The sequence below is a fragment of the Microvirga mediterraneensis genome, from assembly GCF_013520865.1.
Classification (GTDB): Bacteria; Pseudomonadota; Alphaproteobacteria; order Rhizobiales; family Beijerinckiaceae; genus Microvirga; species Microvirga mediterraneensis.
Map to the genome: position 1 here is coordinate 1776188 of NZ_JACDXJ010000001.1, position 54942 is coordinate 1831129.

59 protein-coding genes and 1 pseudogene (2 of these 60 only partly in view) are annotated in these 54942 nt (G+C 65.8%); 22 read left to right on the forward strand and 38 right to left on the reverse strand.

Annotated features, from left to right (window positions below; genetic code table 11):
* Nucleotides 1-407 carry the final stretch of a glycerate kinase type-2 family protein gene (locus tag H0S73_RS08335; RefSeq protein ID WP_181051715.1) on the forward strand. It extends 847 nt beyond the left edge of the window, so the window shows 407 of its 1254 coding nt (coding positions 848-1254); its start codon lies beyond the left edge, outside the window; the stop codon is at nt 405-407.
* Nucleotides 408-425: 18 nt separating this feature from the next.
* Here H0S73_RS08335 and H0S73_RS08340 read toward each other — a convergent pair whose 3' ends face one another.
* Entirely contained in the window at nt 426-1208 is a 783-nt protein-coding gene (locus H0S73_RS08340) for an ATP-binding protein (protein WP_181051716.1), read from the reverse strand.
* 354 nt (nt 1209-1562) lie between these two features.
* On the opposite strand from H0S73_RS08340, the gene H0S73_RS08345 reads away from it, so the two are divergent.
* Nucleotides 1563-1739, forward strand: coding sequence for a CsbD family protein (locus H0S73_RS08345; protein WP_009763666.1), 177 nt, complete (start codon nt 1563-1565; stop codon nt 1737-1739).
* A gap of 40 nt (nt 1740-1779) precedes the next feature.
* Here the strand turns inward: H0S73_RS08345 and H0S73_RS08350 are convergent, their stop codons facing one another.
* From H0S73_RS08350 to H0S73_RS08360, 3 genes are read right to left on the reverse strand one after another with little or no spacing between them, the layout of a single operon-like run.
* Entirely contained in the window at nt 1780-2010 is a 231-nt protein-coding gene (locus H0S73_RS08350; protein ID WP_181051717.1) for a sulfurtransferase TusA family protein, read from the reverse strand.
* Entirely contained in the window at nt 2007-2633 is a 627-nt protein-coding gene (gene mobA, locus H0S73_RS08355) for a molybdenum cofactor guanylyltransferase MobA (RefSeq protein WP_181051718.1), read from the reverse strand. The genes H0S73_RS08350 and mobA overlap by 4 nt, the downstream gene beginning before the upstream one ends.
* Before the next feature lie 11 nt (nt 2634-2644).
* Nucleotides 2645-3772 (reverse strand): P-loop NTPase, encoded by a 1128-nt coding sequence (locus tag H0S73_RS08360; protein WP_181051719.1) that lies wholly within the window; start codon nt 3770-3772, stop codon nt 2645-2647.
* Between the two features lie 217 nt (nt 3773-3989).
* Here H0S73_RS08360 and H0S73_RS08365 point away from each other — a divergent pair, with 217 nt between their 5' ends.
* The 5 genes from H0S73_RS08365 (at nt 3990) to H0S73_RS08385 (ending at nt 8484) form a co-directional block, all read left to right on the forward strand.
* A complete protein-coding gene (locus H0S73_RS08365) occupies nt 3990-4493 on the forward strand; it encodes a pyridoxamine 5'-phosphate oxidase family protein (protein ID WP_181051720.1) in 504 nt (167 codons plus the stop codon).
* A gap of 177 nt (nt 4494-4670) precedes the next feature.
* Nucleotides 4671-5936, forward strand: a complete 1266-nt coding sequence (locus H0S73_RS08370) for a PQQ-dependent sugar dehydrogenase (protein WP_181051721.1) — start codon at nt 4671-4673, stop codon at nt 5934-5936.
* Between the two features lie 56 nt (nt 5937-5992).
* Nucleotides 5993-6322 (forward strand): c-type cytochrome, encoded by a 330-nt coding sequence (locus tag H0S73_RS08375; protein WP_181054280.1) that lies wholly within the window; start codon nt 5993-5995, stop codon nt 6320-6322.
* A 93-nt stretch (nt 6323-6415) separates the two neighbouring features.
* On the forward strand, nt 6416-7708 hold the full coding sequence (pncB, locus tag H0S73_RS08380; RefSeq protein WP_181051722.1) for a nicotinate phosphoribosyltransferase: 1293 nt from the start codon (nt 6416-6418) through the stop codon (nt 7706-7708).
* 5 nt (nt 7709-7713) lie between these two features.
* Nucleotides 7714-8484, forward strand: coding sequence for a LamB/YcsF family protein (locus H0S73_RS08385; protein WP_181051723.1), 771 nt, complete (start codon nt 7714-7716; stop codon nt 8482-8484).
* A 301-nt stretch (nt 8485-8785) separates the two neighbouring features.
* Here the strand turns inward: H0S73_RS08385 and H0S73_RS08390 are convergent, their stop codons facing one another.
* Nucleotides 8786-9658 (reverse strand): alpha/beta fold hydrolase, encoded by an 873-nt coding sequence (locus H0S73_RS08390; protein ID WP_181051724.1) that lies wholly within the window; start codon nt 9656-9658, stop codon nt 8786-8788.
* Between the two features lie 31 nt (nt 9659-9689).
* Nucleotides 9690-10232 carry a D-Ala-D-Ala carboxypeptidase family metallohydrolase gene (locus H0S73_RS08395; RefSeq protein ID WP_181051725.1) on the reverse strand — a complete coding sequence of 181 codons (543 nt, stop codon included), beginning with the start codon at nt 10230-10232 and terminating at the stop codon, nt 9690-9692.
* 334 nt (nt 10233-10566) lie between these two features.
* On the opposite strand from H0S73_RS08395, the gene H0S73_RS08400 reads away from it, so the two are divergent.
* A complete protein-coding gene (locus tag H0S73_RS08400; protein WP_181051726.1) occupies nt 10567-11004 on the forward strand; it encodes a DUF4112 domain-containing protein in 438 nt (145 codons plus the stop codon).
* Between the two features lie 163 nt (nt 11005-11167).
* Here H0S73_RS08400 and H0S73_RS08405 read toward each other — a convergent pair whose 3' ends face one another.
* From H0S73_RS08405 to mbfA, 9 genes are all read right to left on the reverse strand, one after another.
* A complete protein-coding gene (locus tag H0S73_RS08405; RefSeq protein ID WP_246388768.1) occupies nt 11168-11977 on the reverse strand; it encodes an ABC transporter ATP-binding protein in 810 nt (269 codons plus the stop codon).
* Complete coding sequence (locus tag H0S73_RS08410) at nt 11970-12695, reverse strand: ABC transporter permease (protein WP_181051727.1); 726 nt, start codon at nt 12693-12695, stop codon at nt 11970-11972. Before H0S73_RS08410 ends, H0S73_RS08405 begins: the two co-directional genes overlap by 8 nt.
* The gene (locus H0S73_RS08415) at nt 12695-13417 is read right to left on the reverse strand and encodes an ABC transporter permease subunit (protein WP_181051728.1); all 723 of its coding nucleotides are present in this window, start codon (nt 13415-13417) and stop codon (nt 12695-12697) included. The genes H0S73_RS08410 and H0S73_RS08415 overlap by 1 nt, the downstream gene beginning before the upstream one ends.
* Before the next feature lie 186 nt (nt 13418-13603).
* On the reverse strand, nt 13604-14449 hold the full coding sequence (locus H0S73_RS08420) for a lysine/arginine/ornithine ABC transporter substrate-binding protein (protein WP_181051729.1): 846 nt from the start codon (nt 14447-14449) through the stop codon (nt 13604-13606).
* A 216-nt stretch (nt 14450-14665) separates the two neighbouring features.
* Entirely contained in the window at nt 14666-15511 is an 846-nt protein-coding gene (locus H0S73_RS08425; protein WP_181051730.1) for a lysine/arginine/ornithine ABC transporter substrate-binding protein, read from the reverse strand.
* A 119-nt stretch (nt 15512-15630) separates the two neighbouring features.
* The gene (locus tag H0S73_RS08430; RefSeq protein WP_181051731.1) at nt 15631-16329 is read right to left on the reverse strand and encodes a fumarylacetoacetate hydrolase family protein; all 699 of its coding nucleotides are present in this window, start codon (nt 16327-16329) and stop codon (nt 15631-15633) included.
* A gap of 388 nt (nt 16330-16717) precedes the next feature.
* A complete protein-coding gene (locus H0S73_RS08435; protein ID WP_181051732.1) occupies nt 16718-17539 on the reverse strand; it encodes a DUF4142 domain-containing protein in 822 nt (273 codons plus the stop codon).
* A 270-nt stretch (nt 17540-17809) separates the two neighbouring features.
* On the reverse strand, nt 17810-18724 hold the full coding sequence (locus H0S73_RS08440; RefSeq protein WP_181051733.1) for a metallophosphoesterase family protein: 915 nt from the start codon (nt 18722-18724) through the stop codon (nt 17810-17812).
* A gap of 54 nt (nt 18725-18778) precedes the next feature.
* The gene (gene mbfA, locus H0S73_RS08445) at nt 18779-19750 is read right to left on the reverse strand and encodes an iron exporter MbfA (protein WP_181051734.1); all 972 of its coding nucleotides are present in this window, start codon (nt 19748-19750) and stop codon (nt 18779-18781) included.
* A 339-nt stretch (nt 19751-20089) separates the two neighbouring features.
* Between mbfA and H0S73_RS08450 the strand changes: the two genes are divergently transcribed.
* Complete coding sequence (locus tag H0S73_RS08450; RefSeq protein ID WP_181051735.1) at nt 20090-20572, forward strand: NUDIX domain-containing protein; 483 nt, start codon at nt 20090-20092, stop codon at nt 20570-20572.
* 147 nt (nt 20573-20719) lie between these two features.
* Nucleotides 20720-21229 carry a GNAT family N-acetyltransferase gene (locus H0S73_RS08455; protein WP_181051736.1) on the forward strand — a complete coding sequence of 170 codons (510 nt, stop codon included), beginning with the start codon at nt 20720-20722 and terminating at the stop codon, nt 21227-21229.
* Here the strand turns inward: H0S73_RS08455 and H0S73_RS08460 are convergent, their stop codons facing one another.
* From H0S73_RS08460 to H0S73_RS08475, 4 genes and pseudogenes are all read right to left on the reverse strand, one after another.
* Entirely contained in the window at nt 21230-23302 is a 2073-nt protein-coding gene (locus H0S73_RS08460; RefSeq protein ID WP_181051737.1) for a hypothetical protein, read from the reverse strand. It abuts the gene before it with no gap.
* Between the two features lie 11 nt (nt 23303-23313).
* Nucleotides 23314-26113, reverse strand: a pseudogene (locus H0S73_RS08465) (DUF4159 domain-containing protein).
* A 3-nt stretch (nt 26114-26116) separates the two neighbouring features.
* Nucleotides 26117-27043 carry a DUF58 domain-containing protein gene (locus H0S73_RS08470; protein ID WP_181051738.1) on the reverse strand — a complete coding sequence of 309 codons (927 nt, stop codon included), beginning with the start codon at nt 27041-27043 and terminating at the stop codon, nt 26117-26119.
* A gap of 9 nt (nt 27044-27052) precedes the next feature.
* A complete protein-coding gene (locus tag H0S73_RS08475; protein ID WP_181051739.1) occupies nt 27053-28069 on the reverse strand; it encodes an AAA family ATPase in 1017 nt (338 codons plus the stop codon).
* Nucleotides 28070-28266: 197 nt separating this feature from the next.
* On the opposite strand from H0S73_RS08475, the gene H0S73_RS08480 reads away from it, so the two are divergent.
* From H0S73_RS08480 to H0S73_RS08495, 4 genes are read left to right on the forward strand one after another with little or no spacing between them, the layout of a single operon-like run.
* Nucleotides 28267-28866 (forward strand): DUF1285 domain-containing protein, encoded by a 600-nt coding sequence (locus H0S73_RS08480; protein WP_181051740.1) that lies wholly within the window; start codon nt 28267-28269, stop codon nt 28864-28866.
* A complete protein-coding gene (locus tag H0S73_RS08485) occupies nt 28866-29504 on the forward strand; it encodes a CoA pyrophosphatase (RefSeq protein ID WP_181051741.1) in 639 nt (212 codons plus the stop codon). Before H0S73_RS08480 ends, H0S73_RS08485 begins: the two co-directional genes overlap by 1 nt.
* The gene (locus tag H0S73_RS08490; protein WP_181051742.1) at nt 29501-29758 is read left to right on the forward strand and encodes a DUF6111 family protein; all 258 of its coding nucleotides are present in this window, start codon (nt 29501-29503) and stop codon (nt 29756-29758) included. Before H0S73_RS08485 ends, H0S73_RS08490 begins: the two co-directional genes overlap by 4 nt.
* Nucleotides 29758-31002 (forward strand): CCA tRNA nucleotidyltransferase, encoded by a 1245-nt coding sequence (locus H0S73_RS08495; protein ID WP_181054282.1) that lies wholly within the window; start codon nt 29758-29760, stop codon nt 31000-31002. The genes H0S73_RS08490 and H0S73_RS08495 overlap by 1 nt, the downstream gene beginning before the upstream one ends.
* Here H0S73_RS08495 and hemF read toward each other — a convergent pair.
* A complete protein-coding gene (gene hemF / locus H0S73_RS08500) occupies nt 30999-31895 on the reverse strand; it encodes an oxygen-dependent coproporphyrinogen oxidase (protein ID WP_181051743.1) in 897 nt (298 codons plus the stop codon). The genes H0S73_RS08495 and hemF overlap by 4 nt on opposite strands.
* A complete protein-coding gene (locus tag H0S73_RS08505; RefSeq protein ID WP_181051744.1) occupies nt 31892-32386 on the reverse strand; it encodes a tRNA (cytidine(34)-2'-O)-methyltransferase in 495 nt (164 codons plus the stop codon). The genes hemF and H0S73_RS08505 overlap by 4 nt, the downstream gene beginning before the upstream one ends.
* A gap of 262 nt (nt 32387-32648) precedes the next feature.
* On the opposite strand from H0S73_RS08505, the gene petA reads away from it, so the two are divergent.
* The 5 genes from petA (at nt 32649) to H0S73_RS08530 (ending at nt 37089) form a co-directional block, all read left to right on the forward strand.
* Nucleotides 32649-33212 carry a ubiquinol-cytochrome c reductase iron-sulfur subunit gene (gene petA / locus H0S73_RS08510; protein WP_181051745.1) on the forward strand — a complete coding sequence of 188 codons (564 nt, stop codon included), beginning with the start codon at nt 32649-32651 and terminating at the stop codon, nt 33210-33212.
* Nucleotides 33213-33238: 26 nt separating this feature from the next.
* Entirely contained in the window at nt 33239-34519 is a 1281-nt protein-coding gene (locus H0S73_RS08515) for a cytochrome b (RefSeq protein ID WP_181051746.1), read from the forward strand.
* Between the two features lie 25 nt (nt 34520-34544).
* A complete protein-coding gene (locus H0S73_RS08520) occupies nt 34545-35429 on the forward strand; it encodes a cytochrome c1 (RefSeq protein WP_181051747.1) in 885 nt (294 codons plus the stop codon).
* An 81-nt stretch (nt 35430-35510) separates the two neighbouring features.
* Nucleotides 35511-36125 (forward strand): 2'-5' RNA ligase family protein, encoded by a 615-nt coding sequence (locus tag H0S73_RS08525; RefSeq protein WP_181051748.1) that lies wholly within the window; start codon nt 35511-35513, stop codon nt 36123-36125.
* 79 nt (nt 36126-36204) lie between these two features.
* Nucleotides 36205-37089, forward strand: a complete 885-nt coding sequence (locus H0S73_RS08530) for an S-methyl-5'-thioadenosine phosphorylase (protein ID WP_181051749.1) — start codon at nt 36205-36207, stop codon at nt 37087-37089.
* Here the strand turns inward: H0S73_RS08530 and H0S73_RS08535 are convergent.
* On the reverse strand, nt 37086-37277 hold the full coding sequence (locus H0S73_RS08535; protein WP_181051750.1) for a hypothetical protein: 192 nt from the start codon (nt 37275-37277) through the stop codon (nt 37086-37088). The genes H0S73_RS08530 and H0S73_RS08535 overlap by 4 nt on opposite strands.
* Before the next feature lie 51 nt (nt 37278-37328).
* Here H0S73_RS08535 and H0S73_RS08540 point away from each other — a divergent pair, with 51 nt between their 5' ends.
* Both H0S73_RS08540 and H0S73_RS08545 read left to right on the forward strand, forming a co-directional pair.
* Complete coding sequence (locus H0S73_RS08540) at nt 37329-37874, forward strand: adenine phosphoribosyltransferase (RefSeq protein WP_181051751.1); 546 nt, start codon at nt 37329-37331, stop codon at nt 37872-37874.
* Between the two features lie 10 nt (nt 37875-37884).
* Nucleotides 37885-38463 (forward strand): HD domain-containing protein, encoded by a 579-nt coding sequence (locus H0S73_RS08545; RefSeq protein WP_181051752.1) that lies wholly within the window; start codon nt 37885-37887, stop codon nt 38461-38463.
* Here H0S73_RS08545 and H0S73_RS08550 read toward each other — a convergent pair.
* Both H0S73_RS08550 and nfi read right to left on the reverse strand, forming a co-directional pair.
* Nucleotides 38460-39476 (reverse strand): MaoC family dehydratase, encoded by a 1017-nt coding sequence (locus tag H0S73_RS08550; protein ID WP_181051753.1) that lies wholly within the window; start codon nt 39474-39476, stop codon nt 38460-38462. The genes H0S73_RS08545 and H0S73_RS08550 overlap by 4 nt on opposite strands.
* A 37-nt stretch (nt 39477-39513) precedes the next feature.
* Nucleotides 39514-40191, reverse strand: a complete 678-nt coding sequence (nfi, locus tag H0S73_RS08555; RefSeq protein ID WP_181051754.1) for a deoxyribonuclease V — start codon at nt 40189-40191, stop codon at nt 39514-39516.
* 23 nt (nt 40192-40214) lie between these two features.
* Here nfi and H0S73_RS08560 point away from each other — a divergent pair, with 23 nt between their 5' ends.
* A complete protein-coding gene (locus H0S73_RS08560; protein ID WP_343058281.1) occupies nt 40215-40778 on the forward strand; it encodes a group III truncated hemoglobin in 564 nt (187 codons plus the stop codon).
* A gap of 6 nt (nt 40779-40784) precedes the next feature.
* Here H0S73_RS08560 and H0S73_RS08565 read toward each other — a convergent pair whose 3' ends face one another.
* From H0S73_RS08565 to H0S73_RS08630, 14 genes are all read right to left on the reverse strand, one after another.
* Nucleotides 40785-40937 carry a hypothetical protein gene (locus tag H0S73_RS08565; protein WP_162820425.1) on the reverse strand — a complete coding sequence of 51 codons (153 nt, stop codon included), beginning with the start codon at nt 40935-40937 and terminating at the stop codon, nt 40785-40787.
* 214 nt (nt 40938-41151) lie between these two features.
* Complete coding sequence (gene ychF, locus H0S73_RS08570; protein WP_181051755.1) at nt 41152-42249, reverse strand: redox-regulated ATPase YchF; 1098 nt, start codon at nt 42247-42249, stop codon at nt 41152-41154.
* A gap of 45 nt (nt 42250-42294) precedes the next feature.
* Nucleotides 42295-42912 (reverse strand): aminoacyl-tRNA hydrolase, encoded by a 618-nt coding sequence (pth, locus tag H0S73_RS08575; RefSeq protein WP_181051756.1) that lies wholly within the window; start codon nt 42910-42912, stop codon nt 42295-42297.
* 87 nt (nt 42913-42999) lie between these two features.
* Nucleotides 43000-43617 (reverse strand): 50S ribosomal protein L25/general stress protein Ctc, encoded by a 618-nt coding sequence (locus H0S73_RS08580; RefSeq protein WP_181051757.1) that lies wholly within the window; start codon nt 43615-43617, stop codon nt 43000-43002.
* 163 nt (nt 43618-43780) lie between these two features.
* Nucleotides 43781-44764: a ribose-phosphate pyrophosphokinase gene (locus H0S73_RS08585; RefSeq protein WP_425488182.1), complete on the reverse strand. Its 984-nt coding sequence runs from the start codon at nt 44762-44764 to the stop codon at nt 43781-43783.
* Between the two features lie 103 nt (nt 44765-44867).
* The gene (locus H0S73_RS08590) at nt 44868-45398 is read right to left on the reverse strand and encodes a hypothetical protein (RefSeq protein ID WP_181051759.1); all 531 of its coding nucleotides are present in this window, start codon (nt 45396-45398) and stop codon (nt 44868-44870) included.
* Nucleotides 45399-45581: 183 nt separating this feature from the next.
* Complete coding sequence (locus H0S73_RS08595) at nt 45582-46736, reverse strand: benzoate/H(+) symporter BenE family transporter (protein ID WP_181051760.1); 1155 nt, start codon at nt 46734-46736, stop codon at nt 45582-45584.
* Nucleotides 46737-46881: 145 nt separating this feature from the next.
* Nucleotides 46882-47361, reverse strand: coding sequence for an META domain-containing protein (locus H0S73_RS08600; protein WP_181051761.1), 480 nt, complete (start codon nt 47359-47361; stop codon nt 46882-46884).
* A gap of 120 nt (nt 47362-47481) precedes the next feature.
* Entirely contained in the window at nt 47482-48456 is a 975-nt protein-coding gene (gene hisG / locus H0S73_RS08605; protein WP_181051762.1) for an ATP phosphoribosyltransferase, read from the reverse strand.
* Entirely contained in the window at nt 48456-49550 is a 1095-nt protein-coding gene (locus H0S73_RS08610) for an ATP phosphoribosyltransferase regulatory subunit (protein ID WP_181051763.1), read from the reverse strand. The genes hisG and H0S73_RS08610 overlap by 1 nt, the downstream gene beginning before the upstream one ends.
* Before the next feature lie 103 nt (nt 49551-49653).
* Nucleotides 49654-50694, reverse strand: a complete 1041-nt coding sequence (locus tag H0S73_RS08615) for a zinc-dependent alcohol dehydrogenase family protein (protein WP_181051764.1) — start codon at nt 50692-50694, stop codon at nt 49654-49656.
* A 90-nt stretch (nt 50695-50784) separates the two neighbouring features.
* Nucleotides 50785-53061, reverse strand: a complete 2277-nt coding sequence (locus H0S73_RS26075) for a calcium-binding protein (protein ID WP_181051765.1) — start codon at nt 53059-53061, stop codon at nt 50785-50787.
* Between the two features lie 116 nt (nt 53062-53177).
* The gene (rsmD, locus tag H0S73_RS08625) at nt 53178-53807 is read right to left on the reverse strand and encodes a 16S rRNA (guanine(966)-N(2))-methyltransferase RsmD (RefSeq protein ID WP_343058449.1); all 630 of its coding nucleotides are present in this window, start codon (nt 53805-53807) and stop codon (nt 53178-53180) included.
* Nucleotides 53808-53984: 177 nt separating this feature from the next.
* Nucleotides 53985-54942, reverse strand: partial view of a pseudouridine synthase gene (locus H0S73_RS08630; protein WP_246388781.1) — the end only. It continues 1106 nt past the right edge of the window; the window shows 958 of its 2064 coding nt (coding positions 1107-2064); its start codon lies beyond the right edge, outside the window; it ends in the stop codon at nt 53985-53987.

The window sequence follows — 54942 nt, forward strand, 5'->3', positions numbered from 1 at the left end:
GGCGCGTCATGGCCGGCATCGCACGGTCCGCCCTGCTGCACGGGCAGCCGGCGAAAGCGCCGTGCGTCCTGCTCTCCGGCGGCGAGACGACGGTGACGGTACGCGGGCAGGGGCGGGGCGGACGCAATGCCGAGTTCCTGTTGTCCCTGGCTCTGTCCTTGAAGGATGAGCGCAGGATTGCGGCCATCGCCTGCGATACGGACGGCATCGACGGCTCGGAGGACAATGCGGGCGCCTGGTTCGACGGAGGCCTGTTCGAGAGCGCTCGCGCGAAAGGGATCGACCTTGCGTCGCATCTGGACAGGAACGATGCCTACACGGCCTTCGCGCAGCTCGACAGGCTCATCGTGACCGGCCCGACCCTGACCAACGTGAACGACTTCCGGTGCATCCTCATTCGCCCATAAGGGGCGTGTGATGGCGGTTCATATGGAATAGCTGAGCCCGACCGTATTCGTTTCCGGCACGATCATCGTGATCTTGGTCCCATGCCCTTCCTGGCTTTCGATCTCCAGGTCCCCGCCGTGAAGCTTGAGGATGTACCAGGCGAGGCTCAGGCCGAGGCCTGTGCCGGGGAGCTTCCTCACGTTCTGAGCACGAAAGAAGGGCTGCTTGATGAAGGGAAGGTCCCGCTCGGGAATGCCGAGCCCGCGATCCTTGACGACGATGCGGATCATGCTGCCTCTCCTGCGGGTCGAGACCTCGATCGGCTGATCGGGCCACGAATATTTCATGGCATTCGAAACAACGATGACGAGGGCCTGCTCCAGCAGGATCGGATCGCCGATGACGATTTCCGGCAATCCGCGAATCTGGAGCCGGAACGGGCGGTCGGGCTCCAGTCCGCCCTGTTCCCGGCACGCCCGGCGGATGAGTTCCTCGAGATTGAATTCGCTTGGATTGAGCACGATCCCGCCGGCAGTAGCCCGTGTGTAGGACAGGATCGTCTCGATCAGCTCGTCGAGGCGCAGGCTCGCGCGCCAGATTTTCTCGGCTTTTGCCCGGATATCTTTGGGGTTCAGACGGTCGGCTCGCCGGATCAGGCCTTGCGCCAGGGCATTGATGGCCGAAAGAGGCGTTCGCAGTTGGTGAGCCAGCAGAGCGACCCGATCGATCGAATGAGCCGAGGTTCTCGCTGCGGTGCGGTTATTCCCGTTTCGGGAGGTCCTGGGCGTGGACCGCTGGGGACGTCGGGGGGCTGCGGACACGGATCGATCCTATATTACTTTATAACGTTTTGCTCCGGGTCCGAATTAGTGCCTTTAGATTGATTGTCCACCCCACCTGCGGCGAGAAAGAACAGGATCGTGAAGTGAAGCCGAATGAGGCTTTTGGATCTAGAGGCGGAAGTGTTTCTCGGAAAACAGCAAGTCAATGCAGCCGGAATCGACTCGAAATTCCGAATTTATGTCTTGCTCGGACGGAGAAGGTAAGGCGTTTTTCTTTCGGGAAAGAGCCACTTGATCCGATCAGGATCGGCATTGTCGCAGGGCGCCTTTCGTTGAAACCAACCCTTCAGGCCTGCGTTGCCCCAACTGAAGTCCAGTTTCAGGAGAAGCATCATGGATAACGATCGCGCCGAAGGCAGCATGAAGAACGTGAAGGGCCGCATCAAGGAAGGCCTGGGCAAAGCCCTGGGTGATTCCAAGATGGAAGCCGAAGGCAAGATGGATAAAGCCGAAGGCAAGATCCAGAACACCGTCGGCGGCATCAAGGACTCGCTGCGCAAGAATCCCTGATCGCACAGTATCGAACGGGCCCGGCGCATGCCGGGCCTTTTCATATGGAGTGTTCGGCCTTTCGAATCAGGAAGCTGATCCGGGAGGCTTCCTGCTTCTGCTCTTCCAGAATATCGCCGGTTTCCCGGATCAGGTTGGGCACGTCGATCCCCGCGAGCGGATCCGTGCAGATGACGTGCAACCGCTCGCCTGGCGCCATGGAGCGCAGGGCTTTCCGCGTGCGCAGAACGGGCAGCGGGCACTTCAGTCCGGATAGATCGAGCTCGGTCATCGTATGCCCCCTTGCTGTGCCAATAAGTCCGCCTCCGCCAGATCCTCGGGCGTGTTGATGTTGAAGAACGGATCCGTTGGTTCGATGGGCCATGAGGCTTTCGCATATCCATGGAGCTGCGCCCAGTCCCTGATGCTGCGGATGTCTTTCTCCAAGAGAGCTTCACGCAGATCGTGCCGCAGCGAAACGGGCCAGAGGCCGACGGCGAAATGAATCTGCGAGCCTGACGATGCGCAGGCGAGGGGCCGTTCCGCCTCGACACGCGCGTCATGCAGCCGCCGGACCAGGTCGTCCGGGATGAACGGCGTATCGCCCGGGACGCTCGCGACCCATTCGAGTTCGGGACGATGGATGGCGCTCCATTCGAGAGCCGTCAGGATGCCCGCCAGCGGACCCAGGTGACCATCGATCGAATCCGGCACGACGGGATGGGCCAATGTGCGGAAACGGGCGATGTCGCCGTTCGCATTGACGAGCGTGCCATCGCATTGCGGCGCAAGACGCTGCACCGCATGGTCCAGAAGCGTGAGCCCGTCGACCGTGAGAAGGACCTTGTCGCTGCCGCCCATGCGCCGCGACAGGCCTCCCGCCAGCACGACACCGAGCGTGGGAGGCGCCGTCATGCCGGACCCGTTCACTCGATCACGATGCGCGGTGCGGGCCGTGCGGCTGCGCCGCCCGCGAGGGACGTCCAGACCTGCTGCGCCATGTCCTTGTAGATCTTCGCATGCGGTCCGTCGGGATCGGAGACCACGACGGGGCGGCCTGCATCCGACAGCTCACGGATCGTCATGTTGAGCGGCACCTCGCCCAGGAAGGGTACGCCCAGGCGCTTGGCCTCGTCGCGCGCTCCGCCATGCCCGAAGATGTGGGAGCTCTGGCCGCAATGGGGGCAGACGAAGGTCGCCATGTTCTCGACGATGCCGAGAATCGGGATCTCCACCCGCTTGAACATGGAGACGCCGCGCCGCGCATCGATCAGCGCGAGATCCTGCGGCGTGGAGACGATCACCGCGCCGGCCAGGGGCGTCGCCTGCGCCATGGTGAGCTGCGCATCGCCCGTGCCGGGCGGCATGTCGACGACGAGCACGTCGAGATCGCCCCAGGCCACTTCCCGCAGCATCTGGGTGATGGCCGACATGACCATCGGTCCGCGCCAGATCATGGCGGCCTCTTCCTCGACGAGAAAGCCGATGGACATGACCTTGAGGCCAAAAGCCTCCATGGGCTCGAGAACGCGGTTCTCGAGCAGGCGCGGCTTGCCGTGGATGCCGAGAAGCTTCGGCATGGAGGGGCCGTAGATGTCCGCGTCGAGCAGTCCCACCTTCAGGCCGAGTGCCTTCAGCCCGAGCGCCAGGTTGCAGGCGGTGGTGGACTTGCCGACGCCGCCCTTGCCCGAAGCGACGGCGATCACATGCTGCACGCCCGGAATGCGCTGGTTCCGGGGCTGGGCCGCCGCGTGCGGGCGCTGCGGCGCTGCCGGGGAGGGGGCGGAGGCGCCCGAGCCGGCGGGGTTATCGGCCGTGAGGCTGGCGAAGACGCCCTTCACGGCCGGCAGGCCCTGGACGGCCGCGACGGCGGCCTGGCGCACCTGTTCCATGGCGGCGGCCTCGCTGGGCTCAATGGTGATCGAGAACATCACCCGGCCCGCGTCGTCCACCACCACATCGGACAGGCGGCCCGACGCGACGAGGTTGGTTCCGCCCGCATCGACCGGAACGGTCGACAGAGCCTGCAGCACGTGCTCACGGGTAATTGCCACGATGAAGTCTCCTGAATGGCTCCGAGGTTCTGACCTTCATGTATAGGCCGGGAGCGCATCCGTTAAGACGCCCGCCGGGGGCCTTGTGCGATATCCCGAACCAAACTGCACCTTGTCCGTTGTTCACCGGACCCCTCGGGAGCCGGTTCGACCGGTCGCAGGGCGCCATCGATGATCGTTCCCGAGAACCTTTGACACAAGATCTGAGGAGACGAGGATGCACCAGCACGGCCATAACGATCCGAATGCCGGAAAGCTCTACGAGCTGATCAAGGACGTGAAGATCGCCATGATGACCACCGTCGATACGGACGGGACGCTCCACAGCCGGCCCATGCACAACCAGGACGCGGACGAGCATGGCGACCTCTGGTTCTTCACCCAGATCCAGTCCCCCAAAACGACGGAACTCTCCCGCGACAATGAGGTCAACCTCGCCTATTCCGATCCGGGCAGCCAGACCTATGTGTCGGTGACCGGCAAGGCCGAGATCGTGCGCGACAAGGCGACCATCGAGAAGAAATGGTCGGAGCCCCTGCGCGCCTGGTTCCCGAAAGGCGTGGACGATCCGCAGATCGCCCTGATCCGCGTTCATCCCGCCAAGGGCGAATACTGGGACAGCCCGTCCTCGACCCTGGTGCATCTCTACGGCTATGCGAAGGCCGTCATCACCGGCGAGCAGCCCAAGCCCGGCGATCAGGCGAAGGTCAACCTGAGCTGATTTCTATTGCAGCGCGAAACATTCAGGGGCCGCACGCGGCCCCTTTTCTTTAGGTCGATCGAGCCTACTTCTTCGTAACAAGCTTAGGTACAATGCGCGAAACAACAATCGGGCCGGATCGCACAAGTCCGGTGCCCGTCAGAACAAATCATCGGGGGCAGCCTTAGGGAGGAGACAATGAAGTTCGTCCTGCTTGCCGCAGTTTCGATTGTTGCTTTCGCGTCCTCGAGTTTCGCCCAGCCCTCCACTCAAGCGCCGACCGGCAATCTGGAAAAGCTCTCGTCGTTCCAGAGCACGGGAACCGCCGAGCCGAAGCCCGTCCCGCAGGAGGGGCGCCGCGCCGACGCCATCCGGAAGAACCTGGAGAAGATCCAGCTCCCGGCCGGGTTCAAGATCGATCTTTACGCCATCGTGCCCGATGCACGCCATATGGCCGTAGGCTCCAATGCGGGTGTGGTCTTCGTCGGCACGCGCAAGAGCAATGTCTACGTGGTCACGGACCGCGACAAGGATCGCGTGGCCGACGAGGTCAAGCAATTCGCCCCTTCGGTGTCGTTCAAGATCCCGAACGGCGTCTGCTTCTCGCGCGACGGGGTTCTCTACGTGGTGGAGCAGAACCGGGTGCTGCAATTCCCGGCCGCCGAGTTCTTCTATGAGGGTCCGGACGTGGCGGCCTTCGTAGTCGCCAAGCAGGGTGACCTCATTCCGCCGGCGGAAGAGAGCTTCAATCACACGGCCCGCGTCTGCCGGATCGGACCCGACAACAAGCTCTACATCGCGCTCGGACAGCCGTTCAACGTGCCGCCGAAGGACAAGATGGATCTTTATAAGCGGGTCGGCATCGGCGGCATCATCCGCATGGATCAGGACGGCAAGAACCGCGAGGTCTATGCGACGGGAATTCGCAATTCGGTCGGCATGGACTTCAATCCGGCCGACAAGTCTCTCTGGTTCACCGATAATCAGGTCGACGGCATGGGCGACGACCAGCCTCCCGGAGAGCTGAACCGCGTCGCCAATATGGGACAGACTTTCGGGTTCCCCTATTACGGCGGCGGCACCGTCCGCACGGTCGAGTACAAGGACGATCCGGTTCCAGCCGGCGTGGTCGGCCCGCAGGCCGAGATGGATCCGCACGCGGCCGATCTCGGCATGATGTTCTACACGGGCAAGATGTTCCCGCAGACCTATCAGGGCGGCATCTTCTCCGCCCAGCATGGTTCCTGGAACCGCACCAAGCCCATCGGCGCGCGGATCATGTTCACGCCGGTCAAACAGGACGGAACGGCGGACAAGCCGCAGGTCTTCGCGGAAGGGTGGCTGACGGAGAACGGCGAGTATCTCGGGCGACCGGTCGACGTCGCCATGCTGCCGGACGGGTCACTCCTGGTGTCGGACGATACGGCGGGAGCGATCTATCGCATTTCCTACGAAGGACGCTGAGCACTTCTCCACGGGCGCCTCGCGCGGGGCGCCCGCTTCTCCCGGGACCATCCATGATGAAATCCATCCATGTCCTCGCCCTGGCGGGCCTCCTCCTGGGCGTCGTTGCCGTCGATCCGGCCTCTGCCGGAGACGCCAGGGCAGGGCGCCAGAAGCTCACCACCTGCCAGGGTTGCCATGGTCTCGACGGTCTCTCGAAGAACCCGGAAGCGCCGAATCTGGCCGGGCAGGTCGAAAGCTATCTGGCCAGGAGCCTCGAGGCCTATCGCTCGGGCGACCGCAAGAATGAATCCATGAACATCGTAGCAAAAGAGCTGTCGGACGAAGATATCGCCGATGTGGCGGCCTATTACGCCTCGATCCAGGTCGATGTCCTGCCGCCCTGACGGGGCTGCATGGAAGTCCTGTAACGGGCGCCCTTTCATCCCGGACCTCCCTTCGCTATTGTCTCGCCTCCTTTGAGTGGCAAGGAGCAGGCGATGGTGGACATCGCGACCCGGGTCTACAACCATACCTGGAAGATCGACCCGATCGTCCGGTCCGTCCTGGATACGGATTTCTACAAGCTTCTGATGGCGCAGACGATCTTTCGCCGCCACCGGGACGTGCAGGTCACGTTCGGCATCCATAACCGCACCACCCGCATCCGTTTGGGCGACATCATCGACATTGGGGAATTGCGCGAACAGCTCGACCATGTGCGCAGCCTCTCGCTGACGCGAGGCGAATCCACATGGCTGCGCGGCAATACCTTCTACGGCAAGCGGCAGATGTTCTCGCCGGAATTCATGGACTGGCTCGAGACCTTCCGCTTTCCGGAATACCTGCTCGAAAAGGAGGACGGCCAGTATGTGCTGACCTTCCACGGCCGCTGGATCGAGACCACCATGTGGGAGATTCCGGCTCTCGCCATCCTCAACGAATTGCGCTCGCGCGGCGTGCTCAAGGGCATGGGCAAGTTCGAGCTTCAGGTTCTCTACGCCCGCGCCATGACGCGGGTCTGGGAGAAGATCCAGCGGCTCAAGCAGCTTCCGGACCTGTCCATTTCTGATTTCGGCACGCGCCGCCGCCACGGCTTTCTCTGGCAGGACTGGTGCGTGCAGGCAATGATCGAGGGGCTTGGCTCATCCTTCCTCGGCACGTCCAACTGCCTCATCGCCATGCGCCGCGAGGTGGAGGCCGTGGGCACGAACGCCCATGAGCTGCCGATGGTTTATGCGGCCCTGACCGACAGCGACGAGGAACTCGCCGAATCGCCATACCGCGTGCTGGCGGATTGGCAGCAGGATTACGAGGGCAATCTGCGCATCATTCTGCCCGATACCTACGGAACCACGAACTTCCTGCAGAACGCGCCCGAATGGGTGGCGTCATGGACGGGCATCCGGGTGGATTCGAAGGACCCGATCGAGGGCGGCGAGGAGGCCATCGCGTGGTGGCGCCAGCGCGGACAGAATCCGAAGGAGAAACTCGCGATTTTCTCCGACGGGCTCGATGTGGATTTGATCGAGCGGATCCACCGGCATTTCCGTGGGCGCATGCGCATGGGCTATGGCTGGGGCACGCTCCTCACCAACGATTTCCGCGGCCTCGCGCCCGACGGTGCGCTCGACCCGATCTCCATCGTTTGCAAAGTCATCTCGGCCGATGACCGGCCGACGGTGAAACTTTCCGACAATCCGACGAAGGCCATGGGGCCGAAGGCGGAAATCGAGCGCTACAAGCGCATCTTCCATGTGGGCCAGCAGACGGCCCAACCTGTTCTGGTGTGACGGACATGATCATCGATCTCAATTGCGACATGGGTGAGGGCTTCGGCCCCTGGCCGATGGGGGACGACGGAGCGATGCTCGACATCGTCTCCTCGGCCAACATCGCCTGCGGCTATCACGCGGGCGATCCGTCCATCATGTTCCGCACGGCCGAGATGGCGAAGCAGAAGGGCGTCGCCATCGGGGCGCATCCGGGCTTCAACGATCTGCACGGCTTCGGCCGCCGCGCCATCCGCGGCGACAGCCCGGCCGAGATCGAGCGCATGGTGGCCTATCAGATCGGCGCCATGCAGGCCCTCGCGGCGCTCGCCGGGCACAAGGTCACCTACGTGAAGGCGCATGGCTCGCTCAACAACATGGCGAACGAGGACATGGATCTCGCGCTCGCCATCGCCCGCGCCGTCAAGGGTGTCGATGCCGGCCTCGTCAATGTGTGCATGCCCGGATTGCTGATGGAAAAGGCGTCCGAGCAGATCGGCGTGAAGGTCGCCCGCGAGATTTTTGCCGACCGCACCTACGAGGACGACGGCACGCTCACCAGCCGGAAGAAGCCCGGCGCGGTGCTGCACGACGCGGAATTCGCCGCCGAGCGCATTCTTCGCGCTGTCCAGGACAGGGCGATCACGACGGTGTCCGGAAAGCGGATCCCGGTCGAGATCGACACGATCTGCGTGCACGGCGACGAGCCGAGCGCCGTCGCCATGGCACGCACGGTCCGGGCGAAGCTGGAGGCGAACGGCATCACCGTCGCGCCGTTCGCGAAGGCTGGCTCGTAGAGGTCTTTTCTCTCTCTCGAACAGGAGAGGGCTGCTTGACCTGGTGAGCCCTCCATCGTCATCACCGGCCTTGTGCCGGTGATCCCGATTGTTTGAAGCGTCATCGGTGTCATTCCCGGCCGAAGCGCAGCGGAGGGGAAGGGAATCCATAGCGCGACATATGAAAGTGGATCCCCTTCCCGGCCTTTCGGCCGCCGGGATGACAGCGGAGAGTCTTTCCGTATCGGGATGGCCGGCACAAGGCCGGCCATGACATTGGTGATGACGTGGCGGATAGGCGTTGACAGCAGACGCTTGAGCTTCAACCCCTGAATGCTCTCGCCAAAAACGGTTCCAGCGCCGCCAGCGTTTCCTCCGGCGCTTCCTCGGCGAGGTAATGGCCGCAATCGATGCCGTGGCCTTCCACGCTATCGGCCCAGTCGCGCCACACGGCGAGCACGTCGTACCAACGCTCCAACCCGTTCTTCAGACCCCATAGAGCCTGCACCGGGCAGGCGATGCGGTTCCCGGCCTTCTGGTCCTCTTCGTCGAGGCGCATGTCGATGGTCGCGCCGGCGCGGTAATCCTCGCACATGGCGTGGATCGTCTCAGGCATGGTGTAGCAGCGGCGGTATTCGGCGAGCGCCGCCTCGTCGAAGAGCGAGCGTCCCCGGCGCAGATAGAACACGTCCGGGTCCGATGCGATCAGGCGCTCGGGGATGGGATGGGGTTGAGCCAGGAAGAACCAGTGCCAGTAGCCCATGGCGAAGGCCATGTCCGTGCGCTGGAAATGCTCGGCGGTCGGAATGATGTCGAGGACCGACAGCGCGACGATCCGGTCCGGGTGATCGAGCGCCATGCGATAGGCACAGCGTCCGCCGCGGTCGTGGCCGACGACGGCGAACCGCTCGAAGCCGAGCGCTTGCATGACCTCGACCTGATCCCGTGCCATGGCGCGCTTGGAATAGGGCTCATGGTCCGGCGTGGTCGGAGGCCTCGCGCTGTCGCCGTAGCCGCGCAGATCGGCGCAGACGATCGTATAGTTCTCGGCGAGCTTCGGCGCCACCTTGTGCCACATGACATGCGTCTGCGGATGTCCGTGCAGCAGAAGGACCGGCGGTCCGCTTCCGCCGTGGCGGAGGGTGATGACGGCCCCGGGGGGTTCGATCTGGCGATGGGGGAAATTCTCGAACATGCTGCTGTTGTAACGAAGACGATCCGGGGCGTCACCAGGAGCGTCGTTCGCCGTTGTCGATATGGATGATGCCGTTTCGATAGACCTTGAGGCCGCCGACCTGGGGAAGGCCTCGCAGATAGGCCATGACGCCTCGCGCGCGGGCGCGCACCCGAAAGTCGACCGCCCGGCAGGCGAGATGCAGAGAATGGCGCGCGCCTCCGGCGCGCCGGTTGCGGCCGCTGCTGCGATGGGTCGACTCGACGCTCACGGGGCCGAACCTGTCGGCCACGGACGCCACCACGTCGCGCAGGTAGCCGGGAATGCAATCCGTCGGAGCGCTGTCGCGCAGGGTGATCGTGCCATGGGCCACCAGCGAGGCGAAGCCGGAGAGCTCCTTGGCGTCCGGCAGGCTCCCGGTGACGTCGGGATGGTCGAGGCGGTCGGGGGACGGCAGGCTGGCATATTGGGCGGGGGGGATGATCCCGCCGTCTCCCTCGTCGGCCCTGAGCGCGGCCGGGGGCAATCCTGCCAGGAACGTGCCCGTGATGATCGCAACCCTGAACAGGTGACGAACGCGGGAATCGGTGCTCATCGGGTTATCCCTTTCCGAGCCCCTACAAAGTTGCTTCCGCCGGAACCACGGCCCGGCCATCGTCGCCGCTTTTTGGTCTATTCCTGACGGTAGACATCGCAGCGTTAGGCACGGCTACCTAAAGTGAGCGTGGCTCTAGGCAAGAACACCTATTCGGGTTTGACCGTAGGCGAGCCGCCATTGGCCGGCAAAGCTTTACCCTGCAAGGAATCCTATCAGAGGAAATTTTGGGTGAGTTACGGGATAACGAAACCTGAATCTTGCGAAAGAAGGCCGGAATGCACACATCAATGCCCGTTGTGCCGGTCATGTGACCGGCCGCTCGGAGATGGGAATGAACACTGCTCGCAGCGCTGTTTTCGACGCACTCAAGACGGCCGGCCCGACGCAGGCCGATGCGATCGCGCGCGTCACGCTCGTGGCAAAACTGCTGGACAATGCCGTGCTGATCCCCGGCCTGAACCGGCGCGTCGGCTTCGATGCCCTGATCGGCCTCGTGCCGGGCATCGGCGATGCGGTCTCGGCGGTGCTCGCCAGCTATATCATCTGGGAGGCCCGTCAGCTCGGCCTGCCGCGCTGGAAGATCGCGCGTATGATCGGCAACGTCGCGTTCGACACGGCCATCGGGGCGATCCCGATCGCAGGCGACGTGTTCGACGTGTTCTTCAAGGCCAATCAGCGCAACCTGCGCATCATCCACGAGCACCTGGGCACGCCCAAGCGCGGCCCGGTCGAGATCGACGGCACGGCCGTTCGGGTGGACGGGCGGTGACGGGGCAGTTCCGGCGGGTTCTCTCGTCTTTATAGAGCAACCTTCACGTCATGGCCGGGCTTGTGCCGGCCATCCCGATTGCGTGACGCGCCGCACCTTTCCGATCGAGATCACCGGCACGAGGCCGGTGATGACGTGCGAGGCAGTCTTGAGCGTTGGTGGGTCACCGATGGCTCGAGATGAACTGCTTGAAGCGTTCCGACTTCGGGGCGCCGAACACTTCGGTCGGCGCGCCTTCTTCTTCCACCACGCCCTTGTGCAGGAACACGACGCGGTTCGACACATCGCGGGCGAAGCCCATCTCGTGCGTCACCACCAGCATGGTGCGGCCTTCCTCGGCGAGCGAGCGCATGACGCGCAGGACCTCGCCGACGAGTTCCGGGTCGAGCGCGGAAGTCGGCTCGTCGAACAGCATCACCTTCGGGTGCATAGCGAGTGCCCGGGCGATGGCCGCGCGCTGCTGCTGGCCGCCGGAGAGATGCGAGGGGTACTGATTGCGCTTGTCGACGATGCCGACCTTCTTCAGCAGTTCCTCGGCCTCGGCGATGCACTCCGCCTTCGGACGCTTCTGGACGTGCACGGGCGCTTCGATCACGTTCTCCAGGATGGTCATGTGGGACCAGAGGTTGAAGCTCTGGAACACCATGGCGACGCGCGAGCGGATGCGGTCCACCTGGCTCTGGTCGGCGGGCTCCATGCCCTTGCGGCCTTTTCTAAGCCCAATGGTCTCGCCGCCGATGCGGATCTCGCCGGAATCGGGGACCTCCAGCATGTTGATGCAGCGGAGCATCGTGGATTTGCCGGAGCCGGAGGCGCCGAGGATCGAGATGACGTCGCCTTCCCGCGCGCTCAGCGACACGCCCTTGAGCACCTCGAGATTGCCGAAGCTCTTGCGGAGATTGTTGACGGAGACGGCAGGAGCGGCCTCGGAGACTGCGGGTTGGGTCGACAAGGATGCAACTCCGTTAGACATGGGCGGCCTCCAGGCGCGGCTCGATGGCCGGAGGGCGGCGCAGATGCGGCGAGAGCCACCATTCGATGGCCATGATGATGCGCGTGATGATGAAGTTGAGGATGAGGTAGATCAGGCCCGCCACGATGAAGACCTCGACCGCGCGGAATGTCTGCGAGATGAGTTTCGCGGCAAGTCCCGTCACTTCCATCATGGTGATGATGGACGCCAGCGACGTGGCCTTCACCATGAGGATGATCTCGCTGCCGTAGGCGGGAAGCGCCTGGCGGACCGCGATCGGGAATACGATGCGCCGGAAGAGCAGGAAGCCCGACATGCCGCAGGCCCTGGCCGCCTCGACCTGGTTGTGCGGCACCGATTGCAGGCCGCCGCGGATGATCTCGCTGGCATAGGCGGCGGTGTTGAGGGTGAGCGCCAGCACGGCGCACCAATAGGGCTCGCGGAAGAACGTCCACAATCCCCATTGCTGCAGGGTCGGGCGGAACTGCCCGAGACCGTAATAGATCAGGAAGATCTGCACGAGCAGGGGCGTTCCCCGGAACACGAAGACATAGGCTTGGGCGGGCCAGTCGAGCACCTTGACCCGCGACATGCGCATGAGCGCGAGCAGCATCGCCAGCACGGCCCCGAGGGCGACCGACATGAAGGCGAGGTTGAGCGTCAGCGGCACCCCGCCCATCAGGGTCAGGAAGGTGTCCCGCATGAAGGCGAAATCCATCAGGAAGCCCTCCGCATGCCACGCATCGAATGAGCCTCCGCGCGCTGGAACAGGTAGGTCGAAACCCAGGTGATGACGAGGTAGAGGATCGCCGCCGTGACGTAGAAGTCGAAGGGGCGGCGGGTGGAGCCGGCCGCGATATGCGACTGGCGCAGCAGCTCGACGAGGCCCGTCACGGAGATCAGGGCCGATTCCTTGAGCACCAGCTGCCAGGTGTTGCCGAGGCCGGGAATCGCGTAGCGCAGGACCTGCGGGGCGATGATGCGGCGGAACATCAGCCATCGATGCATGCCGACAGAACGGGCGGCCTCGATCTCGCCGCGGCTCACCACCTGATAGGCGCCGCGGAAGACCTCGGCCTGATAGGCGCCCGACACGATGCCGATGGCGAGCGCGCCGGTGACGAAGGCCGGCACGCCGATGAAGCCCTCGGCTCCGAACAGGCTGCCGATGGCGCCGAGCGCGGCGCTGCCGCCGAAATAGAAGAGGTAGATCACGAGAAGATCGGGAATGCCGCGCAGGACGGTGGTGTAGCCGTCCGCCAGGCTGCGGATCACGAGATTGCCGCCGATCTTCCCCCAGGCCACCAGGGTCCCGACGACGGAGCCCGCAAGGAAGCCGCATATGGCGACGGCAATGGTCATCCCCGCCGCGGTGAGAAGGGCCCATCCCCATCCGTTGGGGCCGAACCCGACGAGCTCGAAATAGCTCAACTGCTGCACGCTTCAACTTTCCTGAATATGTCTCCCCTCACTGAGAGGATGAGGGGAGACAGGATCCGTCAAATCCGACCCTCTGCCGGATCGTGTCCCGGGTCCGTGTAGCAGGATCCGGGGCTTTTTTGCCAGTGAACTAAGGGATCGAATGGATCCCAAAGCGCCAGTCACCTTCGAGGCCAAAGCCTGATGTCAGGCCTGCGGGGTCGCGTCGATCTTGAACCACTTCTCGGACAGCTTCTTGATCGTGCCATCCTTGATCGCTGCTTGGATCGCCTCGTCGAAGGACTTCTTCAGTTCCGTGTCGTCCTTGCGCATGCCGACGGCGACGCCGCGGCCGAGCAGGCCCCCGCGCATGCCGGTGCCGGCGATCACCATGTCCTTGAACTCGGGCTTCTCCTGCGTGGCCTTCAGGGCTGCCTGGCCGGCGAAGATCGCGTCGAGGCGACCGGCGGACAGGTCGAGGTCGTGCTGCTCCGTGGTCTTGTACTCGCGGATCGTGACCGTGTCCTTCAGGTAGGTCTCCACGAATTGTGCGTTCACGGTTGCAGTCTGGACGCCGACGGTCTTGCCCTTCAGCAGCGGCTTCCAGGCCTCGATGGCCTTCTTCGCGCCTTCCGGATCCTTGTCGAGGCTCACCGTCGTGCCGGTCCCAGCAAGCTTGGCGAGGGGAGAATCCTTCATTACCCCGAAGCCATGAGGAGTGGCCGCGTAGGCAATCGAGAAGTTGATCGTCTCCAGGCGTTTGTCCGTGATGTTCATGCCGGCCATGATGGCGTCGTACTTCTTGGCCTGGAGCGCCGGGATGATGCCGTCCCAGTCCTGGGCGACGATCTCGCACTTCACCTTCATGCGGGCGCAGAGGTCGTTGGCGAGATCGATCTCGAAGCCCTCGAGCTTGCCGCCCGCGCCCGTGAAGTTCCACGGAGCGTAAGCGCCTTCCGTGGCGATCCTGACGGTCTTTTCCTGGGCGGCGACCCCGCCGACGGCGAGGGCGGAGGCCAGCAGGCCGAGCCCCAATGTCTTGAAGAATGTCATCGTCTTCCCTCTGGTCAGCTTCAACTGATCCTATTGTCGGACGAGGGTCATAGCCCTCATCGCGCGTTTAGAAGCTAACATTCAAAAGCCAAGCCCACGCAAGTGCTAAACATGCTGAATAAAGCGCCCAAGCTGGTGAATTCGGTCGCAGTCGAGGTGGACTGATACAAAAAAAGGCGCGGCCGAAGCCGCGCCTCTCATGGATGGATGCGAAGATCAGCCCTTGGGGGAGATGTCCACCTTGAACCACTTCATGGACAGGGTCTTGACCGTGCCGTCCTGGATCGCTGCCTTGATCGCCTCGTTGAAGTTCTTCTTCAGCTCTTCGTCCCCCTTGCGCAGGCCGACGCCGACGCCAGCGCCGAGCAGGCCGCCGGTGATGGACGGGCCGACCAGGGCGTAATCCTTGAACTCCGGCTTTTCGAGCGTACCCATGATGGCCGTGGAATCCGCCAGGACGGCGTCGATGCGGCCGGCCGCGAGATCGAGGTCGTGCTGTTCCGTGGTCTTGTACTCACGGATCTCGGCCGTGCCCTTCAGATACTTGTCGGCGAAGTTGGCGTGGATCGTCGAACCCTGGACGCCGATGGTCTTGCCCTTCAGCATCGGCTTGTAAGCCTCGATGGCCTTCTCGGCGGCGGCCTGCTGGCTCGTGAGGTTGAAGGCCTCTCCGGTGCCCGGCATCTTGGCGAGCGGCGAGTCCTTGGCGACGAGGAAGCCGTTCGGGCCGTTCACGTAAGGACCGGCGAAGTCGATGGTCTTCTTGCGCTCGTCGGTGATGCTCATGCCGGCCATGATGGCGTCGTACTTCTTGGCCGTGAGGGCGGGGATGATGCCGTCCCAGTCCTGGGCGACGATCTCGCACTTCACCTTCATGCGGGCGCAGAGGTCGTTGGCGAGATCGATCTCGAAGCCTTCCAGCTTGCCGCCCGCGCCCGTGAAGTTCCACGGAGCGTAAGCGCCTTCCGTGGCGATCTTGACGGTCTTTTCCTGGGCGGAAGCCGCGCCGATCGCGAGAGCGGAGCCGAGAAGAGCCAAGCCGACGGTCTTAACGAATTTCATAGTCGTTCCCTTGTTCATGGACCCCGGCTGGCCGCCGGGGCCTGATGCAACGGCGGCCGTTTCCGGCCGCGCCGTGACGCAGTAACAGCCAAACTCGCCAAAAAGGCAAGAGGACGCCCTTATACGACCTTCAGGGTGATTTCGCCGAGGCCCTCGATGGCGCCGACCATGGTCTGGCCCTTCGTCACCGCGCCCACGCCGTCGGGCGTTCCGGAGAAGATCACATCGCCGGGCGCGAGTTCGAAATAGGAGGAGAGATAGGCGATCTGCTCGGCCACGGACCAGATCATGTCGGACAGGTCGGCGGTCTGCTTCGTCGTCCCGTCGACCGACAGGGAGATGGCGCCGCCGGCCGGGTGTCCAACCTGTGAGACCGGGTGGATCGGCCCGACCGGGCCGGAATGATCGGCCGCCTTGCCGAGTTCCCAGGGGCGGCGGAGCTGCTTGGCCTCGTCCTGGAGGTCGCGGCGGGTCATGTCGACGCCGATCGCATAGCCGAACACATGGTCGAGGGCCTGCTCGACGGGAATGTCGCGTCCGCCCTTGGCCAGGGCCACCACCATCTCGATCTCGAAATGGTAGTTCCCGGTCTTCGGCGGATAGGCATGGTCCGCCGTCTCGCCTTCCCGAACAGGCTGGAGCGCATCGGCCGGTTTCATGAAGAAGAACGGTGGTTCGCGGGTCGGGTCGCCGCCCATCTCCCGTGCATGGGCCGCATAGTTTCTGCCGACGCAATAGACGCGTCGGACCGGGAACAGGTCGGCACTGCCGGCAACGGGAAGGGCGGGAATCGAGGGCGCGGGAATGACGTAGGCCATGGAAGCTCGCGATAGGTCGGAGGGTGGCGGGACAAGGCCCGAAAAGCAGGGACCTGCTGCCTCCTTCCTACACCTTCGAAGGGGCATCGCAACCCGCCGCGACCGGGTTGCGGATAGCCCTTTCGGCGAACACGGAAACGGCGGGCAGCCCTCTCATGTCATCACCGACACAAGGCCGGTGATGACATCGCGTGTGTCATTCCCGGCCGGAGCGCAGCGGAGGGGAAGGGAAGCCACGATCAAGCGCAACGCCCTGGACCCCCTTCCCGCACTGCGTGCGCTGGGGATGACAGCGATGCGCTTCAAACAAACGAAATGGCCGGCACAGGGCCGGCCATGACGTGGAAGGGACTTGTCGGCGGACCGTTGCGGGCCCGCGCCAATCGCCTTAGCGGCGACGGGCCATGCCGCCCGGGAGGCGCTGGGCGTCTGCCGCGTGGTGCTCGAGGTGCGGAACCACCGAGGCCGCGAACTGGCGCAGACCCGGATCGTTGCCGGCCTGGGCGTAGCCCGCATGGAGCGCCAGGGCCTCCTGGTGAGCCATGCGCTGGGCCTGGCCGTAGAGGCGGTCGAATTGCGGGCCCGAGGTCGAGGCGAGCTGGTTCAACATGGCCATCTTGTCCGGCGGAAGCGGGACGCCGAGGCGCACCGGGCTCACGGAGCCGGTCGCCTGCACGTCGGCGGAGCGGCCTGCAGCGGCGCCCGTGGTCGCCCCGACACCGGCTCCGACGGCCGCGCCGACCGGACCGCCCACCAGGGCTCCGACGCCCGCACCCGCCAGGGCGCCGGTCGCCGTGCCGCCGGCCGTTCCCGGAGCGCCGGTGGCCGCCGCACCGGCCGTGGCGCCCGCCGTCGCGCCGACGCCGGCTCCGACCGCAGCGCCCACCGGCCCGCCGACGAGGGCGCCGATGCCCGCGCCCGCGAGCGTGCCGCCCACGGTGCCGCCGAGGAATTCACCGGACGCGGAATAGACCGGCCGGCCGCCGTTCAAGGCCTGACTGGTCATGCCATGATCCCGAATCATGGTCTCGGCATAGCGGCGCACCGCGGGGTTGCGCGAGCGCTCGAGGGCGAGCTGGCTCGAGGCAATCTCGAAGGCATCCGCCTGGGCCGCCATCGTGCGGTAGGTCTGGCTGTCCATGATCTGGGCGTAGGCCGGAACGGCCGAGGCGGAGGCAAGCAAGGCTGCGAGAGGAAGATACTTCTTCATCGGGTGAACTCCTGTTTCGGGGACGCAGAACACCGTGCGAAGCCGAGCAGGCTTGCGAAATGCGTGGGTGGCTGCAGCATCCGTTCAACGGAGTGCGATCGGGGCGGTTCCAGAAAAGCTAAGGATATATTGCCAACGGTCCTAATTGTTGCCGCAGTAGGCGGAATGAAGGCCTGAGAGAGGGCAGTACAGTCCAGGTTTATACTGGGAGATCCTCTTTCATTTCTGCCAATAAGCTTGGGAATTGGCTAAGCCTGGGGGTAATGCGGATCAAAGTTTGTCCGTCGGCTGGCGAATGCGTGCGAGCGAGAGCATGCCCATGCCCCCGACCGTCCCGTCGGTTCTTAAACCCCGAAGTTCGGCCGTGAGGAGGAAGCCCGTTGCATCCTGCCCGATGGTGAAGAGATGATAGCCGGCCGTATGGGTCAGGGTGCCGCCCCGAGCGGAGGCCGAAGGGGCGCCGATCACCGGAATGGGCCCGCGCGGGCCGTCGAGATGGGCGAGCGAGCCCACGTGATTGTGCCCGTGCAGCACGAGTTCCGCGCCGACGCGGCACAGCATCTTCTCGAAGCGCCGCGCATCGGTAAGGTTTCGCCCCGCTTCCGCGCCGCCCATATGGGGCGGGTGGTGGATCAGGACGACCCGGAAACAGCCCGGATCGCGCCCCAGCTCGCCGAGGATGTTCTCGACGGCCTTCATCTGCCTGGATCCGACCCGGCCGCTCGCCACGAAGGGCAGGGTCGGAATCGCGGAGGACAGGCCCACGATGGCGATGGGGCCATAGCGGCGCAGGTAGGGGAAGGCCCCCTCGCGGCCGTCGTCGCCCCGGGTCCAGGGCGCGACCTCCCGCATCAGGCCTTCGAGCGAACCGCGGACATAGGCGTCGTGATTGCCCGGCACGAAGGTGACGCGGGACGGGTCGCCCAGGCCTTCGAGGAAGACGCGGGACGTCTTCCATTCCTCGGGCAGGCCGATATTGCAGGTATCGCCTGTGCAGGTGATGTGGTCGGGCTTCTGCGCATGGATGTCGGCGACGAGCTCCGCCAGGAGTTCCATGTCGTGAAGGTCATGCCGGCTGCGGTGCCAGTTGTACCAGCCGGTCAGACGCTTGCTCAAAAGCTGCTTGAGGCGCGGCCGGGGGAGAGGGCCCACATGGGGGTCGGTCAGGTGAGCGATGCGGAACATGGCGGCCGGATTGATGCGAGCGGAAGCGAGAGTTCGCGCGCCAGGTCCCTCGCGTCAAGCGCTGCCGATGAAGATGCCTGCGAGAAGCACCAGGACGCCGCCGAAGACGACCTGCATGGTCGCGCTCCAGAACGGCGTCTCCATGTAGCGCGTCCGGATCCATGAGATCGCCACGAGCTCGACCGCCACGACCAGGGCCGCGATGCTGGTGGCCAGCAGGAAGGCGTTGGGCCAGGAATCCGGCACGAGATAGGGCAGCGTGTGGCCGAGCCCGCCGGCCGCCGTCATGACGCCGCAGACAAGGCCGCGCAGCCAGGGGGAGCCGCGGCCCGTGATCTCGCCGTCGTCGGAGAGCGCTTCCGTCAGCCCCATGCTGATGCCCGCGCCCACGGAGGCGGCCAGCCCGACGAGGAAGGTCTCCCAGTTGTTCTGGGTGGCGAAGGCCGCGGCGAACAGGGGCGCCAGCGTCGAGACGGAGCCGTCGATGAGCCCGGCCAGCCCCGGCTGCACGTATTGCAGCACGAACAGGCGGCGGCGGGCATGCTCCTCGGCGGCTTCCGCGTTCTCGGTCAGGTGGGCGGCGTGCAGCTCGCTGGCCTTGCGCTCATGGCCGCGCTCGACCTCCGCGAGCTTGGTGAACAATTCGCGCACGGACACGTCGAGGGTCTGCTGGGCGGCCTTCTCGTAGAAATTCGCCGCCTGCAGCTCCATGACCTCCGCCTCGCGGCGCATCCGGTCCAGGTCGAGATGCGGGCTCCACCAGACGGCGCGGCGCTTCAGGAAGCCGCGCACGTCCTCCCGGCGGATAGGCGGGAGATGCTCGCCGAAACGGGCGCGGTAGAAATCGTAGAGGGAGTTGCGATGGGCCCGCTCTTCCTCGGCCATGTCGTTGAAGATATCGGCCGAGGCGGGGAAATCGCCACGAAGGCGGTCCGCGAAATCCTGGTAGACCCGCGAATCTTCCTCTTCGTTGGCGATGGCGAGCGCGATGACCTCGCGCTCGGACAATTCTGACAGAGACTTCATGGCCGCTCCTGTTTAGAAGTATTCTAAACAGGAGATCGGGCCCAAGCCAAGCCTTTCTGCGCGGGCAGAAGGATCGGCTCGAATTCTCAGTACTGAGCGCCCGGGATCAGGGTCGAGTAGATCGAGCGGTCCTCGAGGTTGAGGGCCGGGGACCAGGAGAAGCGGGCGGAACGGTTGAGGCGGGACAGGATCAGCGCGAGAAACATTGGAACACCTTTGGTTGGTGTTGTCTTAGACCTTCGTATAAGGCGGGTCACGTGCCGAATTGCCGGAACAGCTATGCAATTGATGAATGACTACATTCATCCTTCCGTAATCTTGTTATGGTCTCATGGTTCGATGTCCGACTCTCATCCGGCCCGTGGGGCATCACGCTTCGTCTCCTGGGGCCTTCATACCTATTGGCGCTTCTCCCGCGGCCTGACCCTGGGCGTTCGCGCCGTGGTTCTCGACGACCGGGACCGGGTCTTCCTCATCCGGCACACCTATGTTCCCGGCTGGCACCTGCCGGGGGGAGGGGTCGAGACCGGCGAGACGGCTCTCGAAGCGCTCGGCCGCGAGCTGCGGGAGGAGGCCTGCATCACCCTCGACGGCACGCCCGACCTGTTCGGCGTGTATTTCAATCGCAGGATCTCCCGGCGCGACCACGTGCTCGTCTATGTGATCCGGCGCTTCACGGTCCTGGAGGTCAAGCAGCCGGACCGGGAGATCGCCGAGGCGGGGTTCTTCCCCCTCGATCAGCTGCCCGAGGGCACCACCGGCGCCACCCGCGCCCGCCTGGCCGAGATCCTCAAGGGGCGGCCTGCCTCCGCGAACTGGTGAGAGAGGGTTTGCGCCGCGTTCCCGACGCTGCTATGGCCTACGCCGCAAAGGAAACGCCGAGCTCATGACCATCACCCGGATCTTGCGACGACGACAGGGCTGAGATTCATCCAGCCGCCATTCCCGTTTCCTCGTCCCGAGTCCGTCATGACCGAGCTCTCGCTCCTGATCCGCACCGAACAACCCATCGATTCCGAGGCCATCGAGCGCCTGCACGAACGCGCCTTCGGCCCGGGGCGCTATGCCCGCACCGCCTCCCGCCTGAGGGAAGGGGCGTCCCACCGGCTCGACCTGTCCTTCACGGCCATGGTCGGCACGCTGCTCGTCGGCTCCGTGCGCATGACGCCGGTGAAGGCCGGCGAGGTCCCGGCCCTGATGCTCGGACCGCTCACGGTCGAGCCCGCCTTCGAGAACCGCGGCATCGGCGCGGCCCTGATGCGCCGTTCCCTCGATGCCGCCAAGGCCAAGGGCGATACCCTGGTGCTGCTCGTAGGCGACGAGCCCTATTACAGCCGCTTCGGCTTCAAGCGCATTCCGCCGCAGCAATTGCAGCTTCCCGGCCCGGTCAACCCGGCGCGCTTCCTGGCGCTGGAGCTAGTGGAGGGTGCGATGGCCGGCGCGAAGGGGCTGGTGAGCCCGGTGCCTGATGAGACCTGATCAGCTCCGCCGCCGTCCCTCGATCACCCAGGCGGCGAGGGTCGAGCCGATCAGGAGCACGAGGCCGACGAAGCCGAGCGCCATCGGGAAGACCGAGACGCCGCGGACGAGGGCGCTGTCGCTGGGCCTGATCCCGATCCAGTCGCCTCCCGACAGGCGGGTGCCGGAATGCACCGCCAGGATGCGCGGCACCGTGATGCCCTGATCGCCCGCCATCGCCACGCGCCGGACCGACCCGCCGGTCGCCTCCGCGATCGGCCCTAAGGCCTCCGTGTTGCTGAATACGTCCATCAGCTCGCGCGGATTGGCCGGTCCGATGCTCACGAAGGCCACGAGGTCGCCCGAGCGGAGCGTGTGCAGCCCGAGCTCGCGGCTTTCCACCTGGGCGGTGAAGAGGCCGGGACGGCTCTCGGTGAGCGGGATGCTGCTCTCCTGGCCGCTCGGCGCCGTGAGGGTCACGGGATCGGCGGTCTCGGCCATGGTCTGGCGCTCGATGCGGATGGTGCGGCCCTGGGCGCTGGCGCGCAGCGCCTCTTCCTCCAGGGCCGGCTCCTTCATGAGCCAGTGGGCGAGGCGGCGCAGCAGGTCGAGATGCGGTCCGCCGTCCTGGTAGCCTCGCGCCCAGAGCCAGGCATGGTCGGAGAGCAGCAACGCCACGCGGCCCTTCTCCTCCCGGCGCAGCACCAGGAGCGGCAGGTCGTTGGCGCCCGACATCAGCGTGTCGCCGGACTGCACCTGCGAGCCGATGATGCGCAGCCACTCGCCCCAGGCGGGCGGCGATTGCTCGGAGCCCGGCAGGTCGCGGGTGACCGGGTGGCGGTCGCCCGTCTCGGTGATGTGCGCCTTGTAGGGCTGCTCGACGATGCTGCCGTTGGGCTGGCCGGGGATGATCGGGGCGAGGCGCGTCTGCGCGAGGCTGCCATAGCTGGCGAATTCCGGCCCCGCCGCCACCAGGATCGCCCCGCCCTCGCGCACGTAGCGCACGATGTTCTCGAAATAGCTGGAGGGCAGGATGCTCTGGTTCGCGTAGCGGTCGAAGATGATCAGGTCGAATTCCTTGATCTTCTGCTGGAACAGCTCACGGGTCGGGAAGGCGATCAGCGACAGCTCGTTGATCGGCGTGCCGTCCTGCTTCTCCGGCGGACGCAGGATGGTGAAGTGGACGAGGTCCACGTTGGCGTCGGATTTCAGGAGGTTGCGCCAGGTCCGCTCGCCCGCGTGTGGCTCCCCGGAGACCAGCAGCACGCGCAGCTTCTCCCGGATGCCCTCGATGGGCACGACCGCCCGGTTGTTCGCCTGGGTCAGCTCGTCGGGTAGGCCTTCCACTTCGAGCTCGACCACATTGGTGCCGCCATGCTCGATGCGCACGTCGAGGGAGAAGGGCGTGTCGGCCGGGACCTGCTGGCGGGTCAGGACCTGCCCGTCGCGCCGCACGGTCACGAGAGCCTGGCCCGTGCCGCCGCGCTCCATGATCTGCGCCCGGATGGTCTGGTCCTTGCCGACGATGCCGAAGCGCGGGGCTTCCAGCAGCTTGATCTGCCGGTCGCGCTCGTCGGGCCGCCCGGTGATGAGGGCATGGAGCGGCGCCTTGAAGCCGAGGCCTTCCACGGAGGACGGGATGTCGTGCACCACGCCGTCGGTGACGAAGATGACGCCGGCGAGCCGGTCGGGCGGCACGTCGGCCAACCCGTTGGACAGGGCGGTGAACAGGCGCGTGCCGTCGTCGCCGTTGCCGTCATCCGCTTCGATGAAGCGGGGCTCCACGTCGGCGAGCGAGCCGAAGCGGCGCTCCAGCTCGGCCTTCACCCGGTCGGTCATGGCGGGCCGGTCGCCGAGGGTCTGCGAGGTCGAGCGGTCCATGACCACCGCGACGATGTCCTTCACCTTCTCCCGGTCCTCCTGAACGAGCGCCGGGTTGGCGAGGGCGAGGAGGACGAGCCCGAGGGCCACGGCCCGCAGGACCGCCACGGGACCGCGCGACAACAGCGCGAGGACCGACAGCAGGACCACGACCGCGCCGAGGGCCCAGAGGGCGTAAGCCGGGACGAGGGGAGAGAAGCCGATGGAAAGCAAGGATGATCCCTCTACTGCCCGAGGCGTTCGAGCAGGGCCGGCACGTGGACCTGATCGGCCTTATAGTTGCCGGTCAGAGCGTACATGACGATGACGCCGCTGCGATACGAGAATTCCCGCTGGCGCTGGTCGCTGCCGACGACCGGAAAGAGCCACTCGCCCCGCTGGCCCACGGCCCAGGCGGCGGCGAGATCGTTGGACGTATGATGATCGGCGACACGCCGTCGCCGGAGCGGGCGGGCGGCTGGCCTCGCCCTCGGGGGCGGGCGGCAGGGCCTCGACCCAGGTCTGACCCGTGGCGTAGCGGCCGGGGAAGCTGTCGAGGATGTAGAAGGTCTTGGTGAGCACGTGGTCGGACGGCACCGGCTCGAGTTCGGGAATGTCGAGGCTCGCCAGCATCCGGCGCAGATATTGCCCTTCCGCCGTAGGGGCGCCGTCCGGGCGGTTGCCGAAGGCGTCGCGGGTGTCGAAGATCACCGTGCCGCCGCCCTTCATGAAGGCGTCGAGCCGTCGGATCGCGGCCTCCGACGGCATCGGCCGCGAGGCCACGATCGGCCAGTAGATCAGCGGGTAGAAGGCCACCTCGTCCCGCGAGAGATCGATGCCGATGGGCTCGCCGGGCGAAAGCGCCGTGCGCTGGCTCAGCACCTGGGTCAGGCCCGCGAGGCCCGCCTTGCTCGTGTCGTCGACCTGCGAGTCGCCGGTGATCACATAGGCCAGGCGCGTCACGAGGGCCGGATTGCTGCTCTCCATAGCCATGGACGACCGGCGTTCCTGCGCGTTCGCGTCCGAGGCCGGGTTGAGGAGCAGGAACGCCCCCAGGACGAGGGCCGTCGTCGCGCCGGCCCGGCGCAGGCGGCCGGTGAGGTTCGACAGATGGCCGCCGAGCCACAGGGACGCGAGGGTGTCGATCAGCAGGAGCGCCAGGGCGAGCATGAAGAGCGGCGTGCGCAGGTCGATGGTCTGGGCTCCGGCGAGCGGAGCGACCCGCGCATTGAGCGGGGCGTAGTCCAGCCGCGCGAGCCGGTCGCCCGGCAGGAGCGCGTTCACCGCGAGGCTCGAATCCACCGGCCCGTAGAAGCCCGGCGGGTGCTCCCCGTTCGCGCGGTCGGCATAGGTGCGTGAAATCGCCCGGGCGGTCGCCGGGGGGGAGGTGTAGAGGCCGTATCCGTCGAGGGTCAGGCGTGGGGCCACTGTCTCGTTCTCCGCATTGCGGGCTTCCGCATTCACGTCGCCCGGCGCGCCCGCGAGGGCCGTGGTCCGGCGCAGCATGTCGACGAAGAGGCCCGACAGGGGCAGGTTCGACCAGGTGGTATCGGCGGTGACGTGGAAGAGCACGATCAGGCCGTCGCCGCGCCTGTCGGCGGTCACGATGGGCGTGCCGTCGGCGAGCGATGCCCAGGTCTTCGCCGGCAGGTCGCCGTCGGGCTCCGCGAGGATCTGGCGGCGGATGCCGATCTCCTCCGGCACCGGAAGGCCGAAATAGGGGCTCTCCCGGGTGAACGGCGCGAAAGTCTTCGGCGTGTCCCAGGAAAGGGTGCCGCCGAGGCTGCGGCCTCCCCGGCGCAGGCGCACCGGCACGAGGTCGTCGTTGCCCGCGGCGAGCCTGGAGCCCGCGAAGCGCAGCAGCATGCCGCCCCGCTCCACGAAGGCCGTCACCTTGCCGAGGGTCTCCTGGTCGAGGCCGCCCACATCGGCGAGCACGAGCACGGAGACCTGCTCGTCGATGAGCTGGTTCACCGCGTCGGCCACCGCGCCGCGGCCGTTGCGGATCTCCGAATAGGGCGCGAGCGCGCGCTCGATGTAGTAGAGCGGCGAGAGCAGCGGCTGGGCCTGATCGGAGGTTCCGCCGAAGACGAGGCCGACGCGGCGGCGCTTGCCGCGCTCGTCGAGGAGATGCACGGCGCCGGCGGATCCCTCGCCGAGGATTTCGATGCGCGCGATGGCGTTGCGGATCTCGGTGGGCAGATCGAACGCGACGCTCGTCTCGGTGGCGTTCGGATCGAAGGAATAGCGCATGTCGGCGAGCGGCAGGCTCTTCAGGTCGAGGGCGCGCACGGTCCCGGCATCGCGTCCGTTCGGCTCGGGCCGCACGAGCCTGACGTTGAGCTGGCCACCGGCATTCTCCACGCCTGCGACGGCCAGGGCCGGAGCGCGCTCCGCTTTCAGAACGGTGATCCGCTGCCCGTTCGCCATCTGCGCCAAACCGTCGATGAAGCCCTGACCGTCAACGCCCGCGACCCCGTCGCTGATCCAGACGATGTTGGCCTCGGGGGTGGATTCGAGGAAGCGCTTGATCGACTCGAGATGGGCCTGCCGGTCCTGCAGATGCGGCAAGGGCTTGAGGGAGCGCAGCTTCTCCAGCGCCGTGGCCGGGCTCGTGGGCTCGATGGCGGCGGGCGCCTCCGCGGTCGCCACGAGCGCGACGGTGCGTCCGTCGCGTCCCGCCGCCTCGATGCGTTCGGACGCGAGGTTCATGCGGTCGCGCCAGTCGTGCGCAGCGGAAAAGCCGTTGTCGAGCACCATCAGGAGCGGCGAGCGGTTGTTGTCTTCCGCCAGTGGGTTCCAGATCGGACCGGAGGCCGCAAGGATCAGAAACGCGGCGAGCAGGAGCCGCAGCAGCAGGAGCCACCAGGGCGTGCGCGCAGGCAGTTCCTGCTCGGGCCGCAGGTCGGCCAGGATCTTGAGGGGCGGGAAATCCACGCGCCTCGGCTGCGGCGGCGTGATGCGCAGCAGCAGCCAGATCGCTGGCAGGGCCGCAAGCGCCGTCAGGACCAGGGGAACGGTGAAGGTGAGGGGAAGGCCGAACATCGCTCAGCGCCCTCCCGGTCCGGCGCCGCGGGACGTGGACACCAGGGTCATGATGCGCAGCGCCGCCTCGCTGGCGGGTCGGTCGGTGCGATGGATCGTCAGGGTCCAGCCGCGGCGGCGGGCAAGCGCCTGCAGTTCCTCCCGGTGCTGCTCGATCCGCAGGCGATAGGCCCGGCCCCACGAGATCGCGTCGCCGATGCGCAGGGACAGACCGTCCTCGAGATCGTGCAGGACCGCCTGTCCCTGGAACGGGAAGGTTTCCTCAACGGGATCGACGATCATCACCAGATGGCCCCGGGCTCCGCGCGACGAGATGGCCTCGACCATGGCGGTGATATCGCGCAGGGGCGACAGGAAATCGCTGATCAGCACCGCCTCGTGCTGCGGCGCCACGGGCGCCTGCGGCGGCAGGTCCTCCTCCAGGGCCGAGCGGTCGGTCACCAGGGTCTGGGCCATGGCTTCGGCGATGCGCCTCGTGGCGCGCGGCGGCATGAGGCCCAGCATGCCGACCCGCTCGCCCGCTTCGACGAAACAATCGGCGAGCGCCAGCCCGAGCACGACGGCGCGCTCGATCTTGGGCGCCTGAGCCAGGTCGGAGACGAAGCCCATGGAGGCGGAGCGGTCGATCCAGAACCACATGGTCTGGGCCGTTTCCCATTCCCTCTCGCGCACATAGAGCCGGTCGTCCCGGGCCGAGCGGCGCCAGTCGATGCGCTGCGCCGCCTCTCCGGTCACGAAGGGGCGGAATTGCCAGAAGGTTTCGCCGGTGCCGGCGCGGCGGCGGCCGTGGATGCCGTGGGCGAGATTCGCGGCCACGCGCCTGGCTTCGAGCACCAGATGCGGCATCCGGCTGGCCAGGGAGAGGGCACTCTCGGTTTCGCTGCGTCCCGGCGAGCGGGCGCTTTCGGGAAGGACCCGGACGCGGGCCATGATATGATCCTAGCCTGCCAGCCGCGAGGTGAGCCGGCCGACGACGCTCTTGATCGTCTCTCCATCGGCCCGGGCCGAGAAGGTCAGCGCCATGCGGTGCTTGAGGACGGGCTCGGCGAGCGCCACCACGTCGGCGATGGAGGGCGCGACGCGGCCCTCGATCAGGGCGCGGGCGCGCACCGCCAGCATCAGGGCCTGGCTGGCGCGGGGGCCGGGCCCCCACAGGATCCTGTCAGTGACGCCGTCGACGGCATCGCCCTCCGGACGGGCCGAGCGGACGAGGTCGAGGATCGCGTCGACCACGCTCTCGCCGACCGGCAGGCGGCGCACGAGCCGCTGCGCGTTCATGAGTGCCTCGGCATTCATGACCGCCTGCGGCCTGTGCTCGTCGGCGCCCGTCGTCTCGATCAGGATGCGCCGCTCGGCGTCGCGGGTCGGATAGCCCACGTCGATCTCGAGCAGGAAGCGGTCGAGCTGGGCCTCGGGCAGGGGATAGGTGCCTTCCTGCTCGATGGGGTTCTGGGTTGCGAGCACGTGGAACGGCGCGGGCAGGTCGTGCCGCTCGCCGCCCACGGAGACGTGATGCTCCTGCATGGCCTGGAGCAGGGCCGACTGGGTGCGCGGACTCGCGCGGTTGATCTCGTCGGCCATGAGCAGCTGGGCGAAGACCGGCCCCTTCACGAAGCGGAAGGAACGGCGGCGGTCGACGCCTTCGTCGAGGATCTCCGAGCCGAGGATGTCGGACGGCATCAGGTCGGGGGTGAACTGGATGCGGCGGGCATCGAGACCGAGCACGGTGCCGAGCGTCTCCACGAGCTTCGTCTTGGCGAGACCCGGGACGCCCACGAGCAGGCCGTGGCCGCCCGCGAGAAGGGTGATCAGGGTCAGGTCGACCACGTCCTCCTGGCCGAAGATGACCGTGTGAATGGCCTCCCGGGCACGGCCGACAGTCTCAAGGGTCGCCTCCGCGTTGCGGATGATCGCGTCGTCCAAGGCGGTTGGCGCTTGAGCAATGCTGGCCGTCATGAGGTCACTCTCCTCGTTCGCAATTGCCCCCGGTAGCTAGTCTGCCTGCGTTCCGTGTCGAGATGCAAGGGTCGTTGCGCCGCATCGTCGGGGGGAACGGAGTGGACGGGACAGCCCGGGGCCCTATGCTGTAGCAAGTAACAATCGATAGCCGTTCGTCGATCCATCAAATCAAGATTCCTGTTCACGCTTGCGTCATGACCGAACATTCATCTCCCATTCCCGGGAACGCCCTGGCCCGCCTCGCGGAGGCGCTCGGCCCTGAAACCAAGCGCAAGGGCCCGCCTCCGGTCGAGCGCTGGAGCCCGGCCTATTGCGGCGAGATCGACATGCGCATCGCGGCCGACGGGACGTGGCACTACATGGGCACGCCGATCAACCGTCCGGCTCTCGTGAAGCTGTTCTCGACGGTCCTGCGCAAGGACCCGGAGCGGTACGTGCTCGTCACGCCTGTCGAGCGGGTCGGGATCACCGTCGAGGACGCGCCGTTCCTCGCGGTCGAGATGGCCGTGGAGGGCGACGGCGAGAGCCGGCAGATCGCCTTCCGGACGAATGTGGACGATCTCGTTCAGGTCGGTCCCGACCATCCCCTGCGCTTCGACCGGGATGCGCATGGCGGCGTGAAGCCTTACGTTAAGGTACGGGGCAATCTCTGGGCCCTGGTGACCCGATCCCTGGCGTTGGACCTCGTCGCGATGGGCGAGGAGCGGGATGTGGAAGGCGATGCCAGCTTCGGTATCAGGGTTAATGGTATCTTCTTCCACATGGCTTCCAGAGACGAACTGGGCGCGCCCTGATGCGGCTGGCCCCCCATGATGCGCCCGATTTCCTGACGCTGGCCGCCGAGCGGCTGCGGCCCGAGCCGCCGCCTCACGACGAGGCGCTCGCTGATCCGCGCGGCGATCACACCCTCGACGACGTGCCCCTGGTCCATCCCCTGACACCCAAGCCGGCCGCCGTCCTCGTTCCCGTAGTCATGCGCGAGGAGCCGATGCTGCTCCTGACCGAACGCTCCGCGCATCTGCGCCAGCATTCCGGGCAGATCGCCTTTCCGGGCGGGCGCGTCGATCCCGAGGACACCTCCGTCCTGGCGGCAGCCTGCCGCGAGGCCATGGAGGAAATCGGCCTCGACAGCCGCTTCATCAGCCCGCTCGGCTATCTCGACGCTTATTTGTCCACGACGAATTATCTCGTGATGCCGGTGGTGGCGCGGGTGTCCCCCTCCTACACCCTCGACCTCAATCACGACGAGGTGGCCGATACCTTCGAGGTGCCGCTCGGCTTCCTGATGGATCCCGCGCGCCATGAGCTGCATTCCCGGGAATGGAAGGGCCGAGTGCGCCGCTACTATGCAATGCCCTATGAGGGACGCTACATCTGGGGGGTGACGGCGGGCATCATCCGCAATCTGTACGAAAGGCTTTACGGTTCATGACGCGGGCAGTGGTTCAAGGATTGGTTCTGTTTTTTCTGCCCTTCGTTCTCTTCGGTGCCTATCTCGTCATCCGCCGCCGCAATCCTCTGCTGTGGTCCCACTGGAGCAGCCAGTCGCTCTGGCTCACCATCGCGGGTCTGGGCTTCGTGGTCCTGTCGCTGATCGTCACGGGCCTCGTGGACGAGCGCCAGACCGGCGCTTATGTGCCGACACATGTTGAGAACGGCCGTGTGATACCGGGACATTTCGAGTGATGGACATGCTCGACCGACAAGCCCTCGCAAGCCTTCTGGAGCGCCCGGCGCTGCGCCGCCTCCTGGAGGTCTTCAACGACGATGCGCAGGAGACGCGCATTGTGGGCGGCGCCGTGCGCAACGCCCTTCTCGGCAGGCCCGTCACAGAGGTGGATTGCACCACGACCCTGCTGCCGGACGCCATCGTGGCAGGCGCGGAGGCGGCCGGCTTCAAGGCTGTCCCGACCGGGATCGAGCATGGCACGATCACAGTGATCGTCGAAGGCGAGCCCTACGAGATCACGACCCTGCGCGAGGATGTGGAAACCGATGGGCGATATGCGGTCGTGCATTTCGGCCGCGATTTCGAGCTCGATGCAAGGCGGCGCGATTTCACCATCAATGCCCTCTCGCTCGGCCTCGACGGGCGCCTCCACGATTATACCGATGGCTTGGCGGATCTGGCGGCCCGGCGGGTCCGCTTCATCGGCGACGCCCATACCCGCATCCGCGAGGATTACCTGCGCATCATGCGTTTCTTCCGCTTTCACGCGGAATATGCGCAGGGCGATCCGGACCCGGAGGGGCTCGCCGCCTCGGGCGCCGAGCGGCAGGGGCTGGCGATCCTCTCGAAGGAGCGGATCCGGCACGAACTCCTGAAGCTCATCGTCGCCCGCCGGGCGGAGGACACCATCCGGCTCCTGGCCGAGCACGGTTTCCTCACATGGCTTCTGGACGGCGCTGCCGAGTTCGGGCGCCTTACCCGGGTGGCGGCGTCCGACCGGGACGATTCCGTTCCGATCTGGCGGCTGGCCGCGCTCGCCGTCATGGTCGAGGAGGATGCGGAGCGGCTGCGGGAGCGCCTGCGGCTCTCCAACGACGAGCACAAGAAGCTCGTCGCCTATGGCAGGCTCCTGTGCCTACTCAGGACCTGGGCCTTGCCCCTGGATGCCGCCGCCATCCGCCGCTTGGCGGCGGACTACGATCTCGACACCCTCCGGGTCGCTCTCGCGGCCACGGCCGGTGAGCCCCGTCCGGTCGTCGCGCCTGAGGCCCGCGAGGCGCTCGACCGGTTTCGGGCCGGTGCCGAGCCGGTGCCGGTCTTCCCCTTGCGGGGCGCCGACCTGATCGAGGGCGGCATTCCGAAGGGGCCGATGATCGGGCAACTGCTCGCCCAGGCCCGTCAGGCTTGGCTCGCGGAGGGCTGCCGGACGGATGAGGGTTATGCGAAGGATCTGCTCGGGCGCGTGCTGGAACGGATTTAAGGCCAGCGCACCGTCGGCGGCATGGAGGAGAGGATCGACGCGATGTTGCCGCCGGTCTTCAGGCCGAAGATCGTTCCCCGGTCGTAGAGCAGGTTGAACTCCACGTAGCGTCCGCGCCGCACCTGCTGCTCCATGCGGTCGGCTTCCGTCCAGGGCTTGGTGACGTTGCGCCGGACGATCTCGGGATAGATCTTGAGAAAGGCCTCGCCCACCTGGCGGGTGAAGGCTAGATCCTCGTCGGGATTTCCGGTCCAGTGATAATCGTAGAAGATGCCGCCGATGCCGCGCGGCTCGTTGCGGTGCTTGAGGAAGAAGTACTCGTCGCACCATGCCTTGTATTTCTCGTAGGAGCCTTCCGGCGCATGGCTTCGGCAGGCCTGTTCCATGGCTTGGTGAAAGGCGATGGTATCAGGGTCGTCCTGGGAGCGCCGTCGGTCGAGCACCGGCGTGAGGTCCGCCCCGCCGCCGAACCAAGCCTTCGTGGTCACCACGAATCGGGTGTTCATGTGCACCGTTGGAACGTTGGGATTCCAGGGATGGGCGATCAGCGAGATGCCGCCGGCCCAGAATCGCGGATCCTGGTCCGAGCCCGGAATTTGGCCGCGGAATTCCGGCGCGAATTCTCCATGCACGGTCGAGACGTGCACGCCCACCTTCTCGAACACGCGGCCGCGCATCATGGACATGACGCCTCCGCCGCCGGGGGCTCCGCTGTGGTCCCTGCGCTCCCAGGGCGTGCGCTCGAACCGGCCGGGCTCCGAGGCTTCCGGGGGGAGAGGGGCCGCCACCTCGTCTTCCAGGGTCTCGAACGCGGCGCAGATCCGGTCGCGCAGGGTGGCGAACCAGCGGGGAGCCTCCGTCTGCAGGCGCTCGATGTCGGCTTTGTCGGTCATGATGATGTCGCTTCGGGTTTCTGGAAGGGGACTTGCGGAAACGTGTTCGTCTGCCGCAGGGCCTCGCCGAGGATCATGGCGGCGGTCACGGCGACGTTGAGGGAGCGCAGGCCGGGCTGCATGGGGATGATCACCCGGGCATCCGCCGCCTGGTGCACCTCCTCCGGCACGCCGGCGGATTCACGGCCGACCAGGATGATGTCGTCCGGCCTATAGGCGAAATCTGCGTAAGGGACCGCGCCCTTGGTGGTGGTCAGGATCAGGCGGCCCTTGGCCTCCTGTCGCCAGGCTTCGAAGGCGCGCCAGGAGATATGCCGCGTGATCGCCACGCGGTTGAGATAATCCATCCCGGAGCGGCGCAGGTTCCGGTCGGAGACGTCGAAGGCCGCGGGTTCGATGATCTCCACCGGCACGCCGAGGCAGGCGGCGAGGCGCAGCATGGTGCCGGTATTCTGCGGGATGTCCGGCTGGTAGATGGCAAGACGGGGCATAGGCCCGTCATCGGGGCATCGGGCTCCGTCGTCAAGGGAGCTCGTGAGGGCGCAACAGCGGCGGCATTTTGCGCCACAGGCTGGAACAACTCCAATCCGGCTATGGACAGCCGGGCTTGGCCGTGCCAAAGAGCCACCGCGCGGCGACTCCCAGTCGCATTGCGCGCGCGTCGCCGCGCATGCTTGTTCCATTGTGGACCTCGTGTGCCAAATGCCTTGGCTGCCAAGGTATTGCCGATGCGCGGTTCTCGTTTTTTGACCAATGCTGGAGAGCCAAGTGGCCGAGACCACCACTCATGTCGCTGAGCCGACACGGCGCGATTTCCTCTACATCGCCACGGGCGCAGCTGCCGTTGTCGGCGGAGCCACCCTGGTATGGCCCTTCGTGCAGTCCCTGGCGCCCGACGCTGCGACGGTGGCTGCCGGCGCCCCTGTCGAGGTGGACCTGACCCCCATCGCCGAAGGGCAGATCGTCAAGGTTTTCTGGCGTGGCAAGCTGATCTTCATCCGTCACCGCACGGCCGAGGAGATCAAGGCCGCCGAGGACGTGAACGTCGCCTCCCTGCGCGATCCGCAGCCGGATTCGGCGCGCGTGAAGGAAGGCAAGGTCCAGTGGCTCATCGTTTACGGCAACTGCACCCATCTGGGCTGCGTGCCGCTCGGCCAGCAGGGTGAGTATCATGGCTGGTTCTGCCCCTGCCACGGCTCGATCTTCGATACCTCCGGGCGCGTCCGCGGCGGCCCGGCGCCGATCAACCTGCCGATTCCGCCCTATACCTTCGCGTCGGACACGAAGATCGTGATCGGCCAAGAAGCCACGGCGTAACTGAAAGCGACGATCAGGCGATATCCATGAGCGCACATCCCACAACCTACGTCCCCAAGAGCGCCTTCGGTAAGTGGTTCGAGAGCCGTTTGCCCATCGCAGGCCTCATCCACTCGTCCTTCATCGCGTTCCCGGTCCCGCGGAACCTGACCTATTTCTGGACCTTCGGCGCCATCCTGGTGTTCATGCTCGCCGCGCAGATCGTGACTGGCGTGTTCCTGGCGATGTACTACACCCCGAACGCGGGCCTCGCCTTCCAGTCCGTCGAGCACATCATGCGCGACGTGAACTACGGCTGGCTGATCCGCTACCTGCACGCCAACGGCGCTTCGATGTTCTTCGTCGCCGTCTACGTGCATATCTTCCGGAACTTCTACTACGGCTCCTATAAGGCGCCCCGCGAGGTTCTCTACATCCTCGGCGTGATCATCTTCCTGCTGATGATGGCCACCGCCTTCATGGGCTACGTGCTTCCGTGGGGACAGATGTCCTTCTGGGGCGCCACCGTGATCACGAACCTCTTCTCTGCGATCCCGGTCGTCGGCGAGACCATCGTGAGCTACCTCTGGGGCGGCTATTCGGTGGGCAACCCGACCCTGAACCGCTTCTTCTCGCTGCACTACCTGCTGCCCTTCATGATCGCGGGCGTCGTGATCCTGCACATCTGGGCGCTGCACGTGCCGGGCCAGAACAACCCGACCGGCATTCCGATCAAGTCGGGCAAGGACGCGGTTCCCTTCACGCCTTACGCAACGATCAAGGACGTGTTCGCCGTCGTCGTGTTCATGATCTTCTTCGCCTATTGGGTGTTCTACATGCCGAACTATCTCGGCCATGCGGACAACTACATCCCGGCGAACCCGGCCGTGACGCCCGCGCACATCGTTCCGGAATGGTACTTCCTGCCGTTCTACGCGATCCTGCGCGCCATCCCCGACAAGCTCGGCGGCGTCATCGCCATGGGCGCGGCCATCGTGATCTGGTGCTTCATGCCCTGGCTCGACACCTCCAAGGTCCGCTCCACGGCCTACCGCCCGCTCTACAAGCAGTTCTTCTGGATCTTCGTGATTGTTTGCTTCCTGCTCGGCTGGCTGGGTTCCCGCCCGGCTGAGGGCTGGTACGTGATCGCCTCCCAGATCTGCACGGTCTACTACTTCGCCCACTTCCTGATCATCCTGCCGGTGCTCGGCTTCGTCGAGCGTCCGCTGCCGCTGCCGAATTCGATCCTCGAATCCGTCATGGGCGTTCAGAAGGGCGGAGCGGGCATACCGGCCGGCGCCAATCCCGAACCGCATTCCAAGGGCTGACGCGAGAGTCGAGGAAACAGAAACTATGATGAAGCGTACTCTTCTCATCGCAGCCGCCGTCCTCGGCCTGGCCGCTCCGGCCCTCGCCGCCGGCGAGACCCCGGTCCCGCCGGCCCAGAAGTGGAGCTTCGCGGGTCCGTTCGGCACCTTCGACCGAGCCCAGCTCCAGCGCGGCTTCAAGGTCTACCGGGAGGTCTGCGCCTCCTGCCATGGCCTGAGCTACGTGACCTTCCGCAACCTGCACCAGCCCGGTGGTCCGGAATTCTCCGAGGCCCAGGTCCGTGCCCTGGCGGCGGAATACAAGATCCAGGACGGCCCGAACGAGGCCGGCGACATGTTCGAGCGTCCCGGCCGCCCGGCCGATCACTTCCCGTCGCCGTTCCCGAACGAGAACGCCGCCGCCTCGGCGAACGGCGGCAAGGCCCCGCCGGACCTGTCCCTGATGCCCAAGGCCCGCACCTACGAGCGCGGCTTCCCCTGGTTCATCACCGACGTGTTCCGCCAGTATTCGGAGAACGGCGCCGACTACGTGACGGCGCTGCTCAACGGTTACGAGGAGGCTCCGCAGGGCTTCACCGTGCCCCAGGGTGGTCATTACAACCACTACTATCCGGGCCACGTGATCGCCATGCCGAAGCCGCTCAGCGACGGCCAGGTCGAGTATCCGAAGAACGAGGCCGGCCAGCCGCAGGTGCCCGAGACCGTGGATCAGTATGCCCGCGACGTGACGGCCTTCCTGATGTGGACGGCGGAACCGCACCTCGAGGCCCGCAAGCGCCTCGGCTTCCAGGTCATCCTGTTCCTGATCGTCCTGTCCGGCCTGCTCTACTTCACCAAGAAGAAGGTCTGGGCCCGAGTGGGCGGCGAGGTCGATGGCCACGCCACGCCTCCGATGACTCACAACCCCTAAAGACCAGGATCAAGGCCCCGTTTCGGGGCCTTTTTCTTTTTGCGGGTGACAGGATGCCGGGCCGGTTCTATCCCGGTCTTCATGCTGCAGACAATTGCCGACGATATCTGGGGGCAGCCCTGCCTCGCCTATCATGTCCAGCCCAGCCTGGAGCCTGAGACCCGGGAGGCCTTCGCTCAGGTTCAGCGGCGCTTCGCGACGCTCTGGCCCGAGCCCCTGCATGTCGGTCCCAAGCCTGGGCTCCACGTCACGATCTATCCGCTGGTGATGGTGAAGGGCGACTTCGACAAGGACCAGTACTGGCGCAGCATCGCCCGGCAGGCCCGAGACCTCCTGGAAGAACTCTGCACAGGCCATCGGCCCCTGGAACTGCGCTTTTCCCGCCTCAAGGTCACCGACACGGCCATCATCGCGACGGCAATCGAGGAGACGGGCCTGATCGACGCCATCCGCGAGAGAATCGTCAATGAGATTCCACCGCCACCGGGCCGGAAACCGATCATCTACGACCTGATCCATACGACCCTCGCACGCTACCGGACGAGTATGGCGATTCCTGACGCGATGATCGAATGCGTCGAAAGCCTGCCGGTCGCCGTCGCGGCACCCGTGAGGCAGATCCGGCTCATACGCGAGACGCTCTTTCCCTGCCTCCTGACGGACGAAATCGCCGCGATCCCTTTGACCGGGCAGTGACGCGTCAAGGCGGGACGGCTTGGGCCGGGTCTTGCCATCGGCTATGAAGGGCTTAGGCCCAGGCAGGTGAGGATTCGAGATGGCGAAGGCGGTTCTAGGCATCATCGGCGGATCGGGGGTCTACGACCTGCCGGGGCTCGAGGACATGCGCGAAATGCCTATCGATTCGCCCTGGGGCGAGCCTTCCGACGTGCTGCGCGTCGGGCGCATCGGCGGGACCGAGGTCGCGTTCCTGCCGCGCCATGGGCGGGGCCACCGCTTCTCGCCCTCCGACATCAACTACCGGGCCAATATCGATGTGATGAAGCGTGCCGGCGTCACCGACCTGATCTCGGTCTCGGCCTGCGGCTCGTTCAAGGACGAGTATTATCCCGGTTTCTTCGTCCTGGTGGACCAGTACGTGGACCGGACATACAGGCGCGAAAGCTCATTCTTCGGCCAGGGCTGCGTCGCTCACGTGCCCATGGCGCACCCGGTCGGGCCGCTCCTGCGCCAGCGCATCGCCGATGCCGCCGTGGCCGAGCACATCCCGTTCACCCTCGGTGGAACGCTTGTATGCATCGAGGGCCCCCAGTTCTCCACCTATGCCGAGTCGATCACCTACAAGAACCTCGGCTACGACGTGATCGGCATGACGGCGATGCCCGAGGCGAAGCTCGCCCGCGAGGCCGAGATCACCTATGCGACCATCGCCATGGTGACCGATTACGATTGCTGGCATGAGGAGCACGATGACGTGGACGTGACCTCCGTCGTCGCCGTCGCGCACCAGAACGCCCGCAAGGTCGCCGGCCTGATCGCCCGCGTCGCCAGGGATTTCCCGGCCGAGCACGAGCCATGTCCCGTGGGCTCCGACCGGGCGCTCGACGGCGCCATCATGACGGCCCCCTCCGCCCGTGATCCGGAGCTGATGAAGAAGCTCGACGCGGTGGCGGGCAGGGTTCTGAAGGCGCAGACGATCTAGCGCATCATCCACCCCATGTGACCGACGCCGAAGAGCGCGCCGAAGATCCAGCTGATGAGCGCCACGATGAAGCTTACGATGATCGCGGCCGGGATCACTGCGAGCGAAGCCTTGACGAAGAAGAGAACAAGGCTTCCAAAGGGAATATCGATATCGGTCAGAACGGTTCGGGAGGGTTGTTCGGCCATGGCACGGCTCCTCGGATAACCTCAACAATTCTACCTATGGCAGGCTCAAGCATGGACCAGCGTCTCATCACCGACCTGAAGGCCGCGATCCGGTCGATCCCGGATTACCCGAAGCCCGGCATCGTCTTCCGGGACATCACCACCCTCTTGGGCGATGCCCGCGCCTTCCGCCGCGCGGTGGACGAACTCGTCCATCCCTTCGCGGGCGGGCGGGTCGACAAGGTGGCGGGGATCGAGGCGCGCGGCTTCATTCTCGGCGGCGCCATCGCGCACCAGCTCTCCTCGGGCTTCGTGCCGATCCGGAAGAAGGGCAAGCTGCCCCATGAGACGGTGCGGATCGCCTATTCGCTTGAATACGGCGTCGACGAGATGGAGATCCACACGGATGCCATCGGCCAGGGCGAGCGGGTGATCCTCGTGGACGACCTCATCGCCACTGGCGGCACCGCCGTCGCGGCGACCCAGCTCCTGCGCCAGATGGGTGCCAATATCGTGGCCGCCTGCTTCATCATCGACCTTCCCGATCTCGGCGGCGCGAAGAAGCTTCGCGACCTCGGCGTCGAGGTGCGCAGCCTCGTGAGCTTCGAGGGACATTGAGGGAGCGCCGATGACGGGCGACCGCATCCTCGGGGCGCTGGAATTCCTGCGTGAGGCGGAGAGGCTCAAGGGCACCCTGCGCAGTGGCTTCACGTCGACAGGACGTCCGGAGAGCACGGCGGAGCATACGTGGCGCCTGTGCCTCATGGCGCTCGTGCTCTCGGACGAGTTCGAGGGCATCGATCTCCTGCGCCTCATCAAGCTCTGTATCGTTCACGACCTCGGCGAAGCCCTGAACGGCGACATTCCGGCGGTTCTGCAGACGGAGGGCTCGGACAAGTCGGCCCAGGAGCGGGCCGACCTGGAAATCCTGACCAGGGCGCTTCATCCGGACAAGCGCGCCGAGATTCTGGCCCTGTGGGAGGAATACGAGGCCGCCTCGTCACCCGAGGCGATCCTCGCCAAGGGCCTCGACAAGCTGGAGACGATCCTCCAGCACAACCAGGGCCGGAATCCGGCGGATTTCGACTACGCGTTCAATCTCGGCTACGGGCGGAAGCAGACATCGGCCCATCCTGTCCTCGCCGGGATCCGGGCAATTCTCGACGAGGAGACCCGCGCGCGGGCCGAAGCCTCGAAAGCCGTTTAGGCTCGCCGTTCCCAGAACACCATGCCGTCGAAGGCGAACACCTCTTCGCCGTGCTGGTTCGTGCCGGTGTTGTGGTGGAACACCAAACCCCAGCCGGGGCGGGACGCCGAGGCGCGCTTGGAGGAAACGGTCGTGCGGTAGGTGATCGTGTCGCCCGCATAGACCGGCTTCAGCCATTTCAGATTGGAGAAGCCGGGGGAGGGGCCGAGACGCGCGGGCCGGCCGCCATGGGCCAGCGCATAGGCGCGGATGCGGTCGCGGTAGCCGACCATCTGCTTCATCCAGACGCTCGCCGTATGCCAGCCCGAGGCGCAGAGCGCGCCGAACAGGCTGTCCTTTGCAGCCTCCGCGTCCACATGGAAGCGCTGCGGGTCGAATTGCCGGGCAAAGCCGACGATGTCATCGGGTGTAAAGGTGTGGGACCCCAGCACTTCCGTCTCGCCGATCACGAGATCTTCGAAATAGGGATTGGAGGAGATATGCGGCAGCTCCCGCTCCGGCGCGTGGTCCGGCATGGCGGCCGCCGCCGCGGACAGGAGCCCGGGACCGGTGCCCTTGACCGGGTCCGCGTCGCGTCGGCCGAACATGATCCAGTTCTTCTGCGCGAAGACCACCTCGTCCTCCTGGTTCAGCATCTCGAACTGGAAGCGCACGAGGCCGAGGGAGGGACGGCTCATCGAAGGGCGGCTCTCGAGGATCGTCATACGCGAGCGCAGGGCGTCGCCCGGCCTGACGGGCTTCAGCCACTTCACCTCCTCGATCCCCGGCGAGCCGAGGGACGTGGAATCGAGGATCACCTCGTCGGCCAGAAGGCGCATGTTGATGCTGCAGGTGTGCCAGCCGGAGGCGATGAGCGTGCCGATGAAGCTGTCCTTGGCCGCGACCTCGTCCACGTGAAAGGGCTGCGCGTCATATTCCCGCGCGAAGGCGAGGAGCGCCTCCTTGGTGACGATGGTGGGACCGAGCATCCGGGTGGAGCCGGGCGTGAAATCTTCGAAAGCGTAGCGGGGCATGGTCTCGATCGATGCGGTTTGAGCGTATCGCCTCAGGTCAGGCCGGAAGGGGGCTGAATTGTCCAGCCGCGTTGTGCGCCAAGCGGATCGGTTCGGGCAAGCGATACTTTGGAGAACAGCGCAGGACGAGTTCCGCCGCCGTGGGAATATCGGCCAGATGCCCGGGTGAGATGAACATGGGATTCTTGGCCGTACGGGTGCGCAATGCCACGCCGATGGTCTCCTTGCGGTCCACCAGGGGAGCGGCGGAGCCCTTCTCCTCGCCCAGATCCTTGTAGCGTCCGCACAGGAGCGTCTTGCCGCAGCCGATGGTGGGACGCTGCAGCCACAGGCCCATATGGCTGGCGATGCCGATGCGGCGAGGATGGGCGATGCCCATGCCGTCGAAGAGGAAGACGTCCGGCTCGGATTTCAGCTTCTCGAAGGCCTCTTCGAGAACCGGCCCTTCGCGAAAGCTCAGGAGGCCCGGGACATAGGGAAACGGCGTCGGGCGCTGCGCCAGCACGGTCTCCACCAGGAGGAATCCCGGATAGGTGACCACCACGATGGCCGCCTGGGACTGCTCGTTCTTCACGCTCACGTCGACCCCGGCCACGAGCCTGACCGCATCGAGATCAATGGGCCGGTCGGACAGGACCTCCGTTCTCAGCTGCTGCTGGAGGGCGATGGCCTCGGACGGTGTAAGGTTCCAGTCGTGACGGTGATGAAGCTGCATGACGACGCATTGAAGATGACGAAGTGTCAACGCTCAAGGTTCGGGATCGATCCGGATTGATCTCGATCATCGCGAGGGAGACGATTCGTCCTGTAGAGGGCAGGTTGACCCAGGCCGGGCGCACGTCCATGTCGGGGAGTATCGAGCAGGAGAAAGGCACATTGGCCCATTCAGCCGCCACAGGCCGCAGCATCCCAATCATCAGCCCGGCCGAGGGCGTCTCGGAGGAGCTGATCCGTGAGCTCGTGGAGACCTTCTACGACCGGGTGATCCGCGATCCGGAACTCGGTCCCATCTTCCACAAAGTGCTGTCGGGCCGCTGGAGCCGGCATCTTGCCCTGATGGTGGATTTCTGGTCGTCGATTGCGCTCAGGACCGGCCGCTACCAAGGCAAGCCCCAAGCGGCCCATTTCGGCCTCGAGCTCACGCCGGAGCTGTTCACCCGCTGGCTGACGCTGTTCGAGATGACGGCCCGCGAGATCTGCGAGCCGGATGTGGCCGCCTTCTTCGTGGACCGGGCACGGCGCATTGCGGAGAGCTTGCAGATCGGCCTCGGGATCGGACCGAAGGCCCTGCGGCTGCCCTGACGGGAATTATCTCTCCCACCATTCGAGCTTGTCGGCGCCTCTCTTGGGGAGCAGGGCCGAAATGCCGATCATGAGAAAGCCGCAGGCCGTGAGAACGCCGACGAAGAATTCGGCCTGGCCGAGCCCGGGAGAGACGAAGGTGTCGAATAAAGCCTGCATGGATCACATCCTTGATGCAGGCTTTGTCGCATGCCGGCCCTGAACGGATGAAAAAGCCCGCGTTCAGGAAACTGACAGGTTGGTGAGGGGTTCTCCCCGGCTCCTCACGTCATCACCGGTCTTGTGCCGGTGATCTCGATCGGAAGAGTGCGGCGCTTTTCAAAACGAGATGGCCGGCACAAGGCCGGCCATAACGGAGACTGGATAAGAGGCCTTACGTATTGAACCGGAAGTGCATCACGTCGCCGTCCTGCACGGTATATTCCTTGCCTTCCAGCCGCAGCTTGCCGGCATCGCGCGCGCCCGCTTCGCCCTTGAGCGTGGTGTAGTCCACATAGGCGATGGTTTCGGCGCGGATGAAGCCCTTCTCGAAATCCGTGTGGATCACGCCGGCGGCGGCCGGGGCCTTGGTGCTCTTGGTGATCGTCCAGGCGCGGGCTTCCTTGGGGCCGACGGTGAAGTAGGTGATGAGGCCCAGCAGCTCGTAGCCGGCGCGGATCACGCGGTTGAGGCCGGGTTCCTCGAGACCCACGGCCTCGAGATATTCCTTCTGCTCGTCGGGCGGCAGGACGGCGATCTCGCTCTCGATCTTGGCCGAGACGACCACGGCCTTGGCGCCTTCCTCCTTGGCCCGCTCGAACACGCGCGCAGAGAAGGCATTGCCCTTGTCGGCGGAGGCCTCCTCGACGTTGCAGACATACAGAACGGGCTTGGAAGACAGGAGGCCGAGCATCTGGAACAGGCGCTCCTCCTCGACTTTCCGCTCCACCATGCGGGCGGGCTTGCCGTCGCGCAGCAGCGGCAGGGTGCGGTTGACGAGGTCGAGGGTCTCCTTGGCCTCCTTGTCGTTGCCTTTGGCCTTCTTCTCGAGCGCGGTGACGCGCTTCTCGAGGCTGTCGAGGTCCGCCAGCATCAGCTCGGTTTCGATAGTCTCGATATCGGCGATGGGGTCGATCTTGCCCTCGACGTGCGTGATGTCCGTGTCCTCGAAGCAGCGCACCACGTGGGCGATGGCGTCAACCTCGCGGATATTGGCGAGGAACTGGTTGCCGAGGCCTTCGCCGCGGGACGCGCCGCGCACGAGGCCCGCGATGTCCACGAAGGTGAGGCGGGTCGGGATGATCTGCGCCGAGCCGGCGATGGCCGCAAGCTGGTCGAGCCGCTCGTCCGGCACGGCCACGTCGCCCACATTGGGCTCGATGGTGCAGAACGGATAATTCGCAGCCTGCGCGGCAGCGGTCTGCGTCAGCGCGTTGAAGAGGGTGGACTTGCCCACGTTCGGCAGGCCGACGATGCCCATCTTGAAGCCCATGGCCTCACTCCTTGTTTATGGCCGATCAAACGCCGGCGTGAATTTTTACTTGTCAGCGGCCTTTTCGCCCGGCCGCTTCACGTCTGTCCAGCCTCTCGCCTCCATGGCGAGGTGGACCTTATTCTGAAAACTCCCGTCCTCTCCCTTGGCGAGGAGGGCGGCGTTGTCCGCGATGATCCGGCACAGGTCGTCGACCCAGGCCTCTTCGCTCTTCCCGAAATCGCCCAGCACGTGGTTCTGCACGAGAGCCTTGTGCCCCGGATGGCCGATGCCGAGACGCACGCGGCGGTAATCGTTGCCGCAATGGGCCGAGATCGAGCGCAGGCCGTTATGGCCGGCATTGCCGCCGCCGATCTTCACGCGCAGCTTAGCCGGGGGAAGATCGAGCTCGTCGTAGAAGACCGTCACGTCGTGCAGCGGAATCTTGAAGAAGTTCTGCGCTTCTCCCACGGCCTGCCCGGACAGGTTCATGTAGGTCTGCGGCTTGATCAGCAGAACCTTCTCCCCGCCGATCACCGCGTCGGCCGCCTCGGCTTGGAAACGCTTGCGCCAGGGGCCCGCGTTGTGCGCGCGCGCGATCTCGTCCACGGCCATGAAACCGATATTGTGGCGGTTCCTGGCATAGCGCGATCCGGGATTGCCGAGGCCGACGAAAAGGCGCATCGCTGGGTCCTGCTCATAAGAAACGCTCCGGCCTTGCGGTCGGAGCGTCGAAGCCGATCAATGGGCTTGAAACGCCCGATGAGGCCGTTAGGCGGCCGCGGTGCCTTCGGCAGCCGCCGGAGCCTCTTCCTCTTCCTTCAATCCGGTGGGGGCCACGACGGTGACGAGGGTGAGGTTCTCGGTGGAGGTCGCCTTGGCGCCGTTCGGCAGCTTGATGTCCTCAAGGTGAACCGAGGAACCGATGTCGAGACCGTCGACCGAAGCCTCGATGTAGTCCGGGATCGCGTCGGACGGAACGAGCAGTTCCACCGAGTGCTCCACGATCTGGAGCGTGCCGCCGCGCTTCACGCCCGGGCTCTTCTCCTGGCCGACCACGTGCACCGGAACCACGACCTTGATCGCCTGGCCCTGCGCAAGGCGCAGGAAGTCAACGTGGACGGGGAAGTCACGCACCGGGTCGAGCTGGTAGTCGCGCGGAATGGCGCGAACCGTCTTGCCGTCGACGTCGATCTCGAAGATCGTGGTCAGGAAGTGACCGGCGAAGATCAGCTGCTTGGTCTGGTTGAAGTCAAGAGCAATCGCCTGGGCGGGCTGACCGGCACCGTAGATAACGGCAGGAACTTGGCCTTGGCGACGAACGGCCCGGGCGGCCCCCTTGCCGCTCCGGTCGCGCGCCACGGCCTTGATTTGCTTAATTTCGCTCATGGTCGTGGTCCTTAAAATGGGAGTTATAAAACCGATGGCCGCCAAGGTTCCCATAAGGAAATCTATCGGCGGCCATGAGGTCAGCGCCCGTGCCTCCAAGGGTGTCGAGCGGGCGCGAGGCGGCTTATAGATAATAACTACCGAAAATGCAAGATTGCTCGCCTCAGTCGAACAGGCTCGACACCGAGCTTTCCGTTGCCGTACGGCCGATGGCCTCGCCCATGAGGGGCGCGATGGAGATGACCCGGATGTTGTGGGCCACCTTCACGGCTTCCGTCGGCATGATGGAATCGGTGATCACGAGCTCCTTCAGGCGGGAGCTGGCGATGCGGGCCACCGCGCCGCCGGAGAGGACGCCGTGGGTGATGTAGGCGTAGACCTCCTTGGCTCCGTTGGCCAGGAGGGCGTCGGCTGCGTTCACCAGGGTGCCGCCGGAATCGACGATATCGTCGACGAGGATGCAGGAGCGGCCGGACACGTCGCCGATGATGTTCATCACCTCGGATTCACCAGGGCGCTCGCGGCGCTTGTCGACGATGGCGAGAGGAGCATCGATGCGCTTGGCGAGCGCGCGGGCGCGCACCACGCCGCCCACGTCGGGCGAGACCACCATGCGGTTGCCGCCATCGAGGTGATCCTTGATGTCGCGCGCGAGCGCCGGGGCCGAGAACAGGTTGTCGGTGGGAATGTCGAAGAAGCCCTGGATCTGACCGGCATGGAGATCCAGCGTCAGCACGCGGTCGACGCCCGCATGTGTGATGAGGTTGGAGACGAGCTTGGCCGAGATCGGCGTGCGGCCCGACATGCGACGGTCCTGCCGGGCATAACCGAAATAGGGGATCACCGCCGTGATGCGCTTTGCCGAAGAGCGGCGCAGCGCATCCGTGATGATCAGAAGCTCCATCAGGTGGTCGTTCGTGGGGAACGAGGTCGACTGGATGATGAACACATCCTCGCCGCGCACATTCTCCTGAATCTCGACGAAGACTTCCATGTCCGCGAAGCGCTTGACCTGGGCCTTGGCCAACGGAACATTGAGATAGGCGGAGATGGCCTCCGCCAGCGGACGATTGGAATTTCCCGCAACGAGCTTCATGCAAGCAACTTTGGCTTCGAGTGACCGATAACACCCGCTGCGCAACGCCATAATCCCTGCACGGCTGGGCGCAAGGCTCTTAGCAGCGATACGGAGCCGTCACAATACATGGAAGGCTTCCAATCCGCTGCAAGTTTGGCTCGCTGCCATGCGCTTATTGCATTGCAACAGCGGAGTCATCGCCCGAGACCTCCGCCGTCTGAATAGGTGCGTCGGGGGCAGCCGAGGTCTCGGATGCCGTTTCCGACTTCGCAGCGGTCAGGAATTCGGCGATCTCGTTCATGCTGGCCTGCGCCAGCTTCGCGAGCGCCGCCTTGTCGAGAGCCGAGATGGATGGTGCCAGTACGGGGCTCGATCCGGCCAGGCGCTTGGCCCGGCGCTTTTGGGAATCGAACACGTCCCAGACATAGGCCACCTTGGTCTCGCCATCCTCGGTCGAGGTCGACAGATAGCCTCGGACCCGATAGCGGGCCTGGGCGCTGGCGCCCACGAGGTCGACCTTGCGGTCGCTGGCGGCATTGGTCAGCTCGTCGACGAGGGCGGTGCGGATGGGGGCAGGGGCGCCGTCGATGCTCTCCAGGGCCACCGGAATGCCTTCGGGCGACTCGCTGAGCCCCTGGCAGGCTCCCAGAGCCGCCGTCAGAACCAGGGCGGCAAGCCGCCCTGCACGCTTCATCCCCGCCATGAGAGTCCCCGTTCTTGTTCTTCGTAATGAAGTCTTAAGCTTAACGGAGGCGGACGTCCAGATCAGCCGCGCTTGCGCAAGGCGACGGCCAGAACATCGGACTCAAAAGTGGATCTGCACTTTTGGGTCCGATCCGATGCCCCAACCGTTGGCGGGGCGCATCGTTCAGGCGGAAAACCGGATTCACTTTTCCGCACGATGCGCCAGGAAATCGAGCCCGAGGGTCACGAGGCCGGCTACGAGCCCCCAGAAGGCCGAGCCGATGCCGAAGAGGGTGAGGCCGGAGGCCGTGACGACGAGAGTGACGATGGCGGGAAACCGCTGGGAAACCTCCGAGAGGGCGGAGGTCAGCGCGCCCATGAAGGCCCCCATCAGGGCCAAGCCCGCGACGGTCTTGATCAGTTCGGGCGGCAGAGCGGCGATCAGGCCGATGAGCGCGGCGCTGAAGGCGGCGAAGACGAGATAGCTCAGGGTGTAGAAGGGGCCGACCATCCAGCGCTTCTTCGGGTCCGGATGGGTGTCGGGCCCGGTGCAGATCGCGGCCGAGATTGCCGCGAGGTTGCTCGTATGGGCGCCGAAGAAGGCCGTCACGATCGAAGCTAAGCCCGTCACGGCGAGGATGGGGCTGGAAGGCGGCTCGTAGCCGGACGCCTTGAGCACCGCGAAGCCCGGAAGGTTCTGCGACGCCATCGTCACCAGGAACAGGGGGAGCCCGAGGCCAATCAGGGCCGTGACGTCCCAGGCAGGGGGAATGAAGGTGAGGGTGGACAGGGTGAGGTCGGACGTGACCGGCCGGGCCATGCCGCCGCCGAAGGCGATGACGAGGCCGACGAAGAGCACAGCCAGCACGGCGAGCGCAGGATTGAACAGGCGCACCACGAGGAAGATGCCGACCAGGGGCAGGACGAGACCGGGCGCGCCCTGAGCGCTCTGAAAGACCCCGACGACGAACTGCAGCAGGACGCCTGCCAGCATGGCGGCCGCGATGGAGGTGGGAATACGCTCGATCAGCCGCCCGAAAGGCCTGATGAAGCCCGCCAGCACGATGAGGACACCGGCCAGGAGAAAGGCTCCGACCGCCGCATGGATGGAGATGCCGGCAGAGGCCGCGATCAGCGCCGCGCCGGGCGTCGACCAGGCGGTCACGACCGGCATCCGGTACCGGACGCTCAGATATCCGGCCGTCGCCGCCATGGACAGGCACAGGGCCGCCACCCAGGACGAGGTCTGCGCCGCATCGGCTCCCACGGCCTGGGCGGCGGCGATGATGATGGCGATCGTGCTGCCGAACCCCACCAGGGCCGCGACGACGGCTGACGTGACGATCGACAGGCGCATGATGGGCTCCGCTGACTTCTCAGGAGCTTAGCCGTTTAGAACGAATGCAGCTGGTGGTCTATGCGAGGATGTGGATGCGAAGGGCAGACCAACGAAAAAGGCCGGCGTGAAGCCGGCCCTTATTTATTCCCTCGAAGCCAATGTTTTAAAGCGAGCGCTCCAGGATCAGCCGACCGCCGTTCTGGGTCTGGATGATCAGATTGCGGCCTTGGATGTCCCATTTGCCCGAGGAACGGAGCGCTACCAGGAAGGCCTGCTCGATGGCCATCGTGGACTTGTCGCAGCTCTTCTTCGTCAGGGCGAAGGGGCCGACGGCCAAGCCTTGCTCGCGCAGGGGATAGGCCGCTGTGGCATAGGTGTTGCAGCCGCTGAAGCCGGTGGCCCGGAGCTGGTCGTCGAGCCTGAAGCTCGGACGCTCACCCGTGAAGGGCTTCCCGTTCAGGCTGACGGCCACCCAGGAGGAGTTTAACGGGAAGATCTTGCCTCCCTCGCCCGGCTGCGGAACCTTGTTATCCACCTGACGGGTCGGGCCGGCCGGCCGGCCAAGGGTCGCGGCCGATTGGGCATGAGCTCCCGAGACGGCCGCGAGGGCCACCAGACATGTCGCAAGTCGAAGCGCGTTCATCGGAACCTCTACTACAAAAAAGCGCAGGGACCATAAGTGGCCTTGAGCATTGAGGCAACTCTCTCACGTGAAGATGCACACCAAGGTTGAAACCTTGGTGAAGGCGCGTTCACGGTGATGCTAGCCGATCCGCCGCAGGAGACGTTCGGTGAGCGCATTGGTGGGGCGGAACAGGTAATCGAAGGCCCGCACCGTAATGTCCTGCGCGCCGATCCCCTGCAGGGCCGCCACGATCTCGAACACCGTCGCGGCCCGGCAATGCAGCACGACCTCGCGGCCCAAGGCATTGCCGTAGGGCAGGGTCGCGCCGTGCTCCTTCGCCAGCGACACGAGCGCGGAAGCCCGCGCCGGATCGAGCGCCGCGCGAACCTCGCGGCTCGTGCGGGCCTCTTCCTCGGCGGCGATGCGGGTCAGCACGGCGGTTGCGGCGGCCCGAGCCCGATTCGTCCAGGGCGCGCGCGCTGAGGCGACGAGATTGGCCTCGGAGCGCAGCATCACGCCGTCATCGAGGATCTTCAAGGCATTGGCCGAAAGCGTTGCGCCCGTCGTGGTGATGTCGACGATCAGCTCTGCCGAGCCTGCGCCCGGCGCGCCCTCGGTGGCGCCCAGGCTCTCGACGATCCGGTAATCGGCGACGCCCTTATCGGCGAAGAACCGGCGCGTGAGGTTCACGTATTTGGTCGCGACCCGCATCTTGGTACCGTGGCGCGCGCGAAGATCGGCCGCGACCTCGTCGAGATCGGCCATGGTCCGCACATCGATCCAGGCCTGAGGCACGGCGACGACCACATTGGCGTGGCCGAAGCCCAACGGGGTGAGCAGCTCCACCGCCTCGTCCGCGTCAGCGATCTGCTCGCGGATCAGGTCCTCGCCGGTGATGCCGAGATGGGCTGTGCCGCTGGCGAGCTGGCTCACGATCTCGGAGGCCGACAGGAAGGCGACCTCCACGTCGGGCACCCCGGCAAGCGTGCCGCGATAGTCTCGGGCGCCCCGGGACTGGGTGAAGACGAGGCCGGCCCGGGCGAAGAACGCGGCCGCGTTCTCCTGCAGGCGTCCCTTGGAGGGAACCGCCAGAATGAGAGGAGAATCGGTCATCAGGGCCTCCCCACGAGACGGTCGAGCCAGAAGGAGCAACCGACCGCCGGGATCGGCGCATCGGCGCCGAGATGTTCGAGCAGGTGGTCGTAGCGCCCGCCGCCTACGACGGGCTTGCCGTCGCCGCGGCGCGGGTCCTGAACCTCGAAGATGAAGCCCGTATAGTAGTCGAGATTGCGCGCGAAGGTGGCGGCGAAGGAGAAGGCGCTCACATCGAGCCCCCGGGCCGCCATGAAGCCGGTGCGCGCCTCGAAGAGGCCGAGCGCCCCGTCGAGATCGAGCCCCGAATCCCTGGCAAGCGTCCGTACCGCATGGGCCGCCTGGTCGGGGTCGCCCGCGATGGTGAGATAGCGTTCCAGCACCTGCCGGGCTTCGTCAGGCAGTCCGGTCCGGTTCGACGCACGGGCCAGGAAGCGCTCGGCGATTTCGCCCGCGCTGCGCCCGCCGACCCGGGCAATGCCCGCAATCGAGAGAATATCCTCCACGAAGGCCTTGGCCGCCTGGGGTGCCTGCCCCTCAATGGCGGCGAGCAGGCCGGCGTGTTCTTCGGCGCCGGGTCCATCGGGCTCGGAAAGGCTCACCAGCCCCTGGCCCGACACGATCGCCCGGATCACCCGCCTCTTGGCGGCCGGTGCGATCCCCAGGGCATCGATCAGGGCATGGAGCAGGCCCATGTCGCCCAGCTTTACGACCGGAGCGGGACCGCCGAACTGCTTGAGGCCGTCCAGGGCAAGGGCGAGGATCTCCGCATCGACCGCCGAGACGTCCTTGCGGCCGATGGATTCCAGGCCCGCCTGCAGGAACTCGCCGCTCTCGCCCGGGCGCATGCGGAAGACCGGCCCGCCATAGGAATAGCCGGAGGGCTGGGCGCCATGCCGGTGGAGATGATGCAGGCAGACCGGGATCGTGTATTCGGGCCGCAGGCACAGCTCCGCCCCGGCAGCGTCCTGCGTCACGAACATGCGCCGCCGGATATCCTCGCCCGAAAGGTCGATGAACACGTCCGCCGGCTGCAACACCGGCGGCTCGATCCGCGCATAGCCCTCACGCTCGAAGAGCGCGATCAGCGCAACAATGGCATCCGTCTCCGTCACTGGCTTCGCCCAATCCTCATGTTGCCACGGTCTCTACCAATGCTGGACCCGGAAGGCGATTGTTTTCGACCGGAACGGTGAACAGGGCCACCGCGCACCGCTCTCAGAAGCGCGTGATGACGCTGATCCCCAGGCCTTCGAACCGGTCCATGGCCATGAGTGCGGCCGGGGCGTCGTCGAGGCCGATATGCTGGCCGACGAGCTTTTGCGGTGCAAGCTTGCCCGTGCGGATCATGGCCATCATGTCCTGGTAGCGGAAGGCCTGCATGCCGTGGCTGCCGTAGACCTCCAGCTCGTGGGCGATGATCTGCGCCATCGGCACCTGGGCGCGGGCATGCTCTCCCACCATCAGGCCGACCTGAACGTGACGCCCGCGGCGGCGCAGGTTCGCAATGGAATTGAAGCAGGTCGCGGGATGGCCCAGGGCGTCGATGGACACATGCGCGCCGCCCTTCGTGATCTCCTTGACGGCGCCGACCACATCGGCGGATTCGCGCGCATTGACGGTCGCCACCGCGCCCATCGTCCGGGCGAAGGCGAGCTTCTCGTCGGTGAGATCGATGGCGATCACGTTCGCCCCCATGGCGCTGGCGATCATGATGGCAGACAAGCCCACGCCGCCGCATCCGTGCACCGCCACCCATTCCCCGGGCTTCACGCGGCCCTGGTCGACGATGGCGCGGAACGACGTGACGAAGCGGCAGCCGAGGCTCGCGGCGGTGGCGAAGTCGAGTTCGTCGGGCAGGGCCACGAGGTTGGTGTCGGCGTAATCGACCGCCACGTATTCCGCGAAGGATCCCCAGGCCGTGAAGCCCGGCTGGAACTGCTGCTCGCAGACCTGGTGGTTGCCCGAATGGCACTCATGGCAGTGCCCGCACCCGCCCACGAACGGCACAGTCACCCGGTCGCCCTTCTTCCAGCGCGTCACCTGCCTGCCGGTTGCCAGAACCGTGCCGGCGAGCTCATGCCCCGGCACATGCGGCAGCACCACATCGGGATCGTGCCCCATCCAGCCGTGCCAGTCGCTCCGGCATAGGCCCGTCGCCTCCACCTTGATCACGACTCCCTCCGCCGAAGGGGTCGGGTCCGGCACGTTCTGCACGCGCGGAGGCTGGCCGAACTGCTCGAAGAGAACCGCTTTCATGGTGGCCTTTCCTTCGCGACGATTGGGAAAGACGGGGTATAACGGCTGGATCAAGGCTGGGCAAATTCGGCCAGGGCCGACACTCGCCGCTCAGATCACGAAGAAGTCGCTGGAGCTGAGCTTGAGGTTCTTGTTCAGCGTGGCGAATTTGACCTGCGGTTTGGAACCGGTGCCGTCCGGGTCGTAATAGAGCGCGCCGGTCCCCTTGTCGTAGATGATCCGGTCTTCCCTGTCCTTGGCGGCTTTGCCCTTCACGAACATGTCCGGTTTGAACTTGATGCCTGTGGCCGAACCTTTTCCGAGCTTGATGAAGATCTTGTTCTCTAGACGGATCGAGTCGTATCTCGGATCGAAGTCGTAGATCCGGTCGACGTTCTTGGTCCGGCTGAGAGCGGTGTCGAACACGAAGACATCTTTGCCCGTTCCGCCATAGAGCCTGTCGTTCCCGGACCCGCCGGAGAGCGTGTCATTGCCGCTCAGACCCCTGAGGGTGTTCGTGCCGCCATGGCCGATGAAGGCATTGTCCGTATCTGAGCCGATGAGACTGGCGCCCACTTTCGACGAAACCCCTTGGAGCCTGAGGATCTCGATCTCGGCATCCGCTCTCAGCGCATAGCTGCCGCTCGCGATCACGCTATCCCGGCCCTCGTGGCCTGCCTCGCCGACAACATCCCCGGGACCGACGAAATAGGCGTCGTTGCCGCCACCGCCCATGAGAAGCGCGGATCCGCTGCCGGTGAAGACATCGTCGAAGGACGATCCCAGGAGACCCTCGATCCCGATGAAGGTATCGCCCGCGCCGCCAGAGAGGTTTGCGGTTACCCCCGATGAGGCCGACGCAAACGAGACGAAGTCGAAGCCTTCCCCACCATCGAGAACATCGGTGCCTGCGCCGCCGTCGAGCGTATCGTCGCCGAGGCCGCCGGAGAGAGTGTCGTTGCCCGCGCCACCATCGAGCCGGTTCGCGCCTGCATTGCCGGCGATCGCGTTGTCCAGTTCATTCCCCGTCAGGCCGATTGAGGCTGAGCCGGTGGCCGTGAGATGCTCGACATGGGCAGCAAGGGCATAGCTGACGCTCGTCAGAACCGTGTCGAGGCCCTCATCGGCCCTTTCCACCACCTGGTCGTCAGGATGGTCGACCACATAAGTGTCGTTGCCGCGACCGCCTTCGAGCCTGTCCGTACCTGCGCCGCCATCGAACGCGTCATCGAAGACAGTGCCGATGTAATGATCGCTGCCGGCCGTACCGGTCAGAGAGATCGCGTGGTCGCGCGGGTCGACGATCTGGATCCCCTGCGAGTGCCAAACGAGAATGCGCCCGTCTGCCATGAGCTGAAGTTCATGCAGATAGATGGACGCCGTTATCGCTTCCTGGCTGACACGAACATCGTCGGCCGTTCGTGTGCCATGCCTGTCGAAAATGGCGAGATGAACTTCCAGTCCCGGCGCCCCTCCGATCGAATCCGTCGCTTTTTCATAAGCGACGGCGAAGCCGCCATCCGGCAGTGCGAGCACATCGGAATGCCCAGCCGAGAGAAGATCCGGAAAAGAGAGGGATGAAATGGGCTTTGCGGCGGAAACGGCGGCGCCTTCGGAGTCGTAGACCTGCAGGAAGCTGTTGAAATCCGGCTCCCCGGGCAAGCCTTGCTCCATCCACGTCACGACAAAGCCGCCGCCTTCAAGTCCGGTGACCTTGACCCCTTCCTTGATCGGCGAAGTGCTCGTCGAGATGGAAAACGGAGCCGAAAGGGTTGCCCCGCCGGCACCGGACCGCGTGAGCATATAGCCTTTGAGGGACGACGTGTTCTCGCGCACCACGACGACGGCACTGCCATTGTCCAGGGCGGTCACGTCGGTGAGAACGGCTCCCGGCTGAGGGCCGCCAGCCACGCCAAGATCCAGCGCGGCCGACCGCGCGCCATCCGGGCTGAAAAGACGCACATATGCATGGCCGTCGTTTTCGTCGCGGGCGCTGATGACGAGAGTTCCATCGCGGAGTGCGGCGATCGATTCCGCATAATCCCTGGCGCCGGAGACCGGATCGAAGACAGGTTTAGGTGCTCCGATCGGTGCCAGATCGGCGCCGTAGATGCCGACCCAGGGCGCGACGTAGGTGTTCCCGGAGGAAGGTGTATACGCTGTCCACGTGATCGAGATGCGTCCGTCGGGCAGTTCCACTGCCATGGGGTCGATCGCGGGGACCTCCAGATGCCCGACAATTCCTGGAAGCCCGTGATCGGGAACGTCCAGGATCTGCTCGGCTTTCAGGGAACCATCCGCGTTGTAGATCCAGGCTTTAAGCTTGTAGTCCGGGAACGTCCCGCTTCGCCCGACGAACAGGAACGTGCCGTTGCTCAGCGCCGTCATATGCGGGAACTGGATGCCTGACGGAAGCGAGAACGGAGCCCCCCAGAGACGGCGCGGCCATGGCGATCACCCATTGCGTCGAGAAGAAGAGCGCCTCGTGGCGCGGTGACGCAATGTTATGCGGAATCGAAGATAGGACACCCGTCTTGCCGCCGGAGAATGGGCCCTTTTTCCCCCCTGACCCGCCCGAACCCCCCCTTCGTCTCCCCGTAATCCCGCCGCTCGAGCTCCTCGAACCCTTCCGGCAGCGTGACCTCGGCGCCTTCCGCCTCTTCCACGATCACGAGGGCGTCGGGCACGAGCCATCTGCCCTCGGCGCAGGAGCGCAGGGCTTTGGGGGCGAGATCCTTTCCATAGGGCGGGTCGCAGAAGACGAGGGAGAAGGGGGCGTTGGGGCTGGCATCGCCCATGCGGGTGGCGTCGCGGCGGAAGAGGCGGGTTGCGCCGCCGGCCCCAAGGGCCTCTACGTTTTCGCGGATGATGCCGCGGGACTGCGCGCCATCATCGACGAAGAGCGCGAAGGCGGCGCCGCGCGAGAGGGCTTCAAGTCCCAGGGCGCCGGTCCCGGCGAAGAGATCGAGCACGCGCGCGCCCTCGACGGGGTCGTCATAGCCGTGCTGGAGGATGTTGAAGAGCGTCTCGCGCAGGCGGTCCGAGGTCGGGCGGATCGCGTCCGAACTCGGCCCCTTGAGCGAGCGGCCGCGCCAGCGTCCGCCCACGATTCTCATGGTCTGAACCTCATCGATAGAGTCTCGGAAAGTCCATCCTAGGAGTTTGGGTTATCGCCCGCCTTGTACTGACGATCCCGATCCGAAAAGCGCCACGCTTCACAGGATCGGGTTGGCCGGGACAAGCCCGGCCATGACAGCGAGGGAGCCCTAATGTGTTGGTCTCTCAGGACGAGGTTGGTGTTTCCTCTTGGTTCAGCGGCGGCCGCGCGGGCCGCCTTTGGAACCGCCCTTGAAGCCCCCCTTCGAGGCACCGCCCTTAGACCCGCCTCCGGGGCCCCCCTTGAAGCCTCCACCCCTCGGACCACCGCGTGAGGGCGCATCCCCGCGCGGAGGGCCGCGACGGGGACGGTCATCGTCGCCGCGGGCGCGGAACGGACGGTCACCCTGCGGCTTGCGCGGACGATCCTCGCCCCCCTCGCGGGAGCGGAATGGGCGTTCACCGCCTTCTCCGCGCGGGCGGAACGGCTTGTCGCCGTCGCGGCTGCGGAAAGGCCGGTCGCCGGCCTCACGGGGCTTACGCGGGCGCTCGTCGTCGCCGTGGGCGCGGAAGGGGCGCTCGCCGGTCTCCCGGCCCCGACGGGCGGGAGCCGCGTCGCGGTCGTCGCGGCGGCGCGGACGGTCCTCGCCGCCGGCAGCGGTACGGCCCCTGCGCGGTGCAGGCGCTTCCTCTTCCTGCGGCTGGCGCACGAGGCGCTCGACGACGACCTTGCGGCCTTCGCTCGACGCAATCGCGCCGACGCGCTCGCGCTGGCGCTCCCCGCTCGCGGCTCGAGCTTCCTTGGGATCGGCGCCGCGGCGCGGGGATCTCCGGCGCGGGGCATCCTCGTCCGTCTCGCCGGCGCGCCACACGCTCGTCTTTACGTCAAGACGGGAGGGACGCTTCTTCGGCTCCTCCTCGTCGCGCTCGAACCGGTCTCCGCCACGGCCGCGCGACGGCCGCTCATCGTCGTCCCGGCGACGGCGCGGACGTTCGTCGTCCCGGTCGCGGGCAAAGCGCGAGGGACGCTCGCCGCGCTCTTCGCGGTCCTGCTTCTTGGACGAGCCGAAGGGCGCGATGGGCTCGCGCACCGGGCTTTCGAAATCGACGCCCGCTTCGGCGGCCAACGCCTCTCCGAGCTGATCCCGCAGCACCTTGGTGCGGACCTCTTCC

Coding starts and splice junctions, on each gene's coding strand:
- H0S73_RS08345 (WP_009763666.1), top strand. CDS start 1,563: ATGGATAACGATCGCGCCGAAGGCAGCATGAAGAACGTGAAGGGCCGC.
- H0S73_RS08350 (WP_181051717.1), bottom strand. CDS start 2,010: ATGACCGAGCTCGATCTATCCGGACTGAAGTGCCCGCTGCCCGTTCTG.
- mobA (WP_181051718.1), bottom strand. CDS start 2,633: ATGACGGCGCCTCCCACGCTCGGTGTCGTGCTGGCGGGAGGCCTGTCG.
- H0S73_RS08365 (WP_181051720.1), top strand. CDS start 3,990: ATGCACCAGCACGGCCATAACGATCCGAATGCCGGAAAGCTCTACGAG.
- H0S73_RS08370 (WP_181051721.1), top strand. CDS start 4,671: ATGAAGTTCGTCCTGCTTGCCGCAGTTTCGATTGTTGCTTTCGCGTCC.
- H0S73_RS08375 (WP_181054280.1), top strand. CDS start 5,993: ATGAAATCCATCCATGTCCTCGCCCTGGCGGGCCTCCTCCTGGGCGTC.
- pncB (WP_181051722.1), top strand. CDS start 6,416: ATGGTGGACATCGCGACCCGGGTCTACAACCATACCTGGAAGATCGAC.
- H0S73_RS08385 (WP_181051723.1), top strand. CDS start 7,714: ATGATCATCGATCTCAATTGCGACATGGGTGAGGGCTTCGGCCCCTGG.
- H0S73_RS08390 (WP_181051724.1), bottom strand. CDS start 9,658: ATGTTCGAGAATTTCCCCCATCGCCAGATCGAACCCCCCGGGGCCGTC.
- H0S73_RS08395 (WP_181051725.1), bottom strand. CDS start 10,232: ATGAGCACCGATTCCCGCGTTCGTCACCTGTTCAGGGTTGCGATCATC.
- H0S73_RS08400 (WP_181051726.1), top strand. CDS start 10,567: ATGAACACTGCTCGCAGCGCTGTTTTCGACGCACTCAAGACGGCCGGC.
- H0S73_RS08405 (WP_246388768.1), bottom strand. CDS start 11,977: ATGTCTAACGGAGTTGCATCCTTGTCGACCCAACCCGCAGTCTCCGAG.
- H0S73_RS08410 (WP_181051727.1), bottom strand. CDS start 12,695: ATGGATTTCGCCTTCATGCGGGACACCTTCCTGACCCTGATGGGCGGG.
- H0S73_RS08420 (WP_181051729.1), bottom strand. CDS start 14,449: ATGACATTCTTCAAGACATTGGGGCTCGGCCTGCTGGCCTCCGCCCTC.
- H0S73_RS08425 (WP_181051730.1), bottom strand. CDS start 15,511: ATGAAATTCGTTAAGACCGTCGGCTTGGCTCTTCTCGGCTCCGCTCTC.
- H0S73_RS08430 (WP_181051731.1), bottom strand. CDS start 16,329: ATGGCCTACGTCATTCCCGCGCCCTCGATTCCCGCCCTTCCCGTTGCC.
- H0S73_RS08435 (WP_181051732.1), bottom strand. CDS start 17,539: ATGAAGAAGTATCTTCCTCTCGCAGCCTTGCTTGCCTCCGCCTCGGCC.
- H0S73_RS08440 (WP_181051733.1), bottom strand. CDS start 18,724: ATGTTCCGCATCGCTCACCTGACCGACCCCCATGTGGGCCCTCTCCCC.
- mbfA (WP_181051734.1), bottom strand. CDS start 19,750: ATGAAGTCTCTGTCAGAATTGTCCGAGCGCGAGGTCATCGCGCTCGCC.
- H0S73_RS08450 (WP_181051735.1), top strand. CDS start 20,090: ATGTCCGACTCTCATCCGGCCCGTGGGGCATCACGCTTCGTCTCCTGG.
- H0S73_RS08455 (WP_181051736.1), top strand. CDS start 20,720: ATGACCGAGCTCTCGCTCCTGATCCGCACCGAACAACCCATCGATTCC.
- H0S73_RS08470 (WP_181051738.1), bottom strand. CDS start 27,043: ATGGCCCGCGTCCGGGTCCTTCCCGAAAGCGCCCGCTCGCCGGGACGC.
- H0S73_RS08475 (WP_181051739.1), bottom strand. CDS start 28,069: ATGACGGCCAGCATTGCTCAAGCGCCAACCGCCTTGGACGACGCGATC.
- H0S73_RS08480 (WP_181051740.1), top strand. CDS start 28,267: ATGACCGAACATTCATCTCCCATTCCCGGGAACGCCCTGGCCCGCCTC.
- H0S73_RS08485 (WP_181051741.1), top strand. CDS start 28,866: ATGCGGCTGGCCCCCCATGATGCGCCCGATTTCCTGACGCTGGCCGCC.
- H0S73_RS08490 (WP_181051742.1), top strand. CDS start 29,501: ATGACGCGGGCAGTGGTTCAAGGATTGGTTCTGTTTTTTCTGCCCTTC.
- H0S73_RS08495 (WP_181054282.1), top strand. CDS start 29,758: ATGGACATGCTCGACCGACAAGCCCTCGCAAGCCTTCTGGAGCGCCCG.
- hemF (WP_181051743.1), bottom strand. CDS start 31,895: ATGACCGACAAAGCCGACATCGAGCGCCTGCAGACGGAGGCTCCCCGC.
- H0S73_RS08505 (WP_181051744.1), bottom strand. CDS start 32,386: ATGCCCCGTCTTGCCATCTACCAGCCGGACATCCCGCAGAATACCGGC.
- petA (WP_181051745.1), top strand. CDS start 32,649: ATGCTGGAGAGCCAAGTGGCCGAGACCACCACTCATGTCGCTGAGCCG.
- H0S73_RS08515 (WP_181051746.1), top strand. CDS start 33,239: ATGAGCGCACATCCCACAACCTACGTCCCCAAGAGCGCCTTCGGTAAG.
- H0S73_RS08520 (WP_181051747.1), top strand. CDS start 34,545: ATGATGAAGCGTACTCTTCTCATCGCAGCCGCCGTCCTCGGCCTGGCC.
- H0S73_RS08525 (WP_181051748.1), top strand. CDS start 35,511: ATGCTGCAGACAATTGCCGACGATATCTGGGGGCAGCCCTGCCTCGCC.
- H0S73_RS08530 (WP_181051749.1), top strand. CDS start 36,205: ATGGCGAAGGCGGTTCTAGGCATCATCGGCGGATCGGGGGTCTACGAC.
- H0S73_RS08535 (WP_181051750.1), bottom strand. CDS start 37,277: ATGGCCGAACAACCCTCCCGAACCGTTCTGACCGATATCGATATTCCC.
- H0S73_RS08540 (WP_181051751.1), top strand. CDS start 37,329: ATGGACCAGCGTCTCATCACCGACCTGAAGGCCGCGATCCGGTCGATC.
- H0S73_RS08545 (WP_181051752.1), top strand. CDS start 37,885: ATGACGGGCGACCGCATCCTCGGGGCGCTGGAATTCCTGCGTGAGGCG.
- H0S73_RS08550 (WP_181051753.1), bottom strand. CDS start 39,476: ATGCCCCGCTACGCTTTCGAAGATTTCACGCCCGGCTCCACCCGGATG.
- nfi (WP_181051754.1), bottom strand. CDS start 40,191: ATGCAGCTTCATCACCGTCACGACTGGAACCTTACACCGTCCGAGGCC.
- H0S73_RS08565 (WP_162820425.1), bottom strand. CDS start 40,937: ATGCAGGCTTTATTCGACACCTTCGTCTCTCCCGGGCTCGGCCAGGCC.
- ychF (WP_181051755.1), bottom strand. CDS start 42,249: ATGGGCTTCAAGATGGGCATCGTCGGCCTGCCGAACGTGGGCAAGTCC.
- pth (WP_181051756.1), bottom strand. CDS start 42,912: ATGCGCCTTTTCGTCGGCCTCGGCAATCCCGGATCGCGCTATGCCAGG.
- H0S73_RS08580 (WP_181051757.1), bottom strand. CDS start 43,617: ATGAGCGAAATTAAGCAAATCAAGGCCGTGGCGCGCGACCGGAGCGGC.
- H0S73_RS08585 (WP_425488182.1), bottom strand. CDS start 44,764: ATGGCGTTGCGCAGCGGGTGTTATCGGTCACTCGAAGCCAAAGTTGCT.
- H0S73_RS08590 (WP_181051759.1), bottom strand. CDS start 45,398: ATGGCGGGGATGAAGCGTGCAGGGCGGCTTGCCGCCCTGGTTCTGACG.
- H0S73_RS08595 (WP_181051760.1), bottom strand. CDS start 46,736: ATGCGCCTGTCGATCGTCACGTCAGCCGTCGTCGCGGCCCTGGTGGGG.
- H0S73_RS08600 (WP_181051761.1), bottom strand. CDS start 47,361: ATGAACGCGCTTCGACTTGCGACATGTCTGGTGGCCCTCGCGGCCGTC.
- hisG (WP_181051762.1), bottom strand. CDS start 48,456: ATGACCGATTCTCCTCTCATTCTGGCGGTTCCCTCCAAGGGACGCCTG.
- H0S73_RS08615 (WP_181051764.1), bottom strand. CDS start 50,694: ATGAAAGCGGTTCTCTTCGAGCAGTTCGGCCAGCCTCCGCGCGTGCAG.
- H0S73_RS26075 (WP_181051765.1), bottom strand. CDS start 53,061: ATGACGGCGCTGAGCAACGGCACGTTCCTGTTCGTCGGGCGAAGCGGG.